At 67.4% G+C, this 55,605-nt stretch carries 50 protein-coding genes and 2 pseudogenes; 30 read left to right on the top strand and 22 right to left on the bottom strand.

Going from position 1 to position 55,605, the window contains the following annotated elements; genetic code table 11:
• From WA944_RS01695 to WA944_RS01685, 3 genes are all read right to left on the bottom strand, one after another.
• Positions 1–847 (bottom strand): ABC transporter ATP-binding protein (locus WA944_RS01695; protein WP_526646154.1); only part of this gene is annotated, 847 nt, incomplete at its 3' end.
• A complete protein-coding gene (locus WA944_RS01690; protein WP_163890620.1) occupies positions 837–1,829 on the bottom strand; it encodes a branched-chain amino acid ABC transporter permease in 993 nt (330 codons plus the stop codon). The genes WA944_RS01690 and WA944_RS01695, both read right to left, overlap by 11 nt.
• 3 nt (positions 1,830–1,832) lie before the next feature.
• Complete coding sequence (locus WA944_RS01685) at positions 1,833–3,062, bottom strand: branched-chain amino acid ABC transporter permease (protein WP_526611371.1); 1,230 nt, start codon at positions 3,060–3,062, stop codon at positions 1,833–1,835.
• 492 nt (positions 3,063–3,554) lie between these two features.
• On the opposite strand from WA944_RS01685, the gene WA944_RS01680 reads away from it, so the two are divergent.
• The gene (locus WA944_RS01680; protein WP_526646152.1) at positions 3,555–4,769 is read left to right on the top strand and encodes a branched-chain amino acid ABC transporter substrate-binding protein; all 1,215 of its coding nucleotides are present in this window, start codon (positions 3,555–3,557) and stop codon (positions 4,767–4,769) included.
• Positions 4,770–4,799: 30 nt separating this feature from the next.
• On the opposite strand, the gene WA944_RS01675 is transcribed toward WA944_RS01680, so the two are convergent.
• Both WA944_RS01675 and WA944_RS01670 read right to left on the bottom strand, forming a co-directional pair.
• Positions 4,800–6,005, bottom strand: a complete 1,206-nt coding sequence (locus WA944_RS01675) for a lipid-transfer protein (RefSeq protein ID WP_526369804.1) — start codon at positions 6,003–6,005, stop codon at positions 4,800–4,802.
• Positions 6,002–6,424, bottom strand: a complete 423-nt coding sequence (locus WA944_RS01670; RefSeq protein WP_526369814.1) for a Zn-ribbon domain-containing OB-fold protein — start codon at positions 6,422–6,424, stop codon at positions 6,002–6,004. Before WA944_RS01670 ends, WA944_RS01675 begins: the two co-directional genes overlap by 4 nt.
• Before the next feature lie 201 nt (positions 6,425–6,625).
• Here WA944_RS01670 and polA point away from each other — a divergent pair, with 201 nt between their 5' ends.
• From polA to WA944_RS01655, 3 genes are read left to right on the top strand one after another with little or no spacing between them, the layout of a single operon-like run.
• On the top strand, positions 6,626–9,286 hold the full coding sequence (gene polA, locus WA944_RS01665; protein WP_526611385.1) for a DNA polymerase I: 2,661 nt from the start codon (positions 6,626–6,628) through the stop codon (positions 9,284–9,286).
• 2 nt (positions 9,287–9,288) lie between these two features.
• Complete coding sequence (locus WA944_RS01660; RefSeq protein WP_526611375.1) at positions 9,289–10,140, top strand: threonine/serine exporter family protein; 852 nt, start codon at positions 9,289–9,291, stop codon at positions 10,138–10,140.
• Positions 10,106–10,531, top strand: a complete 426-nt coding sequence (locus tag WA944_RS01655; protein ID WP_526369808.1) for a hypothetical protein — start codon at positions 10,106–10,108, stop codon at positions 10,529–10,531. Before WA944_RS01660 ends, WA944_RS01655 begins: the two co-directional genes overlap by 35 nt.
• 122 nt (positions 10,532–10,653) lie before the next feature.
• On the opposite strand, the gene WA944_RS01650 is transcribed toward WA944_RS01655, so the two are convergent.
• A complete protein-coding gene (locus WA944_RS01650) occupies positions 10,654–11,832 on the bottom strand; it encodes a PrsW family intramembrane metalloprotease (protein WP_526369810.1) in 1,179 nt (392 codons plus the stop codon).
• A 152-nt stretch (positions 11,833–11,984) separates the two neighbouring features.
• On the opposite strand from WA944_RS01650, the gene rpsA reads away from it, so the two are divergent.
• The gene (gene rpsA / locus WA944_RS01645) at positions 11,985–13,436 is read left to right on the top strand and encodes a 30S ribosomal protein S1 (RefSeq protein ID WP_163890638.1); all 1,452 of its coding nucleotides are present in this window, start codon (positions 11,985–11,987) and stop codon (positions 13,434–13,436) included.
• A gap of 101 nt (positions 13,437–13,537) precedes the next feature.
• Complete coding sequence (coaE, locus tag WA944_RS01640) at positions 13,538–14,755, top strand: dephospho-CoA kinase (RefSeq protein ID WP_526370568.1); 1,218 nt, start codon at positions 13,538–13,540, stop codon at positions 14,753–14,755.
• Here the strand turns inward: coaE and WA944_RS01635 are convergent.
• The 3 genes from WA944_RS01635 to WA944_RS01625 form a co-directional block, all read right to left on the bottom strand.
• Positions 14,752–15,294 carry a hypothetical protein gene (locus WA944_RS01635; protein ID WP_526370566.1) on the bottom strand — a complete coding sequence of 181 codons (543 nt, stop codon included), beginning with the start codon at positions 15,292–15,294 and terminating at the stop codon, positions 14,752–14,754. The genes coaE and WA944_RS01635 overlap by 4 nt on opposite strands.
• Positions 15,295–15,400: 106 nt before the next feature.
• Positions 15,401–16,093 (bottom strand): DNA-formamidopyrimidine glycosylase family protein, encoded by a 693-nt coding sequence (locus WA944_RS01630; RefSeq protein ID WP_526370564.1) that lies wholly within the window; start codon positions 16,091–16,093, stop codon positions 15,401–15,403.
• A gap of 48 nt (positions 16,094–16,141) precedes the next feature.
• Positions 16,142–16,648 (bottom strand): ribonuclease FAU-1 family protein, encoded by a 507-nt coding sequence (locus WA944_RS01625; RefSeq protein WP_526370574.1) that lies wholly within the window; start codon positions 16,646–16,648, stop codon positions 16,142–16,144.
• A gap of 82 nt (positions 16,649–16,730) precedes the next feature.
• Here WA944_RS01625 and uvrB point away from each other — a divergent pair, with 82 nt between their 5' ends.
• From uvrB to WA944_RS01600, 5 genes are all read left to right on the top strand, one after another.
• Complete coding sequence (uvrB, locus tag WA944_RS01620; protein ID WP_526370562.1) at positions 16,731–18,890, top strand: excinuclease ABC subunit UvrB; 2,160 nt, start codon at positions 16,731–16,733, stop codon at positions 18,888–18,890.
• A 39-nt stretch (positions 18,891–18,929) separates the two neighbouring features.
• Positions 18,930–20,363, top strand: a complete 1,434-nt coding sequence (locus tag WA944_RS01615; protein ID WP_526370560.1) for an MFS transporter — start codon at positions 18,930–18,932, stop codon at positions 20,361–20,363.
• Between the two features lie 32 nt (positions 20,364–20,395).
• The gene (locus tag WA944_RS01610) at positions 20,396–21,772 is read left to right on the top strand and encodes an MFS transporter (RefSeq protein ID WP_526646149.1); all 1,377 of its coding nucleotides are present in this window, start codon (positions 20,396–20,398) and stop codon (positions 21,770–21,772) included.
• A 98-nt stretch (positions 21,773–21,870) separates the two neighbouring features.
• Positions 21,871–22,566, top strand: coding sequence for a cutinase family protein (locus WA944_RS01605; RefSeq protein WP_526370558.1), 696 nt, complete (start codon positions 21,871–21,873; stop codon positions 22,564–22,566).
• 201 nt (positions 22,567–22,767) lie between these two features.
• The gene (locus WA944_RS01600) at positions 22,768–23,211 is read left to right on the top strand and encodes a universal stress protein (RefSeq protein ID WP_526370556.1); all 444 of its coding nucleotides are present in this window, start codon (positions 22,768–22,770) and stop codon (positions 23,209–23,211) included.
• Positions 23,212–23,273: 62 nt separating this feature from the next.
• Here WA944_RS01600 and WA944_RS01595 read toward each other — a convergent pair whose 3' ends face one another.
• Entirely contained in the window at positions 23,274–24,158 is an 885-nt protein-coding gene (locus WA944_RS01595; RefSeq protein WP_526611387.1) for a fructose bisphosphate aldolase, read from the bottom strand.
• Positions 24,159–24,217: 59 nt separating this feature from the next.
• The gene (locus WA944_RS01590) at positions 24,218–24,895 is read right to left on the bottom strand and encodes an MBL fold metallo-hydrolase (protein ID WP_526646147.1); all 678 of its coding nucleotides are present in this window, start codon (positions 24,893–24,895) and stop codon (positions 24,218–24,220) included.
• A gap of 152 nt (positions 24,896–25,047) precedes the next feature.
• Between WA944_RS01590 and uvrA the strand changes: the two genes are divergently transcribed.
• Positions 25,048–27,948, top strand: a complete 2,901-nt coding sequence (gene uvrA, locus WA944_RS01585) for an excinuclease ABC subunit UvrA (RefSeq protein WP_526370552.1) — start codon at positions 25,048–25,050, stop codon at positions 27,946–27,948.
• 29 nt (positions 27,949–27,977) lie between these two features.
• The gene (locus WA944_RS01580) at positions 27,978–28,484 is read left to right on the top strand and encodes a GNAT family N-acetyltransferase (protein WP_526370570.1); all 507 of its coding nucleotides are present in this window, start codon (positions 27,978–27,980) and stop codon (positions 28,482–28,484) included.
• Here WA944_RS01580 and WA944_RS01575 read toward each other — a convergent pair.
• The 4 genes and pseudogenes from WA944_RS01575 to WA944_RS01560 all read right to left on the bottom strand — a co-directional run bounded on the left by WA944_RS01575 (position 28,461) and on the right by WA944_RS01560 (position 33,671).
• A pseudogene (locus tag WA944_RS01575) lies at positions 28,461–29,627 on the bottom strand (DNA glycosylase AlkZ-like family protein). The gene WA944_RS01580 and the pseudogene WA944_RS01575 overlap by 24 nt on opposite strands.
• 28 nt (positions 29,628–29,655) lie before the next feature.
• Positions 29,656–29,907 carry a hypothetical protein gene (locus WA944_RS01570; RefSeq protein WP_370331785.1) on the bottom strand — a complete coding sequence of 84 codons (252 nt, stop codon included), beginning with the start codon at positions 29,905–29,907 and terminating at the stop codon, positions 29,656–29,658.
• 9 nt (positions 29,908–29,916) lie between these two features.
• Complete coding sequence (gene lysX / locus WA944_RS01565; RefSeq protein ID WP_526646145.1) at positions 29,917–33,249, bottom strand: bifunctional lysylphosphatidylglycerol synthetase/lysine--tRNA ligase LysX; 3,333 nt, start codon at positions 33,247–33,249, stop codon at positions 29,917–29,919.
• A gap of 62 nt (positions 33,250–33,311) precedes the next feature.
• Positions 33,312–33,671, bottom strand: a complete 360-nt coding sequence (locus WA944_RS01560; RefSeq protein ID WP_526370548.1) for a DUF1844 domain-containing protein — start codon at positions 33,669–33,671, stop codon at positions 33,312–33,314.
• Positions 33,672–33,899: 228 nt separating this feature from the next.
• Here WA944_RS01560 and infC point away from each other — a divergent pair, with 228 nt between their 5' ends.
• The 4 genes from infC to WA944_RS01540 are packed head-to-tail and all read left to right on the top strand — an operon-like array spanning position 33,900 to position 35,927.
• On the top strand, positions 33,900–34,511 hold the full coding sequence (infC, locus tag WA944_RS01555) for a translation initiation factor IF-3 (protein ID WP_163896052.1): 612 nt from the start codon (positions 33,900–33,902) through the stop codon (positions 34,509–34,511).
• Positions 34,512–34,517: 6 nt separating this feature from the next.
• Positions 34,518–34,712, top strand: coding sequence for a 50S ribosomal protein L35 (gene rpmI / locus WA944_RS01550; RefSeq protein WP_159231399.1), 195 nt, complete (start codon positions 34,518–34,520; stop codon positions 34,710–34,712).
• A 46-nt stretch (positions 34,713–34,758) separates the two neighbouring features.
• Complete coding sequence (gene rplT, locus WA944_RS01545) at positions 34,759–35,157, top strand: 50S ribosomal protein L20 (RefSeq protein WP_370331782.1); 399 nt, start codon at positions 34,759–34,761, stop codon at positions 35,155–35,157.
• Between the two features lie 23 nt (positions 35,158–35,180).
• Positions 35,181–35,927, top strand: a complete 747-nt coding sequence (locus WA944_RS01540; RefSeq protein ID WP_526372040.1) for a TrmH family RNA methyltransferase — start codon at positions 35,181–35,183, stop codon at positions 35,925–35,927.
• Positions 35,928–35,960: 33 nt separating this feature from the next.
• On the opposite strand, the gene WA944_RS01535 is transcribed toward WA944_RS01540, so the two are convergent.
• From WA944_RS01535 to WA944_RS01525, 3 genes are read right to left on the bottom strand one after another with little or no spacing between them, the layout of a single operon-like run.
• Positions 35,961–36,743: an SDR family NAD(P)-dependent oxidoreductase gene (locus WA944_RS01535; protein ID WP_526372038.1), complete on the bottom strand. Its 783-nt coding sequence runs from the start codon at positions 36,741–36,743 to the stop codon at positions 35,961–35,963.
• Positions 36,744–36,777: 34 nt separating this feature from the next.
• Positions 36,778–38,028 (bottom strand): acyl-CoA dehydrogenase family protein, encoded by a 1,251-nt coding sequence (locus WA944_RS01530; protein WP_526372036.1) that lies wholly within the window; start codon positions 38,026–38,028, stop codon positions 36,778–36,780.
• A complete protein-coding gene (locus WA944_RS01525) occupies positions 38,012–39,052 on the bottom strand; it encodes an oxygenase MpaB family protein (RefSeq protein WP_526372045.1) in 1,041 nt (346 codons plus the stop codon). The genes WA944_RS01530 and WA944_RS01525 overlap by 17 nt, the downstream gene beginning before the upstream one ends.
• Before the next feature lie 204 nt (positions 39,053–39,256).
• Between WA944_RS01525 and WA944_RS01520 the strand changes: the two genes are divergently transcribed.
• The 3 genes from WA944_RS01520 to WA944_RS01510 all read left to right on the top strand — a co-directional run bounded on the left by WA944_RS01520 (position 39,257) and on the right by WA944_RS01510 (position 41,901).
• Positions 39,257–40,072, top strand: a complete 816-nt coding sequence (locus tag WA944_RS01520; protein WP_526372044.1) for an adenylate/guanylate cyclase domain-containing protein — start codon at positions 39,257–39,259, stop codon at positions 40,070–40,072.
• 226 nt (positions 40,073–40,298) lie between these two features.
• Positions 40,299–40,703, top strand: a complete 405-nt coding sequence (locus tag WA944_RS01515; RefSeq protein ID WP_526372034.1) for a hypothetical protein — start codon at positions 40,299–40,301, stop codon at positions 40,701–40,703.
• A 250-nt stretch (positions 40,704–40,953) separates the two neighbouring features.
• Positions 40,954–41,901: a GlxA family transcriptional regulator gene (locus WA944_RS01510; RefSeq protein ID WP_526372042.1), complete on the top strand. Its 948-nt coding sequence runs from the start codon at positions 40,954–40,956 to the stop codon at positions 41,899–41,901.
• Positions 41,902–41,905: 4 nt separating this feature from the next.
• Here the strand turns inward: WA944_RS01510 and WA944_RS01505 are convergent, their stop codons facing one another.
• The 3 genes and pseudogenes from WA944_RS01505 to WA944_RS01495 all read right to left on the bottom strand — a co-directional run.
• Complete coding sequence (locus tag WA944_RS01505; protein WP_526372032.1) at positions 41,906–42,913, bottom strand: zinc-dependent alcohol dehydrogenase family protein; 1,008 nt, start codon at positions 42,911–42,913, stop codon at positions 41,906–41,908.
• A 164-nt stretch (positions 42,914–43,077) separates the two neighbouring features.
• On the bottom strand, positions 43,078–43,395 hold the full coding sequence (locus WA944_RS01500) for a hypothetical protein (RefSeq protein WP_526372030.1): 318 nt from the start codon (positions 43,393–43,395) through the stop codon (positions 43,078–43,080).
• A gap of 227 nt (positions 43,396–43,622) precedes the next feature.
• Positions 43,623–45,152: pseudogene (locus WA944_RS01495) on the bottom strand (FMN-binding glutamate synthase family protein); the annotation flags it as partial.
• Between the two features lie 73 nt (positions 45,153–45,225).
• On the opposite strand from WA944_RS01495, the gene pheS reads away from it, so the two are divergent.
• The 3 genes from pheS (at position 45,226) to WA944_RS01480 (ending at position 49,101) form a co-directional block, all read left to right on the top strand.
• On the top strand, positions 45,226–46,269 hold the full coding sequence (pheS, locus tag WA944_RS01490; RefSeq protein ID WP_526646143.1) for a phenylalanine--tRNA ligase subunit alpha: 1,044 nt from the start codon (positions 45,226–45,228) through the stop codon (positions 46,267–46,269).
• On the top strand, positions 46,269–48,779 hold the full coding sequence (pheT, locus tag WA944_RS01485) for a phenylalanine--tRNA ligase subunit beta (protein WP_526374995.1): 2,511 nt from the start codon (positions 46,269–46,271) through the stop codon (positions 48,777–48,779). The genes pheS and pheT overlap by 1 nt, the downstream gene beginning before the upstream one ends.
• Positions 48,780–48,855: 76 nt before the next feature.
• The gene (locus WA944_RS01480) at positions 48,856–49,101 is read left to right on the top strand and encodes a GNAT family N-acetyltransferase (protein ID WP_526374993.1); all 246 of its coding nucleotides are present in this window, start codon (positions 48,856–48,858) and stop codon (positions 49,099–49,101) included.
• Positions 49,102–49,177: 76 nt separating this feature from the next.
• Here WA944_RS01480 and WA944_RS01475 read toward each other — a convergent pair whose 3' ends face one another.
• Positions 49,178–49,717 carry a DUF6512 family protein gene (locus WA944_RS01475; RefSeq protein ID WP_526374991.1) on the bottom strand — a complete coding sequence of 180 codons (540 nt, stop codon included), beginning with the start codon at positions 49,715–49,717 and terminating at the stop codon, positions 49,178–49,180.
• A gap of 62 nt (positions 49,718–49,779) precedes the next feature.
• Between WA944_RS01475 and argC the strand changes: the two genes are divergently transcribed.
• The 7 genes from argC to WA944_RS01440 form a co-directional block, all read left to right on the top strand.
• Positions 49,780–50,814 carry an N-acetyl-gamma-glutamyl-phosphate reductase gene (gene argC / locus WA944_RS01470; RefSeq protein WP_526646141.1) on the top strand — a complete coding sequence of 345 codons (1,035 nt, stop codon included), beginning with the start codon at positions 49,780–49,782 and terminating at the stop codon, positions 50,812–50,814.
• Positions 50,769–52,007: a bifunctional glutamate N-acetyltransferase/amino-acid acetyltransferase ArgJ gene (argJ, locus tag WA944_RS01465; RefSeq protein WP_526374987.1), complete on the top strand. Its 1,239-nt coding sequence runs from the start codon at positions 50,769–50,771 to the stop codon at positions 52,005–52,007. The genes argC and argJ overlap by 46 nt, the downstream gene beginning before the upstream one ends.
• Positions 52,004–52,876, top strand: a complete 873-nt coding sequence (argB, locus tag WA944_RS01460; RefSeq protein WP_526374985.1) for an acetylglutamate kinase — start codon at positions 52,004–52,006, stop codon at positions 52,874–52,876. Before argJ ends, argB begins: the two co-directional genes overlap by 4 nt.
• The gene (locus WA944_RS01455) at positions 52,873–54,066 is read left to right on the top strand and encodes an acetylornithine transaminase (protein ID WP_526374983.1); all 1,194 of its coding nucleotides are present in this window, start codon (positions 52,873–52,875) and stop codon (positions 54,064–54,066) included. The genes argB and WA944_RS01455 overlap by 4 nt, the downstream gene beginning before the upstream one ends.
• Entirely contained in the window at positions 54,063–54,989 is a 927-nt protein-coding gene (gene argF, locus WA944_RS01450) for an ornithine carbamoyltransferase (RefSeq protein ID WP_526374981.1), read from the top strand. Before WA944_RS01455 ends, argF begins: the two co-directional genes overlap by 4 nt.
• Complete coding sequence (locus WA944_RS01445; RefSeq protein WP_159231371.1) at positions 54,986–55,471, top strand: arginine repressor; 486 nt, start codon at positions 54,986–54,988, stop codon at positions 55,469–55,471. The genes argF and WA944_RS01445 overlap by 4 nt, the downstream gene beginning before the upstream one ends.
• A gap of 23 nt (positions 55,472–55,494) precedes the next feature.
• On the top strand, positions 55,495–55,605 hold a 111-nt coding region (locus WA944_RS01440; protein WP_526374999.1), incomplete at its 3' end, for an argininosuccinate synthase domain-containing protein.

Here is a 55,605-nt window from a genome sequence, read left to right as displayed (position 1 = left end):
CCTGATCGTGGTGGCTACCGAGATAGGCGTCGACCACCGCGGGGTTGTCGGCCAGTGCGTCCGGTGGTGACTCGGCGATGATCGAGCCCTGGGCCATCACCACCACCCAGTCACTGATGTCGCGGATGACATCCATGTCGTGTTCGACGAAGATCACCGTCATCCCCTCCTCGCGAAGGGATTTCACGTGTTCGAGCAGGGTCTGGGTCAGCACCGGGTTGACCCCGGCCATGGGTTCGTCGAGCATGACGACCTTGGGGTCGCTCATCAGAGCCCGCGCCATCTCCAGCAGCTTGCGCTGTCCGCCCGACAGCGAGCCGGCCATGTCCTCGGCCTTCGTGTCCAGCTTGAACCGGTGCAACATCTCGTACGCACGTTCGGTGATCTGTGCTTCCTGGCCACGCCAGGTCATCGGCAGCAGCGACGACAGGATCCGTTCGCCGATCTGGTGCTGCGCGCCGAGCCTGACGTTGTCGAGCACCGACATCCGCGCCAGCGCCTTGGTGAGCTGGAAGGTCCGCACCACCCCGCGGCGCGCCACCTGGTGGGGATGCATCCTCCCGAGGTTCTCGCCGTCGATCTTCCAGCTGCCGGTGTCGGGCCGGTCGAAACCGGTGAGCAGGTTGAACAGCGTCGTCTTGCCCGCCCCGTTCGGCCCGATCAGCCCGGTGATGGCGCCGCGCTGCACCTCCAGGTGGTCGACGTCGACGGCTTTGAGACCGCCGAAGGATCGGGAAACACCGTCCACCACCAGGATCGGGTCGGGTTTGGGTGATCCTGGTTCGGCCGCGGTCGCGGCGAACAGGACCGCACGATCGGCGGCGGGCACGGGCGACTCATCGGCCATCGAACTGCAACTCCCGTTTTCGTCCGAGCAGCCCCTGCGGCCGGAAAACCATCAGCACCGCGATCAGGATCCCCAGCAGGATGAACCGGGTGGCGCCGACCTGCGCATCGGTCAAGGGCAGCAGCGGATCCGGACCCGCGATCGCCTGGCGCAGCACTGCATCCGGCACCGCGAGCAGGAACCAGAACAGCATCGCGCCCACCACCGGTCCGAACACCGTGGCGGCACCGCCGAGCAGCAGCGCCCCGAACGCGTAGAAGGTCTGCGCGGTCGAGTAGAAGTCGGGGTGGATCGACTTGGTCTGCAGCGCGTTGAAGACGCCGCCCATGCCGCCGATCACGCCGCCGAGTACCAGGGCCTGCAGCTTGTAGACGAACACGTTCTTGCCCAGTGCCCGGGCGGCGTCCTCGTCCTCGCGGATGGCGCGCAGCACTCGGCCCCACGGGCTGTGGGAGAGCAGGTAGACGAAGAAACACAGAACCAGCACCAGCGTCCAGCCCACGAGCATCGCCCAGACGTCATCGCCGACGAAGTTCACACCGAGGATCGAGTACTGCTTGCTGGAGTCGAACGGGCTGAACCGGGTGAACGGGTCGGCGAAACCGTACAGCCCGTTCGTCGACCCGGTCACCGAGTCCGACGCCGTCGACCGGAATATCAGCCGCAGCACTTCCGCGGCGGCGATGGTCGCGATGGCCAGATAATCGGCGCGAAGACGCAGCGTCGGAATGCCCAGCACGATCGCCAGGGCACCGGCCGCCAGCAGCCCGACGAGTATGCCCACCCAGAGGGGCTGTTGGTAGGTGACGGTCATGATGCCGACGCCGTAGCCGCCGAGCAAGGCGAAGCCGATCTGACCGAAGTTCAACAAACCGGTATAGCCGAAGTGCAGGTTCAGGCCGATGGCGAGCAGCGCGTAGAAGATCGCCGACGGTCCGATCAGCTGCGCGAACGACGCCTGCAGGGCAGAGACGAGATCCATGGATCACCCGATCCTTTCCCGCGAGCCCAGGATTCCCTGCGGCCGTGCGACGAGGATGAGGATGAGGATGAGCAGACCGCCGATGTACTTGAGGTCGGGGTTGATCACCAGGGTCGACAGCTGCACCAGTAGACCAACGATGAGGCATCCCAGCAGCGCGCCGTAGGCGGTGCCAAGGCCGCCGAGGATGATTCCGGCGAACATCAGCAACAGCAGCTTGAATCCCATCTCCCATTGAGCCCGTCCACCGAGCTCCGAGAGTGCGAGCAGAATTCCGCCGAGCGCGGCCAGGCCGCCGCCCAGGCACCACACGAACACGATCACCCGCTCGACGTTGATCCCGGATGCCGCGGCGAGGTCCTTGTTGTCCGACACCGCCCGCATCGCCTTGCCGATAGGGGTCTTCTGCAGCATCACGGCGACGGCTACCAGGACCACCACGCTGATCACCATGGTCAGCAGGTTGGTGTCGGTGATCGCGATCGGACCCCACTGGCGCTGCGCGCTGACCGTGGAGTCGGCGAACGGCTGGGTTCGGTCGGAGAACAGCGCCAGCACCAGGTAGCGAAGGGTGATCGCCAGCCCGATGGACACGACCAGCTGCGGGATCAAGCCCACCCGCCGCCGTCTCAGCGGATGCCAGATGCCGGCGTTGTTCAGCCATCCCACACCGATACCGGCGATGATGCCCAGCACCGCGGCGCCGACCAGCGGAACACCGAAGGTGACATTGAACATCCAGGTGAACACCGCGCCGAGGGTGACGAGCTCACCGTGGGCGAAGTTGGTGAGCCCGGTGGTGCCGAAGATCAGGCTGAGCCCGATGGCGGCGACGGCGATGACCAGACCGAATCGCAGGCCGTCGATCGTGAGCCGGATGACGCGCTCGTAGAGCGGCGTCTCCATCGAGGTGCGGACCTCGCCGAAGATGAACACCACGGTGTTCGTGCGACCTGCCATGACGTCGCGGGTCACCGCGCTCTGCACGCTGACGCCGTCCGGCAGACTCTCGGGGTCGACCTCGAAGGTGTAGGTGCCGACCGGGAGTTCGACGTTCCAGCGTCCACTGTCGTCCGACGTCGCGGTGTCGGCTTCCTCGCCGGCCTCGTCGATGATCCGTACTACAGCCCCGGCCACCGGTTCGCCTGCGTCGACGAGTCGTCCTGCGACCGGCGCCGTCTCGGCGTCCTGGGCCGCGGCGACGCCGGCACCCAGGAAAGCGCCCAACACCATGAAGGCGACCAAGAGCAGGCCCCGTGAGGCGACACGAGCACACCGGCCCACTAAGGCAACTCCTCCGTCGCTGGAAAATCGCTCGATTCGTTTCGGGCGACTGTATAGCGTCCGTGAGCACGTGGCCGGGTTCTGGATGTCCGACGCGTATCGATTGTGTTTCCAGGCTCGATCAGGTTGGCGGGATATTGATGACAGATGTCACTGCTGCCACTGTTGAGCCCGTTCGTTCGCCGGAATGCTCCCTGTCATGACGCTGCTGCTCGTGTTCGGAGCGATGCTCGTGCTGCTGACGATCGCGGCACTCGCGGGCAAGGTCCCCGACACCCATCGCGAGGTCACCCAACACGGCGACTTCGAGTTCTGAACACCGGGATTCCGTCCGACGGGCCGACACCCGCAGGTTGGGTTATCCCCACCCACCTCCGTGTCGCGTTGCTATGTTCTACCCGGGGCCACGGCCCATGCCGCGGTGGTCGGGGAGGAGAGTACGTGCGCTGTCGAGGGGTACGTGGCGCCCTTGCGCTCGGTTCGGCAGCGTTGATGGCACTCGGGTCCACCGCGTGCGGCGGATCGCCTTCCGTGCCGGGGACGTCGCCGGAAGACCTGACCATCGAGGCGCAGGTTCAGATCGATCGCACCGGTGCAGCGGTGGAGGAGGTCGACCGCCCTGATCCGGCCAGTCCGGCCGGCGACGGCAACGCCGTCTGTCCGCCGCTGTCGATCGCGATGGCAGGAGAACTCAGCGGACCCGACCCGGCGATGGGCGCTGGTGTCATGAACGGCGTCCAGTTGGCCGTCGACAAGCACAACGAGGCCAACCCCGCGTGTCAGGTTCAGCTGAAACCCTTTGACACCGAAGGGGACCCGGCCAAGGGGGCCGACGTGGCCGCCCAGATCGTCGATGACGCCTACACCGTCGGGGTGGTGGGGCCGGTGACCTCCGGTGAGGCGCTGTCCGCCGGTGCGGAATTCGATCGCGCCGGCCTGGTCGCGGTGACCCCGTCGGCCACCAGTCCGGCGTTGAGCGAACAGGGCTGGCGGACGTTCTTTCGCGGGGTGGCCGGTGACGAGGTGCAGGGACCCGCGGTCGCCGACTACATGACCGGCACCCTCGGCCGCCGCAAGGTGTGCGTGATCGACGACGGTTCCGACTACGGCCTCGGGCTCGCTTCGCTGGTGCGCGAAACCCTTGGCGCCATGGCTGATTCGGCATGCAACATCGCGGTGCGGCCCGACGATGCCAACTTCTCCGACATTGTCACCCAGATCACCTCTGCGGCACCGGATTCGGTCTTCTTCGCCGGGTACTACTCGCAGGCTGCCGCGCTCGTCGCGCAGCTGCGGGACGGGGGGTTCGGGGGTGCCTTCGTGGGCGCCGACGGCGTGAAGAACGCGGCGTTCGTCGAAGAGGCGGGTTCAGCGGCGAGCGGCGCGGTCTTGTCCTGCCCGTGCAGCCCCGCTCCGCCCGACTTCGCCGACGAGTACAGCCGCGCATTCGACGAGCAGCCCGCCACCTACAGCGTGGAGGCCTACGACCTGGGCACGATTCTGCTCAAGGGGATCGATTCCGGGGCGATCACCCGTCCCGCACTGCTGCAGTTCGTCCGGGACTACAACGGGCAGGGAATCGCCCGCCGCTACCGGTGGACCGCCACCGGTGAGCTGGAGAACGCGCTGATCTGGATCTACCGGGTGGTCGAGTAGCCTTGCGCGCGAACGCTTCCGGGCGCTGGCCTAGCGCGCGACGATCACCGAGGAGCCATGGCCGAACAGTCCCTGGTTGGCGGTGATGCCGACGGTGGCGTTCTCCACCTGACGCCCGGTGGCCTGGCCCTTGAGTTGCCAGGACAGCTCGCAGACCTGCGCGATGGCCTGGGCGGGGATCGCCTCTCCGAAACTGGCCAGGCCGCCTGAGGCGTTGACCGGGATCCGGCCGCCGATGGTCGTCGCACCGCTGCGCAGCAGGCCCTCGGCCTCACCCCTGGCACACAGCCCCAGGTGCTCGTACCAGTCGAGTTCGAGCGCGGTGGACAGATCGTAGACCTCGGCCAGGCTCAGATCCTCGGGCCCGAGACCGGCTTCGGCGTAGGCCGCGTCGAGGATCTGGTCCTTGAACACCCGCTCCGGCGCCGAGACCACCGCGGTGGAGTCGGTGGCGATGTCGGGCAGTTCGGGCAGGTGCTGGGGGTATCGGGGGGATTGCAGGCTGACCGCGCGCACTGACGGCACGCCGGCCACGCTTCCGAGGTGCTTCTCCGCGAACGACTTGCTGGCCACGATCAGCGCGGCGGCGCCGTCGGAGGTCGCGCAGATGTCCAGGAGCCGCAGCGGGTCGGACACCACCGGGCTGGCCAGCACGTCCTCGACCGAGGCTTCCTTGCGGTAGCGGGCGTTCGGATTGTTGAGGCCGTGGCGCGCGTTCTTGACCTTCACCTGCGCGAAGTCCTCGAGGGTGGCGCCGTAGAGGTCCATCCGGCGGCGCGCGAGCATCGCGAAGTACACCGTGTTGGTCGCGCCGATGAGGTGGAAGCGCTGCCAGTCGGGGTCGTTGCGGCGCTCGCCGCCGACCGGCGCGAAGAAGCCCTTGGGGGTGGTGTCGGCGCCGATGACCAGCGCCACATCGCAGAAGCCGGCGAGGATCTGCGCGCGGGCGCTCTGCAGGGCCTGTGAGCCGCTGGCGCACGCTGCGTAGCTGGAGGTGACGGGGACTCCGTTCCAGCCCAGCTTCTGAGCGAACGTGGCGCCGGCAACAAATCCCGGGTAGCCGTTGCGGATGGTGTCCGCGCCGGAGACCAGCTGGATCTGCCGCCAGTCCAGCCCGGCTTCGGCCAGCGCAGCCCGCGCTGCGACCATGCCGTACTCGGTGAAGTCACGCCCCCACTTGCCCCAGGGGTGCATACCTGCACCCAGGATGTAGAGGGGTTCCGGCGGGGCGTTCATGCGATTCTCCAGGCGTAAACGATCCGCTCGACGCCGTCGTCGTCGACGTAGAGTGTCATGGTGGTCAGTTCCATCTCCATGCCGACCTTCAGGTCGGCGGCCAAGGTGCCTTCGACGACCTTGCCGAGCACGATCAGGCCTTCGTCGGCCAGCTCGACGGCCGCCACCGCGAACGGTTCGAACGGGTCCGGGGACGGATAGGGAGGGGGCGGGGCGTACCGATTCTCGGTGTAGCTCCACAGCCGGCCGTGACGCGACAGCGGCACCTGTGCGAGCTCGTCACCGTCGCACGCCGGGTTGGGGCAATTGTTGGCGCGTGGCGGGAACACATAGGTCCCACACTGATCGCACTTGCCGCCGATCAGGTGGGGAGCACCTGTCCCGTTGGTGGCGAACCACCCGTCGACCGCGGGCTGCACCGAGACTTCAGAAGCTGACACGCGGTCAGCGTACCGACTCCGACCGCATACCTGAAACGTGTTCCAGTTCTGTCGCGGGGTAGCCGCGGCCCGGGTGTCGTAGCCGGTGCCTAGAGTGAACTCGTGAGCCCAGCCAAGACCGCATCGGAGCCGAAGGTTGGTGCAGCAGCCGCCGATCAGGCCGGCGGGAAACCGACTCTGATGCTTCTGGACGGCAACTCGTTGGCTTTCCGCGCGTTCTACGCGCTGCCCGCCGAGAACTTCAAGACCCAGGGCGGGCTCACCACCAACGCCGTCTACGGCTTCACCGCGATGCTGATCAACCTGCTGCGCGACGAACAGCCCAGCCACATCGCGGCGGCGTTCGACGTCTCCCGGCAGACGTTCCGCCTGGAGAGGTACCCCGAATACAAGGCGGGCCGGTCCGCGACGCCCGACGAGTTCCGCGGCCAGATCGACATCACCAAGGAAGTGCTGGGCGCGCTGGGCATCACGGTGCTCGCGGAGGCCGGGTTCGAGGCCGACGATGTGATCGCCACGTTGGCCACCCAGGCCGAGGACGAGGGCTACCGGGTGCTGGTGGTCACCGGTGACCGCGACTCGTTGCAGTTGGTCAGCGACGACGTGACCGTGCTCTACCCGCGCAAGGGTGTCAGCGAGCTGACCCGGTTCACCCCCGAGGCCGTGGTGGAGAAGTACGGACTCACCCCCCAGCAGTATCCGGACTTCGCGGCGCTGCGCGGGGACCCGAGCGACAACCTGCCGGGCATCCCCGGGGTGGGGGAGAAGACCGCGACCAAGTGGATCGCCGAATACGGTTCGCTGCAGGCACTTGTCGACAACGTCGACAAGGTCAAGGGCAAGGTCGGCGATGCGCTGCGCGCCCATGTGCCCAGCGTCGTGCTGAACCGAGAGCTCACCGATCTGGTCAAGAACGTGCCGTTGGCGCAGACACCGGACACGCTGCGAATGCAGCCGTGGGACCGCGACCACATCCACCGGCTGTTCGACGACCTCGAGTTCCGGGTGCTGCGCGACCGACTCTTCGACACGCTGGCCTCGACGGACCCCGAGGTCGAGGACGGGTTCGAGGTGCGCGGTGGCGCGCTGGAGCCGGGAACGCTGGCGGGGTGGCTGGCCGAGCACAGTCACGGACAGCGATTCGGGCTCGCCGTGGTGGGCAACCACCTCGCGTTCGACAGCGACGCGACCGCCGTGGCGATCGTGGTCGCCGACGGTGACGGGCGTTATGTCGACACCTCGGCACTAGATCCCGGCGACGAGGCTGCGCTGGCGTCGTGGTTGACCGACCCGGGTGCGCCGAAGGCGCTGCACGAGGCCAAGCTCGCGATGCACGACGTGCAGGGCCGGGGCTGGACCCTTGCCGGTGTCACCTCGGACACGGCTCTGGCCGCCTACCTGGTTCGCCCCGGCCAGCGCAGCTTCGCCCTCGACGACCTGTCGCTGCGCTATCTCAAGCGTGAGCTCCGGGCCGACAACCCTGAGCAGCAACAGCTCTCGCTACTCGATGACAGTGACGGGGTCGACGACCAGGCAGTGCAGACGTTGTTGTTGCGCGCCGGAGCGGTCAAAGACCTCGCCGACGCCCTCGACGAGGAACTGGCCCGCATCGACTCCTCGGCGCTGCTGGAGAGCATGGAACTGCCGGTCCAGCGGGTGCTCGCCCAGTTGGAAGGCGTGGGCATCGCCGTGGACCTCGACCGGCTCTCGGAGCTGCAGAGCGAGTTCGCCGGCCAGATCCGCGATGCCGCGGAGGCGGCGTACGCGGTGATCGGCAAGCAGATCAACCTCGGATCCCCCAAGCAGCTCCAGGCGGTGCTGTTCGACGAGCTGGAGATGCCGAAGACCAAGCGCACCAAGACCGGCTACACCACGGATGCTGACGCTGTACAGGGCCTTTTCGAAAAGACCGGGCATCCATTCCTGCAGCATCTGCTGACCCACCGCGACGCCACCCGGCTGAAGGTGACCGTCGACGGACTGATCGGGTCGGCGGCCGCGGACGGCCGGATCCACACGACGTTCAACCAGACGATCGCCGCGACCGGCCGGCTGTCGTCCACCGAACCGAACCTGCAGAACATCCCGATCCGCACCGAGGCGGGCCGCCGGATCCGCGACGCGTTTGTGGTCGGCAACGGATACACCGAACTCATGACGGCCGACTACAGCCAGATCGAGATGCGGATCATGGCGCATCTGTCGCAGGACGAGGGCTTGCTGGATGCATTCAATACCGGCGAGGACCTGCACTCGTTCGTCGCGTCCCGGGCCTTCTCCGTGCCCATCGACGAAGTCACGGCCGAGCTCCGGCGGCGGGTCAAGGCGATGTCGTACGGGCTGGCCTACGGGCTGAGCGCGTATGGGCTGGCTGCTCAGCTGAAGATCTCCACCGAAGAAGCCAAAATTCACATGGAGCAGTACTTCGACCGGTTCGGCGGGGTCCGCGACTACCTTCGCGACGTCGTCGACCAGGCGCGCAAGGACGGCTACACGTCGACGGTGTTCGGCCGCCGGCGGTATCTGCCGGAACTGGACAGCAGTAACCGCAACGTGCGCGAGGCGGCCGAGCGCGCGGCCCTGAACGCGCCGATCCAGGGCAGCGCGGCCGACATCATCAAGGTCGCGATGATCAACGTCGACCGCGCGATCAGCGACGCCGGCCTGGCGTCGCGAATGCTGTTGCAGGTGCACGACGAGTTGTTGTTCGAGGTCGCCGACGGCGAGCGGGACACCCTCGACGCACTGGTGCGCGAGCACATGGGCGGGGCCTATCCGCTCAACGTGCCCCTAGAGGTGTCGGTGGGGTATGGCCGCAGCTGGGACGCCGCGGCGCACTGAGCGTGCCCGACACGCCACTGCCGGAGCAGCAGGTCCGGTTCGTCGCCCGGTTGGGAGCCGCGATGGGCGCTGCCAACTATCCGGTCACCCTGGTGCGGCAGATGCTGGAGCGGGCGTCGTCGAATTACGGGGCCCGAAACGACTTCATCGCGCTGCCCAACCACGTCCAGGTAGTGGGGCACGCCGGTGGCTCCGGGTCGATCGTGAAGGCGGCTCATCTCGACCGGGACCTCCGCTTCGATCAGATGTTCCCGCTGGCGCCGTTGATCGCCGATGCGATGGCGGGCCGGGTGAGCCCGGCCCAAGGCGAGGCCAGACTGGACGCCGTCCTCGACAAGAAGCCGCCACGCCGGGCATGGGTGTCAGTGCTCGGATATGCGATCCAGAGCGTGGGCTTTGCGCTGCTGCTGGAACCGACGCCGCTGAACGTGTTGGTCGCCGGTGGCCTCGGAGTGGTCGTGGAGTTGTTCTGGACGACTGGGCAGCGAGTGCCGGGCCTGGCCCCGTTGGTGCCAGTGCTCAGCGCCTTCGTCGTCACCGCGGTCTGCATCATCGGCGCGCGCGAGCACGGCATGGACCACGTCGGGTTGCGCGCCTTGATCCCGCCGCTGGCGATGTTCCTTCCTGGTGCGGCGATCACGCTGGCGGTCATCGAGCTCACCGCCCGCGACGTCATTTCCGGGTCCAGCCGGCTGATCGCGGGGTTCGTCCAGATCGCCCAGCTGGCCTTCGGTATCTTGATCGCCTCTCAGATGCTGCAGACCGCTGACACCCAGTTGACCTCGGATGCGATCAACAAGATCGGGCCGTGGGCGCGCCGTGGCTCGGCGTCGCCGTCTACTCCGCAGGGGTGATGTTGTTCCTCGCGCCGCCCCGCTCGTACTGCCATGGCTGCTACTGATCACCTATCTCGGCTACTCCGCCCAGTTTGTCGGTGATCTGCTCCTGGGCAGCTACGTCAGCGGATTCTGCGGCGGTGTGGTTCTCACCTTCGCTGCCCTGGCGATGACGCGACTGCGCGGTTCGCCGCCGGGCATCACGATGATCCTGCCGGGTTTCTGGTTGTTGGTGCCCGGATCGATGGGGCTGATCGGGATCACGGAGTTGTTCGGAGCGGACGGCGACTCGGCTCTGCCCGCCACACTGATCTCAATGGTCTCGGTGTCGTTGGGTATGCAGGCCGGGCTGGTGCTCTGGCAGCTGGTCCGGCAGCGCACCCGACCCGCTTCCGCCTTCAGGAGCTGAGCGATCCCTTGCGGACCCCGACCACGGCACCCGATGCCGCCAGCACCGCGATACCCACATAGTCGACGAGGTGTTGAATCACGCCTGCACGGTAGGAGCCGAATCTGGACGATGGCTGGGATCTACGGACCCGGTGCCCGGTAACCCGCCATCCGGGCCAGCGCGGGTGAGGTACCTCGCACGACGTACACCGCGTGGGTCTCCTCGGCCAGCATCGCCGCCACGCGCTGGTCACCGAAGCCGCGGTCGATGCGGTCCCGCACGAACGCCAGCTCGACGACCCGGTGGGCGAACGTCGTGACCGACTCGCCCGCTTGTTTCCCACCGAACCGGGTGGCCTCGGCGACGGCCAGCTTGCGGGTGCGGATGGATCCCAGCCAGCTCGCCTCGTTGGGGGTGACCACCCCCGCGGCCACCATGCCGGGCAGTTTGGCGGCGACGATGCGCTGTTCCCGGCGCCTGCTGTGGACCGCCAGCGCGATGGCCAGGCCGAACACCGGCATCATCCAGAACACATAAACACCGAAGTACGCGCCTGCACCCAGCAACGACGAGCCGTTCCACATCACGTGCAGGATCACCGCCCCGGCGTAGCCGCCCAGGATGCAACCTGTTCTGGCGATGCCGCTGCGCTGGTGCATGGCGTACCACACGCCGATCGCGAACAGCGTGGTGAACAGCGAGTGCGCGAACGGCGACATGACCAGCCGCAGTGCGGCGGTGACCAGCGAATCGGCCAGTGACTCGGCGTTGGCGATGTAGAGGATGTCCTCCAACCAGGCGAAACCAGCGCCGACCAGCCCTGCGTACACCAGGCAGTCGGTCAGCGAGTTCATCTCGCGGCGACGGGCACCGGTCATCATGAGCAGCAGAAACAAGCCCTTTGCCGCCTCTTCGGTCAGCGGGGCGCCGACAACGAGGGTGAGCGGGCTGACCCCCTCCGACTGCGTGCTGTCCGCGCCGGCGCTGAGCCAGGCCTCGAGGAATATCTGCAGCACAGCGGCGATGACCACCGCCGCCGACGTGCCCCAGACGAACGCGAACACCAGCAGTCTCGGCGGTTCGGGCTCCCACCTGTCCAGCCACAGGTAGGCCAGGACGACCACCGTCATCGCGATGCTGGACAGCACGAATCCGACGGCGGTACCGAGCGGATTGAGCGCGGTCAGCGCAATGACGATGAGACCGGCGACGGTGCCGAGGGCGATGATCACCCCGAGCGGCGCGCCGACCTGGCGGATACGACCTCCGTACGGCGCGGGAATCCGATGGGGCTGTCCCGGTGCGCCGGCGTATGACACCTCAGCAGGGTAGCCGCTTGCGGAACCGGGTTTGTCCTGCATGTGCCCCGTCGAGTAACCTCAACATGTACCTGTGTGCGCATTCGTCGCGGGTGCAAGCCAAGAAACAAAAAACTGTCCCTGCGATCACCCTGTCCGGAGCAACCCACCACATGCCAAGTCCCTCCGTCACCTCGCCGCAAGTAGCCGTCAACGACATCGGCTCGGCTGAGGATTTTCTCGCCGCCATCGACAAGACCATCAAATACTTCAACGATGGCGACATCGTCGAAGGGACCATCGTCAAGGTCGACCGCGATGAAGTCTTGCTCGACATCGGCTACAAGACCGAAGGCGTCATCCCTTCCCGCGAGCTGTCCATCAAGCACGACGTCGACCCCAATGAGGTTGTGTCCGTCGGCGACGAGGTCGAAGCTCTGGTCCTCACCAAGGAGGACAAAGAAGGCCGCCTGATCCTGTCCAAGAAGCGCGCTCAGTACGAGCGCGCCTGGGGCACCATCGAGGAGCTCAAGGAGAAGGACGAGGCCGTCAAGGGCACCGTCATCGAGGTCGTCAAGGGCGGCCTGATCCTCGACATCGGCCTGCGCGGCTTCCTGCCCGCGTCGTTGGTCGAGATGCGTCGTGTCCGCGATCTGCAGCCGTACATCGGCAAGGAGATCGAGGCCAAGATCATCGAACTCGACAAGAACCGCAACAACGTGGTCCTCTCGCGTCGCGCCTGGCTCGAGCAGACGCAAAGCGAAGTTCGTAGTGAATTCTTGAACCAGCTGACCAAGGGCGCCATCCGCAAGGGTGTGGTGTCCTCGATCGTCAACTTCGGCGCGTTCGTCGATCTCGGCGGTGTCGACGGTCTGGTGCACGTCTCCGAGCTGTCCTGGAAGCACATCGACCACCCGTCCGAGGTGGTTCAGGTCGGCGACGAGGTCACCGTCGAGGTCCTCGACGTCGACATGGACCGCGAGCGGGTTTCGTTGTCGCTCAAGGCGACTCAGGAAGACCCGTGGCGCCACTTCGCCCGCACCCACGCGATCGGTCAGATCGTGCCGGGCAAGGTCACCAAGCTGGTCCCGTTCGGCGCTTTCGTCCGTGTCGAGGAGGGCATCGAGGGTCTGGTGCACATCTCGGAGCTCTCCGAGCGTCACGTCGAGGTTCCGGACCAGGTGGTCCAGGTCGGCGACGACGCGATGGTCAAGGTCATCGACATCGATCTGGAGCGTCGCCGGATCTCGCTGAGCCTCAAGCAGGCCAACGAGGATTACACCGACGAGTTCGAGGCGTGGAAGTACGGCATGGCCGACAGCTACGACGACGCGGGCAACTACATCTTCCCCGAGGGGTTCGACGCCGACACCAACGAGTGGCTCGAAGGCTTCGAGAAGCAGCGTGACGAGTGGGAGGCGCGATACGCCGAGGCCGAGCGCCGCCACAAGATGCACACCGCGCAGATGGAGAAGTTCGCCGCAGCAGAAGCAGAAGAGGCGGCACGCCCGGCCTCTGCTGCCAACGGTTCGTCGCGTTCAGAGGAGCCGTCGGGCGGTGGCGGGTCGCTCGCCAGCGATGCCCAACTGGCTGCTCTTCGCGAGAAGCTCGCAGGCAACGCCTAGTTCACAACGCTGGTTCACAACGCTGGTTCACAACGACCGACGGCCCCGGCTCATCACGAGCCGGGGCCGTCGTCGTCGGGTCGGCCTGACAGACTGGTGCCGTGCTGCGCATTGGATTGACCGGTGGAATCGGGGCAGGAAAGTCCACAGTGTCCGCGACGTTCAGCGAACTCGGGGCGATCGTCGTCGACGGTGACGTCATCGCCCGCGAGGTCGTCGAACCGGGCACCGAGGGGTTGGCGAGTCTGGTCGAGGCATTCGGCGACGACATCTTGTCGCCGGACGGTGCGCTGAACCGCCCGGCACTGGCCGCGATCGCATTCAGCGACGACGAGAAGCGCGCCACGCTGAACGGCATCGTGCATCCTCTTGTGGCCCATCGACGTTCGGAGTTGATCACGGCGGCAGACGATGAAGCTGTGATCGTCGAGGACATCCCCCTGCTCGTCGAGTCGCAGATGGCGCCGATGTTCCCGCTGGTCATCATCGTCCACGCGGACATCGACCTGCGCGTGCAACGTCTGATCGAGCACCGCGGTTTCACTGAGGAGGATGCCCGCGCGCGCATCGCCGCTCAGGCCGACGAGGAACAGCGCCGCGCAGTCGCCGATGTGTGGCTGGACAATTCCGGGACCGCCGCGGAACTCGTCGAGCAGGCGCGGGCGTTGTGGCATGCGCGGATCCGGCCGTTCGCTGAAAACCTGCATGCGGGTCGGCCGGCGCGCGCCGAGCCGCGTCTGGTGCCCGCAGACCCGCAGTGGCCGGCCCAGGCCCAGCGGGCGGTGGCGCGGCTGAAGACCGCGTGCGGCCACCGGGCGTCGCGGATAGACCACATCGGCTCCACTGCGATTCCGGGCCTGGACGCCAAGGACGTCATCGACATCCAGGTCACCGTCTCCTCGCTCGAGGTCGCCGACGAACTCGCCGAGGCGCTGCTCGGAGCCGGCTACCCGGGAACGTCCGTCACCCACGACGTCGGCAAGCCCGACGCCCGCAGCACCGTGGCGGAGTTCGATCACCGCGATGCCGAATCACTGTGGCGGAAACGGCTGTTCGGTTCGGCCGATCCGGGGCGGCCGACCAATGTCCACGTGCGGGTTGACGGCTGGCCCGGTCAGCAGTTCGCATTGTTGTTCGTCGACTGGTTGACGGCCGACCCGCAGGCGCGGTCGGACTACCTGGCGGTCAAGCGCAGGCTTGCAGAACAAGGGCACGCCGACACCGGCGCGTACGCCGACGCGAAGGAACCGTGGTTCCTCGAGGCCTACCGCAGGGCATGGCAGTGGGCTGACGACACCGGCTGGCGGCCCGGAAACTAGGCAGGCGGGAGCTCAGCCTCGACCGGCGGAGCGGGCGCTGTCGGGTCGACGGGGGCGATGTCGTCGACCCCGCTCACCGGCGCCTGACACGTCAGCGAGCCGTAGTCCGGGTCGTCGCGCTGCGGCGTGACTCTCGGCGCGATGAAGTCGTCAGCCTGGGCGACCACAGCGTTGTCGATGAGGATCTCGCAGTGCAGATTCGCCGAATACGGCCAGTCGATCGACAGCCGCAGGTTCGCGGTCTGCGACGCAGGAAGCACGGTGTTCACCTCGAACACCCGGCCTGGAACCATCGTCGGGGTGGCGAGTTGTAGCTGGTCGCCCTCGGCCCGGTAGGTCACCGTCGCTCCTCGCGACACCCCGTCCACCCGCGCGCGGTAGGTGATGTTGTGCAACACGTCCGGGATCGGTGCGGACTCGACCTCGGTCGGGGTCTGCGGAGTCGGCTGGGCCCCAGCCGTCGCCGGAGACCACTGCGCGCAGGCTCCGGCCACTGCGACGGCTGCCACTGTCAGCAGGCTGCGCTTGGCGACGCTCATGTCCCCCGACATTACCGCCGTCGACTCCGGTGGAGCACGTGCACTGTCACTGTCATCATCAAGATCATCGTATTGATGCGCCGGCCCGTTACCGCCAGGGCCGGGCTCAGCGCTGTTGACAGTGCGGACACCACAGGCTGGCACGACCACCGATCCGGGCACGCCGCAACCTGGTGCCACACCGCGGGCAGCTCGGATCCGGGTCGTCTCTGACACCGGTCAGCCAGCGAGGCAGGCCAGGCACACAACCATGGCGCACAGCGGTGGCCAGTACCCGCTTCATCGCCTGGTGCAGACGACGCAGGGCGGCGTCGTCGAGTTCGCGCACCGGCAGTGCCGGCGCCACCCGGGCCCGCCAGCAGATCTCGTCGACGAGCAGGTTGCCGTCCACGTCGAGGGCGTCGGGTCCCTGTTCGCCCAACACCGACGCCACCTCGTCGGGCCCGCACGCCAACCAGACGCCGCGCAGCTTGCGCTGGTCGGCGTAGTGCAACTCGCCCCGGTCCAGCCGGACCACCAACCGGTCGTAGCGGTCCCATCCACCGTCGTGGACGAAGTGTGGACGTCCCGTCATGCCGCTGTGCACGAGCAACGTCGGCCCATCGGTCGGCAGGAGGAGCCACTTGCCGTGCCGGTCCGGCGCGCCGAAGCGGTGGCCGGACAGCGCCTTGGCCAGTGATCTCGCCGTGGTGTTCCGCAGCACTCCGGCGTCGGCGACGTCGACATCGCGCACCCGGCGACCGGGTAGCGACAGGGTCAGGTCGCGGCGAAATCCCTCGACGTCAGGCAGCTCAGGCATGCCACTCCGCAAGCATCATGCACCTCGCTTACCCGGGCGGCAGGACGCCTATTCTGCTCGCCATGTCAGGTCGATGCCGGTGTCGGTCAGCCAGCGGTGCAGGTCGTAGTCGTGGCCGGCGAGCGCGTCGACCGTGGCGACGGCGGTGCGGATCGCCTGCTCGCCGGTCTCGGGGGTGAGTAGGCCGTGCCGGACGGCGGTGATCAGTTCGTCGACGTCGTCGAGCGTGACCGCGACGCCGGTGCGGACCACCAGGTCGAGGTAGTGGTCCTCACTGCGCCACTGGTCGGGCCCCGGGGTGTACCGGCCCACGTCGAGGTAGAAGTCCTGGTCCCGTTCGTGGCCCGGGTTGAAGTGGAAAACGGTCGCGCGCAGGTCGAGTGCGGGCAGCAGCCAGGACTCGAGGTAGTGGAACTGGACACGCCCCGGGGTGGGGCGGGCCATGTAGAGACCCCACGGACGGACCGTGTAGACGTCCACTGCGCGCACGACACCCTTGGGATCGGTGTTGGTGTGCGCCGCGAGGTCGAAAGTCTCGTGTTTGGGAGGGTGGATGCGACCAGCATAAGCCCTGGTGGAGTGCCGTCGAGCGATCGTCGGAACAGAACATGTCGGTGCCAGGTTCTACCCTGGTGAAATGGCTTTCGCGACTGAACACCCCGTGCTGGCGCACTCGGAGCATCGCCCTGTCGATGCCATCGTGCGCGCGGGTGGCGAGTTCCAGGTCGTCAGTGAGTTCGAACCCGCCGGGGACCAGCCCACCGCGATCGACGATCTCGAGAGGCGGCTCAGGTCCGGCGAACGCGACGTGGTGCTTCTCGGCGCCACCGGCACCGGCAAATCGGCCACCACGGCCTGGCTCATCGAGCGGCTGCAGCGTCCCACGCTGGTGATGGCCCCCAACAAGACGCTGGCCGCACAGCTGGCGAACGAACTACGGGACATGTTGCCGCACAACGCCGTCGAGTACTTCGTGTCCTACTACGACTACTACCAGCCCGAAGCGTACATCGCCCAAACCGACACCTACATCGAGAAGGACAGCTCGATCAACGACGACGTCGAGCGGCTGCGCCACTCGGCCACTTCGAGCCTGCTTTCCCGGCGTGACGTGGTGGTGGTGGCGTCGGTGTCGTGCATCTACGGCCTCGGCACCCCGCAGTCCTACCTGGATCGGTCGGTGGAGCTCAACGTCGGGGACGAGGTGCCGCGCGACTCGCTGCTGCGGCTGTTGGTCGACGTCCAGTACAACCGCAACGACATGGCGTTCACCCGGGGGTCGTTCCGGGTGCGCGGTGACACCGTCGAGATCATCCCGTCCTACGAGGAACTCGCGGTGCGCATCGAGTACTTCGGCGACGCGATCGAGGCGCTGTACTACATGCATCCGTTGACCGGTGACGTCGTCCGCAAGGTCGACTCGTTGCGGGTCTTTCCGGCCACCCACTACGTCGCCGGTCCCGAGCGGATGGCCCAGGCGATCTCGTCGATCGAGAAAGAACTGGAGGAACGCCTGGCAGAACTCGAGGGGCAGGGCAAGCTGCTCGAGGCGCAACGGCTGCGGATGCGGACCAACTACGACGTCGAGATGATGCGCCAGGTCGGGTTCTGTTCGGGCATCGAGAACTACTCGCGGCACATCGACGGGCGCGGTCCGGGCACCGCTCCCGCGACCTTGATCGACTACTTCCCCGAAGACTTCCTGATGGTCATCGACGAGTCCCACGTCACGGTGCCGCAGATCGGCGGTATGTACGAGGGCGACATGTCGCGCAAACGGAACCTGGTGGACTTCGGCTTCCGGCTTCCCTCGGCGGTCGACAACCGACCGCTGACCTGGGAAGAGTTCGCCGACCGGATCGGGCAGACCGTTTATCTCTCGGCCACCCCGGGACCCTACGAGATGAGCCAGTCGGGCGGCGAGTTCGTCGAACAGGTCATCCGCCCCACCGGACTGGTCGATCCGCAGATCGTGGTCAAACCGACCAAGGGTCAGATCGACGACCTGATCGGCGAGATCCGCAAGCGCACCGCGGCCGACGAACGCGTGCTGGTGACCACGTTGACCAAGAAGATGGCCGAGGACCTGACCGATTACCTGCTGGAGATGGGCATTCGGGTGCGGTACCTGCACTCCGAGGTGGACACGCTGCGCCGCGTCGAACTGTTGCGGCAACTGCGGTTGGGGGAGTACGACGTGCTTGTCGGCATCAACCTGCTCCGCGAGGGTCTCGACCTGCCCGAGGTGTCGCTCGTCTCGATCCTGGACGCCGACAAGGAAGGCTTCCTTCGTTCGGCACGCAGTCTGATCCAGACGATCGGCCGGGCGGCCCGCAACGTGTCCGGCGAGGTCCACATGTACGCCGACAAGATCACCGACTCGATGCGAGAAGCCATCGACGAGACCGACCGCCGCCGTGCCAAGCAGATCGCGTACAACGTCGAGCACGGTCTCGACCCGACACCGTTGCGCAAGAAGATCGCCGACATCCTCGACCAGGTGTATCGCGAAGCCGACGACACTGAAACCATCGACGTCGGCGGGTCGGGCCGCAACGCGTCCCGGGGCAGGCGTGCTCAAGGTGCGCCCGGCCGTGCGGTCAGCGCGGGGGTCTTCGAGGGCCGCGACACATCGAGCATGCCGCGCGCCGAGTTGGCGGATCTGATCAAGGATCTCACCGAGCAGATGATCACCGCGGCCCGCGATCTGCAGTTCGAACTCGCTGCGCGCTTCCGCGACGAGATCGCCGACCTGAAGAAGGAACTCCGAGGGATGGACGCCGCCGGCCTGAAGTGACTTGATCTCAACCGCTGTTGAGGTCCTACGGTTTGGTTCGTGACCGACACCGCGGCCGAAGCCGCCGGCAGCTGGCGTGAGCTCCTGGGGCCGAGGTATCTCGGCGCCTCCGCGGTGCTGGCCGGCGGGGTCGCGCTGTACGCGACCAACGAGTTCCTCACCATCAGCCTGATGCCCAGCGCTGTCGCCGACATCGGCGGTGCACGGTTCTACGCCTGGGTGACGACGGTGTATCTGGTGGGTTCGGTGATGGCCGCGACGACGGTGCATCCGGTGCTGATGCGGTTGGGCCCGCGGTGGGCGTATCTGTTGAGCCTCAGCGTGTTCGGGGCAGGCAGCCTCGTCTGCGCCAGCGCTCCGGGCATGGAGGTGCTGCTCGTCGGCAGGACCGTCCAGGGCGCGGCCGGGGGGTTGCTCGCCGGATTGGGATACGCGGTGATCAACACCGCACTGCCGAGTGCGCTGTGGACCAAGGCGTCTGCGCTGGTATCCGCGATGTGGGGTGTGGGGACGCTGGTGGGCCCCGCGGCAGGGGGCCTGTTCGCCCAATATGGTTCGTGGCGTTGGGCTTTCGTCGCTCTGCTGGTGGTGACCACGACGATGTCGGTCTTGGTGCCGGTCGCGCTGCCGAGCGGCCGTGACCCGGCGGGGGCGGCTGCTGCGGGGCGGATCAGGATCCCGGTGTGGTCACTGCTGCTGCTCGGCGCCGCCGCACTGCTGGTCAGTGTGGCGGGCATACTGCACGACCCGCGAGCCACGGCGTTGCTGGTGGTGGCGGGGTTCGCACTGGTCGGATTGTTCGTGGTCGTCGACCGCAGGCTGACCGTGTCGGTCCTGCCTCCCAGCACGTTCGGCAGGGGACCGTTGAAGTGGATCTACCTCACGCTGGGCGTGCTGATGGCCGCCACGATGGTGGACATGTATGTGCCGTTGTTCGGTCAGAGGCTCGCGCACCTGACACCGGTCGCAGCGGGGTTTCTCAGCGCCGGGCTGGCCCTCGGTTGGACGTTCGCAGAGATCGCCAGCGCCTCCCTCGGCCGGCAACGTGTCATCGTCCGCACCGTCGCGATCGCCCCGGTGGTGATGGCCACCGGCCTGATGCTCAGCGCACTGACTCAGCGTGAGAACGCCTCGCCGATCCTGGTTGCGGTGTGGGCCGCCGGTCTGGTGGTCAGCGGCGTCGGCATCGGGATCGCGTGGCCGCATCTGTCCGCGTGGGCGATGAGCAAGGTCGACGACCCCGCCGAGGGCCCGGCGGCCGGCGCGGCCATCAACATCGTGCAGGTGATCTCCGCAGCGTTCGGCGCGGCGTTGGCCGGGGTCGTCGTCAATCTCACCGACTCCGGTGACGCCGGCGCCGCCCGCTGGCTGTTCGCCTCCTTCGCCGTGTTGGCGGCGCTGGCCGTGGTGGCGTCGACCCGCAGCGGGCGATCTTCGGCGCCCACCGCCGGGCCGGTGAGGTCGCTGGCATGATGTGGCTTCCAGATCGGCAGGGAGGCGCAGTGATGAGTAGCGACGTCGTGGACAGCGATCTGGTCGGAGGGGTACCCCGGCGACGAATCGTGATCGCCTCGATGGTGGGCACCACCATCGAGTTCTACGACTTCTACATCTACGCCACCGCGGCCGTGTCGGTGTTCCCGCACCTGTTCTTCCCGAAGAGTGATTCGACGACTGCGTTGCTGGCCTCGCTGGCCACCTTCGGGCTTGCGTTCGTCGCACGCCCGGTGGGCTCGGTCGTGTTCGGGCATTTCGGAGATCGTGTGGGACGTAAGGCGACCCTGGTCGGCTCGCTGTTGCTGATGGGCATCGCGACGTTCGCGATCGGACTGTTGCCCACCTACGCCCAGGTGGGGATCGTCGCGCCTGCGCTACTGGCTGTCCTACGTTTCTCCCAGGGACTTGCGCTCGGCGGTGAGTGGAGCGGCGCAGCGCTGCTGGCCACCGAGACGGCCAGGCCCGGCAAGCGAGGCTGGGCGGCGATGTGGCCGCAACTGGGAGCACCGTTCGGCTTCCTGCTGGCGAACGGTCTGTTCCTGGCGCTCATCTTCTGGCTCGGCCACCGCACCGCGGAGCCTGACCTGGACGGGGCGTTCATGACCTGGGGCTGGCGCATCCCGTTCCTGTTGAGCGCGGTGATGGTGGCCATCGGCCTGTACGTGCGTCTGCGCCTGATGGAGACGCCGGTGTTCACCCGCGCGGTGGAACGGGGCGAGAAGGTCAAAAGTCCACTGGCCGAGGTGTTCCGCTCGAGCTGGCGTCAGCTGATCATCGGCACCTTCGTGATGCTGGCGACGTACACCATGTTCTACATCGTGACGACGTGGGCGCTGAGCTTCGGCACCGGGAAACGACCGCCGGAGGGCGCCGGCCTCGGGTTCGGCTACGTCGACTTCCTGCACCTTCAGCTGATCGCCGTGCTGTTCTTCGCGGGCACGCTGCCGCTGTCGGGTTGGCTCGCCGACCGCGTGGGGCGTCGCCGTCTGCTGTTGGTCGTCACGGCCGGAATCATGGCCTACGGCGCGCTGTTCACCCCGCTGCTGGGCTCCGGCGACACCTCGTACGGCACCATGCTGGTCTTCTTGATCATCGGGATGACGTTGATGGGCTTCACCTTCGGGCCGATGAGTGCGGTGCTGCCCGAGTTGTTCCCGACCAACGTGCGGTACACGGGATCGGGGATCTCCTACAACGTCGCCAGCATCCTCGGCGCGGCGGTGGCGCCGTTCATCGCCACCTGGCTCGCGACGCAGTACGGCGTGGGCTGGGTCGGCCTCTACCTTTTTGTCGCGGCGACGCTGAGCCTCATCGCGATCCTGATCATGCGGGAGGGCAAGGACGCCTCGCTGGATACCGGACCTCGAGAGGGTGCGGTCCGCTAGGGATTATCCGCGCAGCGCGTCAATTATCTCCACATTGCGACACAAATCGGCAACTGTTGGATCACCGTTGCATTGCCGTCGGGTGCACATTTGCTGGAATGTGTCAACGTTGTCGCGTGCGAACGCCACGGGTAGTCCGTTTCCTCAGTATCGCGGTGGTAACAGCCGCCATTCTGAGTCTTTCCACCGTCAACGCTCCCGTTGCTGCATCGGATTCATGCCCTGACGTCGAGGTGGTGTTCGCGCGCGGAACGAGCGACCGGGCCGGCGTCGGTTTTGTCGGCAAGGCGTTCATCGACTCGCTGAAATGGAAGCTGCTGGGCAAGCGCGTCTCCACCTACGCGGTCGACTACCCCGCCAACTGGAACTTCTCGAAGTCCACCTCTGCCGGTGCACTGGACGCCAACAAGCACGTGCAGTACGTGGCCGGGATGTGCCCGAACACCAAGATCGTGCTCGGCGGGATGTCCCAGGGTGCGGGCGTGATCGATCTGATCACGATAGGCAACCGGACGATCTGGTTCTTCACCCCCGCGCCGCTTCCCGACAGCATGGTCGACCACGTCGCCGCCATCGCGGTGTTCGGCAATCCGTCCCGTGACGTGCCCACGCTCGGCCCGCTCACCGAGATCAGCCCGCTGTACGGGCACAAGACCATCGACCAGTGCGCCACCGGCGATCCTTATTGCTCCCGGGGCATCAACTTCTTCGCGCACTTCGCGTATCCGTGGAATGGAATGGTCAGCGAGGCAGCAGAATTCGTCGCCGGCAGGATTCTCAACAACGAGACCTGAGCCTCGCGGGTGTCAGTGAAGCGGCTCTGAGCGCTCGCGGTGCGGTGCCCGCGGTCACGTCCCACCTCCCAAGGTGATGTTGGCGGCGCTGACGTGCCCGGATCCTGGGCGAATACCGTCCCGGTGTGGTGATTCGCACCCATGTTCGCGCGATGCCGGGTTAGGGTCTGTGGCGTTGCAGCTGACACTGGGAGGATATCGATGAGCGCCTATCAAACCGTTGTGGTCGGCACGGACGGGTCGGATTCGTCGTTGCGTGCCGTGGACCGCGCCGGTCAGATCGCCGCCGGTGCCAACGCGAAGGTCATCGTCGCGACGGCTTACTTCCCGCACAGCGAGGATCAGCGAGCCGCTGACGTGCTCAAGGATGAGGGCTACAAGATGTCGGGCAATGCCCCGATCTACGCCATCCTGCGTGAGGCGCGGGACCGTGCGAAGGCCGCGGGCGCGGTCAATATCGAAGAGAAGGCCGTCGTCGGTGCGCCGGTCGACGCACTGGTGGACCTCGCCGAAGAGGTCGGCGCGGACCTACTGGTGGTGGGCAACGTCGGGCTGAGCACCATCGCCGGTCGTCTCCTGGGCTCGGTTCCCGCCAACGTCGCACGGCGGTCCAAGACCGACGTGCTGATCGTCCACACCTCCTGATCAGAGTCTCGTGAACGGACACCCCGGGCCGGTGTCGAGCCGACCCGGGGCTTCGCCGTGCGTCAGGTGTTGGATGCCTTCGCGATGCTCGCGATCGCCGCGTCGAGCGTGGCGTTGAACTCCTCGTCGCTCTGCTGTGCGGTCAGGCCCTCGGTCAGGGCGCGGGAGAAGCTCGCGATCACGCCGTGGTTCCTGGACAGCTTGTCGCAGGCGTCGTTGCGGCTGTAGCCCCCCGACAGTGCGACGACGCGCAGCACCTTCGGGTGGTCGACCAGCTCGCGGTACAGGTTGTCGACGTCGGGGAGCGTCAGCTTGAGCATGACCACCTGATCGTCGGCGAGACCATCGACGCCATTGAGCAGTGCCGCCTTGAGCTGCTCCTCGGCCTTGCCCTTCTCCGGGCTGTGGATGTCCACCTCGGGCTCGATGATCGGTACCAGCCCGGCTGCCAGGATCTGGCGGCCGATCTCGAACTGCTGGTCGACGACGGCGGCCAGACCTGCCCCTGGGAGCTTGATCACAGACCGCATCTTGGTGCCGAACACACCCTTGTCGCGGGCGCGGGCCAGCAATTCGTCGAGGCCGGGCATCGGTTTCATCACCTGGGCGCCGTCCTCGTCGGCGGCGAGGCCCTTGTCGACCTTCAGGAACGGCACGACCTGCTTGACGTTCCACAGGTAGTCCGAGGTCGAGCGCCCGTCGATCTCGCGGTCCATCGTGTCCTCGAACAGAATGGCGCCGAGGACCCGGTCACCGGTGAAGCTCGGGCTGGTGATGATGCGGGTGCGCATCTCGTGCACCAGGTCGAACATCTGCTCGTCGTTCGAGTACGCGTCCTCGGCGATGCCGTAGAGCTTCAACGCCTTGGGTGTGCTGCCGCCGCTCTGATCCAACGCCGCCATGAACCCGCCACCACTCTGGACCTTGCTGAACTGATCGTTGTCCATGTTCTCTTCTGTGTCTCCCATGTCTTCTGTGTCTTCCCTTTTCCGCAGATCCCGCCTACCTACCAACCACGCTCGCGCCATTCGCCCAGATGCGGGCGTTCGGTCCCGAGCGTCGTGTCATCGCCGTGCCCTGGGTACACGACGGTCTGATCATCGAAGACGTCGAACACCTTGCTGGACACATCGCCCAGCAGCTGCTCGAAGTCACCTTCTTTCCAGGTCTTGCCGACGCCACCGGGAAACAGGCAGTCACCGGTGAACAGGTGCACCCGGTGATCGGTGGCGGGCCCGCTCAGCGCCAGCGCCACCGAACCGGGGGTGTGCCCGCGCAGGTGGATGACGTCGAATGTGAGTTTGCCGACACTGACGGTGTCGCCGTCCGAGAGCAGCACGTCGGGGGTGACCGGAAGCGGTTCGGCGTCCAACGGGTGCGCGGCCGTCGGGGCGCGGGTGGCGCCGGCGACCGCCGAGAGCCCCATCCAATGGTCCTGGTGCAGATGGCTGGTGACGATCATCGACAGCCTGGGCGCGTACCGCTCGATCAGTTCCAGCAGGATCGCGGCGTCGTTGGCGGCATCGATGAGTAGTGTCTCGCCGGTCTGGGAACAGGTGATGAGGTAGGCGTTGTTGTCCATGGTTCCGACGGACACCTTGATGATGTAGGCGCCGGGAAGGGTGCGGCGGGCTGCCGTCTGAGGTTCGACGTGGCCCGTGTAGTTGTCGTCGACGACGGTCATGGTGACTCACGTTACTTCCCGGCTCCTGCCGCCTGACGGGGGCTTGGCCAGCTTTGTCAGAGGGGCCGCATAGCATGAATCCGTGCGACGTCTGCCGGGCTGTGTCAGGCCGGGAACCGGGTATGCGCGAGTAGAAGTTGGGAAGGACGGAGTTGGCTGACCGCCTGATCGTCAAGGGTGCCCGAGAGCACAATCTGCGTGGCGTCGACCTCGACTTGCCGCGCGACGCGATGATCGTGTTCACCGGACTTTCGGGTTCCGGCAAGTCGTCGCTGGCGTTCGACACGATCTTCGCCGAGGGGCAGCGCCGGTACGTCGAGTCGCTGTCGGCCTACGCCCGGCAATTCCTCGGGCAGATGGACAAGCCGGACGTCGACTTCATCGAGGGCCTTTCCCCCGCGGTGTCGATCGATCAGAAATCCACCAACCGCAACCCGCGCTCGACGGTGGGCACCATCACCGAGGTGTACGACTACCTGCGTCTGCTCTACGCCCGCGCGGGCACGCCACACTGCCCGGTGTGCGGCGAGCGCATCGCCCGCCAGACGCCGCAGCAGATCGTCGACCAGGTGCTCGCCATGGACGAAGGGCTGCGGTTCCAGGTGCTGGCCCCGGTGGTCCGCACCCGCAAGGGAGAGTTCGTCGACCTCTTCGACAAGCTCAACACGCAGGGCTACAGCAGGGTGCGGGTCGACGGCGTGGTGTATCCGCTGACCGACCCGCCGAAGCTGAAGAAGCAGGAGAAGCACGACATCGAGGTGGTCGTCGACCGCCTGACCGTCAAGGCGAGCGCCAAGCAGCGTCTCACCGACTCGGTGGAGACAGCGCTGAACCTCGCCGACGGCATCCTCGTGCTGGAGTTCGTGGACAGAGATGACGACCACCCGCATCGCGAACAGCGGTTCTCCGAGAAGCTGGCCTGCCCGAACGGTCATCCGCTGGCCGTGGACGATCTGGAGCCCCGGTCGTTCTCGTTCAACTCGCCCTACGGTGCGTGCCCGGAGTGCGTCGGGCTGGGCAACAAGAAAGAGGTCGATCCGGACCTCGTGGTGCCCGACCCCGACCTCACCCTGGCCGAGGGCGCCATCGCCCCCTGGTCGATGGGGCAGACCGCCGAGTACTTCACCCGGATGCTGTCCGGCCTGGGCGACCAACTGGGATTTGATGTCGACACCCCGTGGAAGAAGCTGCCCGCCAAGGCGCGCCGGGCCATCCTCGAAGGCTGTGACGAGCAGGTCCACGTGCGGTACAAGAACCGCTACGGCCGGACCCGCTCCTACTACGCGGACTTCGAAGGCGTCATGGCGTTCCTGCACCGCCGCATGGAGCAGACCGACTCCGAGCAGATGAAGGAGCGCCTCGAGGGCTTCATGCGCGACGTGCCCTGCCCGGAATGCGAAGGCACCAGGCTCAAGCCGGAGATCCTGGCGGTGACCATGACCGCCGGAGACTTCGGTGCGAAGTCGATCGCCGAGGTCGCCGGACTGTCGATCGCGGAGTGCGCGCAGTTCCTCAACGCACTGACCCTGGGAACCAGAGAGCAGGCCATCGCCGGGCAGGTGCTCAAGGAGATCCAGTCGCGGCTGGGATTCCTGCTCGACGTCGGGTTGGACTACCTGTCGCTGTCGCGCGCGGCGGGGACGCTGTCCGGCGGTGAGGCGCAACGCATCCGGCTGGCCACCCAGATCGGTTCCGGCCTGGTCGGGGTGCTCTACGTGCTCGACGAACCCTCGATCGGCCTGCACCAGCGAGACAATCGACGGCTGATCGACACCCTGGTGCGGTTGCGGGATCTCGGCAACACCCTCATCGTCGTCGAACACGATCTGGACACCATCGCCCACGCCGACTGGGTTGTCGACATCGGCCCGGCAGCCGGGGAACACGGCGGCCAGATCGTGCACAGCGGCCCCTATGAGGACCTGCTGAAGAACCCGAATTCGATTACCGGCGCCTATCTTTCGGGCAAGGAGCAGATCGAGGTCCCGGTCCTGCGCCGGCTCGCCGATACCAAGCGCCAGCTCACGGTCGTCGGTGCGCGCGAGCACAACCTGCGCCAGATCGACGTGTCCTTCCCCCTCGGCGTGCTGACCTCGGTGACCGGTGTGTCCGGATCGGGTAAGTCGACGCTGGTCAACGACATCCTGGCGTCGGTGCTGGCGAACAAGCTCAACGGCGCCCGGCAGGTGCCGGGCCGGCACACCCGGGTGACAGGGCTGGACAAGGTCGACAAACTGGTCCGTGTCGACCAGTCACCGATCGGCCGGACTCCGCGGTCCAACCCGGCCACCTACACCGGGGTGTTCGACAAGATCCGCACCCTGTTCGCCGCGACCACCGAAGCCAAGGTTCGCGGCTATCAGCCCGGGCGGTTCTCCTTCAACGTCAAGGGCGGGCGGTGCGAAGCCTGCTCGGGTGACGGCACCATCAAGATCGAGATGAACTTCCTGCCCGACGTGTATGTGCCGTGCGAGGTGTGCCACGGCGCCCGCTACAACCGCGAAACCCTCGAGGTGCACTACAAGGGCAAGACGATCGCCGAGGTGCTCGATATGTCCATCGAGGAGGCGGCCGAGTTCTTCGCCCCGATCACCTCCATCCACCGGTACCTCAAGACGCTGGTCGATGTGGGACTGGGATACGTGCGGCTGGGTCAGCCGGCACCGACACTGTCCGGCGGTGAAGCGCAACGCGTCAAGCTGGCCTCGGAGTTGCAGAAACGTTCGACCGGCCGCACGGTCTACATCCTCGACGAGCCCACCACCGGTCTGCACTTCGAGGACATCCGCAAGCTGCTGATGGTCATCAACGGTCTTGTCGACAAAGGCAACACGGTCATCGTCATCGAGCACAACCTCGACGTCATCAAGACCTCGGACTGGATCATCGACATGGGGCCCGACGGGGGATCGGGTGGCGGCACCGTCGTGGCGACGGGCACACCCGAAGACGTCGCCACCAACGTCGACAGCTACACCGGTCACTTCCTGGCCGAATCGTTGGGCGTGGCGCGGCCCAAGCCGCGTAAGGCCCGACGAAAGGTCAGCGCGTAGCATCGCGAGCGACAGTGCCTGTGCGGGTGATGATTCGGCCGACCACGGCCGATGACATCGACGCCATCGGTGCGATCTACGCGGAGTACGTGAACTCCGGTGTCGCGACGTTCGAACTCGTTGCTCCCGACCGCGAAGAACTGCTGCGCAGGTTGGGCGCGGTCACCTCGGTCGGATTGCCTTATCTGACAGCGGTTCTCGACGGTGAGGTCGCTGGCTACGCGCACTGCGCACCATGGAAGACGCGCCCGGCATACCGGCACACGGTCGAGGACTCGGTTTATGTGGCGCCCCATGCCGTCGGCAGGGGAGTCGGCGGCGCACTGCTGGACGCCGTGCTCGACGCGTGCCGCCAGCACGGAATCAGACAGGTCATCGCCGTCATCGTCGATCACGATGCGGATGCATCCCTGGCACTTCACCGTCAGCGTGGGTTCACCGACGCCGGGCGCCTGACGGCGGTCGGGTTCAAACACGGCAAGTGGCTCGACACCCTTCTGCTGCAGTGCAGCCTAGACAGCCCGGCAGGCCGGTGACGGGAACCGGGGCTTGACCCGCACCCCGTCCAGCCAGTCGGTGAGCGTGTCGGCGCGCGCAGACAGCTCCCGGCCGGCCCGGCGCCCGACATCCTCGAGCAGCACCAGCTCCACGCGACCGTCGCCGTCCTGTCGCCACGCACCCACCACGCGGCCGTCGACCCACACGGTGGGCCCGGCGTTGCCATTGCGGTCGAACACCCGGCCACGGTGCGGTCCCAGGTACCAGTCCCGGTCGAACCAGCCCATGGGCGTGACGTCGAGGCCGGGCAGTAGCGCACACCACGGCGCCACCTCGGGTTCGGGCTCGTCGTCTCCGGGCAGTACAAAAACCCGCTGTGCCGTCCATGTCGACCTCGACGGCATCAACGTCGCGCAGCGCCTGACGTGCCCAGCCGAGGGTGTTGCCGAACCACCACTTGATGTCGGTGACGGTCGCCGGTCCGAACGCGTACAACCACCGTCGGACCAGTTCGGCCCGTGCGGTCTCCGGTGCGACATCGGGCGTGGGCGCCAACCAGTCACCGGCCGCCACCCAGCGCGGTCGCGACGTGGTCCACCCACCGTCGTTGGGGCCGCGGACGATGTCGCCGCGAGCCGAGAGCAGCGTCAGCACCCGCGGCGCCAAGTGTCCCTCGCCGCCCCACGTCTTGCCGGGGGCCGGGTCGTACCTGCCGGTCAGCTCGGGCAGCGCCTCACGCAGCTGTTTCGCGGTACAGGGACCGTTGCGCCGCAGGTGCCCGAGCACGGCTACGGCGGCGGCATCCAGCCAGACCTCACCGTCGGCGGCCACTCCCGCCCCCTCGACGTCGGCGACGAGGCGGCGACGCTCGTTGGCCGCCACCCGGTCACTGGCTGCCGACTGCACGGACGGCAGATCCTGGGGCGCACCACCCACAGGGTGCGTCGCATCGCCAGGTGCTTGACCAATGTGCGGTCGTCGTACAGCGCCGCGCGGACGGCGTCCACCGAACAGCCCGGAACCCTGGCCCACAGTGACAGATACGGTGTCGCCGGATCGGTGGCGTGCAGCCCCACCAGCGTGCCGGTCAGGGTCTCCGCGGAGACCGGGGCCAGACCTCCGGCCAGTTGGTGACGCTTGGCGAGCCGGGCGCGCCGTTCGGCGACGGTGAAAGTCCTCATCGCTGACGAAACCTACGCCGGGGTCTGACTATTGGGCGTCGTCGTCCCGGTCGGTGGCCATGGACTGGCGGATCTGGGCGAGTCGCTCTGCGGCGGCCTTCTGGCGCGCGTCGTACTGGTCCTCGAGACTGCGGCCCTCCGGGGTCTCCGCTGCGAGCTCCGCCGATCCGATGGACGTCGAGAACCGGGTCTCGATCTTCTCGCGGACCGACTCGAACGTCGGCACACCGTCGGCGGTGTAGCCGGTGTCGACCGGTTCGGTGCTGGGTTCGTCCGGCATGCGCCCAACCTACTCTGAGGCGGCGTGACGCGGTTTGGCCAGCGGGAAAGGCAGAGTCTCGCGGATGCTTCGGCCGGTGATCAGCATGACGACGCGGTCCACTCCCATGCCCAGGCCGCCGGTTGGCGGCATGGCGTACTCCATGGCCTGCAGGAAGTCCTCGTCGAGTTCCATCGCCTCGGGGTCGCCGCCGGAGGCCAGCAGCGACTGCTCCTGCAGTCGGCGGCGTTGCTCGAACGGGTCGGTCAGCTCGCTGTAGGCGGTGCCGAGTTCGACCCCCCAGGCGACCAGATCCCAGCGCTCGGCCACCCCGGCGATGCTGCGGTGCGGCCGTGTCAACGGGGACACCGACGTCGGGAAGTCCTTGTAGAACGTGGGTTCGGTGGTGCGGTCCTCGACCAGGCGCTCGTAGAGCTCGAGCACCACCGCGCCGGTATCCCAGTGCGTGAGGTAGGGAATTCCGGCGGCGTCACACAGCCGCTGAAGCGTGCCGAGATCGGTGTCCGGCCCTACCTCCTCACCCAGTGCCTCCGACACCGCGCCGTGCACGGTCTTGACCGCCCACTGGCCGGAGATGTCGACCTGTTCGAAGGATGTCCCGCCTGCGTTGTCGAGGCGGGGCCGCAGGAACACCTGCGCCCCGTTGGCGGCCTGGGCGGCGTTCTGGATCAGCTCCCGGCAACCGTCGATCCACACGGTGTAGTCGGCGTGTGCCTGATAGGCCTCCAGCAGCGTGAACTCGGGGTTGTGGCTGAAGTCGACACCCTCGTTGCGGAAGGCGCGCCCCAGCTCGAACACCCGCTCCACGCCACCCACACACAGCCGCTTCAGGTACAGCTCGGGGGCGATGCGCAGATACAGGTCGAGGTCGTAGGCGTTGATGTGGGTGAGGAACGGCCGAGCGTTGGCGCCGCCGTGGATCTGCTGCAGAATCGGGGTCTCGACTTCCAAGAAGTCCTTGGCGACAAGGGTTTCGCGGATCGCGTGCAGGACCGCGCTGCGCGCCTTGACGAGCTCGCGGGCCTCGGTGTTGACGGCGAGATCGACGTAGCGGGCCCGCACCCGTGCTTCCTGGTCGGTCAGCCCCTTCCATTTGTCGGGCAGTGGCCGAAGGCACTTGCCGTTGAGGCGCCACCGGGTCACCAGCACCGACCAGGCGCCGGAACGGCTGCGTCCCATGGTTCCCGACACTTCGATGAGGTCGCCCAGATCGATCGTGCGGGTGACGTCGGCGGTGCTGCCCTCGGCGAGCGTCGAGTTGTCGAAAAGCAGCTGGGTCTCCCCGGACCAGTCCCGTAACTGCGCGAACAGCACGCCACCGTAGTCGCGCAACCGCAGTACCCGGCCCGCCACCGTCACCGCGGCGCCGTCCTGGGAGGCCAGCGCCTGCCCGACGGTGTGGCTGGGCGGGCGGCCCACCGGGTAGGCGTCGACGCCGGCGTCCTCCAGGGACCGCAGCTTGGCCATCCGCACCCGGACCTGCTCGGGCAACCGGGGCCGGTCGTCGCCGGCAGGCAGATCGGCCTGCAGGCTGGCGTCGGGCGCGGTGCCGTCGCTGTGCAGCAGGCCGGTGTCCACCAGCACCCCCGGTGCGGTGATGTGGTGACCGGTGTGGGGCTGCTCGTGGCGTCGCGAAAAGGGCAGTGTCAGAAAGCCTTCTGCGATCACCGAGGCCACACCGACGCGGGGCAGCAGCCGGGCGTCTTCGTAGCAGGCGAACCGCGGTACCCACTCGGGCCGGTACTTCATGTTCGACCGGTACAGCGTCTCCAGTTGCCACCACCGGGAGAAGAACACCAGCAGCCAACGCCACAACCGCGCCACGGGTCCCGCGCCCAGCTGGGCTCCCTGCTCGAAGGCCGAGCGGAACATCGCGAAGTTCAGCGAGACCCGGGTGACGCCGATGTCCTCGGACTGCATGCACAGCTCGCTGACCATCAATTCGATTGTGCCGTTGGGGGATCGGGGTGAACGGCGCATCAGGTCCAGGGATGCTCCGTTGCTGCCCCACGGCACGAGCGACAGCATCGCGACCACCTGATCGTTCTGGACGGCCTCGACCAGCAGGCAGTCCCCGTCGGCGGGGTCACCGAGGCGGCCCAGAGCCATCGAGAAGCCGCGTTCGTCGTCGGTGTCCCGCCATTCATCCGCGCGCGTGATCACCTCAACCATCTCGTCGGCGGCGATGTCGCGGTGTCTGCGGATCCGCACGCCGGCCCCGGTGCGCCGGGCGCGAGTCACCGCCTGGCGCACCGCTCGCATGTCGGGTCCGGACAGCCGGAAGTCGTCGGGGTGCAGGATCGCCTCGTCGCCGAGTTGCAGGGCGTTGAGCCCTGCAGCTCGGAAAGCCTGCGCCGCCGTCGAGCTGGCCCCCATCACGCCGGGCGCCCATCCGTAGGCCTGACACAGCGCCAACCAGGCGTCGATGGCCTGCGGCCAGGCTTTCGGATCGCCGATGGGATCGCCGCTGGCCAGGCACACGCCGACCTCCACGCGGTAGGTGATGGCGGCCCGGCCGTTCGGCGCGTACACCACCGCCTTGTCGCGGCGGGTGGCGAAGTACCCGAGCGAGTCGTTCTTGCCGTACAGCTCGAGCAGTCCGCGGATGGCCGACTCGTCCTCGCCGGTGAGCGCGTTGTCGGCACGTTGCGACTGGAACAGTACGATCGCCGCCGCCATCAACGCGAGCGCACCGAACAGGCCGAGCGCTGCGTTGACCAACCCGTGCGGCTGCTGCCCGTCGAACGCGGCGGCGTCGAGGCCGGCGAAGGCGACGACACGGTTGGCGGCGTAGAGCAGCCGGTAGCCGCGTTCGAGTGTGCCGGGGAACAGTTCCAGCAGAAGCCAGCCGACCAGGATGCCCAGCCCCATGCCGGCGAGCAGCGTTGCGGTCGCCTTGATCAACGCCCCGCGCCTGACCCTGGCCCAGAAATGGCCCCGGGCCAGCACGAGGAAGGCGATGGCGGCGACGTGGAAGACGAGGCCGATGATCTCGCCGAGCTCTTCGAGGACCGACTCGTCACCGGTGACCAGGTCACCGATGTTCACCACGATGGCGGCGACCATGTACAGCACCAGGATCCACCAGGCGATGCGTTTGCGGGCTGCCAGCGCGGCGGCCAGCAGGGCCAGCACGAACGCCCACGCGAAGCTGGTGTCCGGGAAGTTGAAGATGTAGTCGTTGACGAACTCCCGCGGCACCCTGATCACCGACCGGACCAGCGGCGAGATGCTGGCCAGCAGGGACAGCGTGGCGATGACGCCGACTATCCAGCCGGCCGCGGCCGGTACCCAGCCGAACCCGGACGTGGCGCGGACCCGCGTGGGGGTCGTTGAGGTCATAGGGCGCGAGGATATTCGCTCGTCAGGCGACCCGTGCGGATGTTCGGCCACCCCGAGTGGCGTTACCAGACCGGGCCGGTGTACTTCTCTCCCGGACCGTGTCCGGGCTCCTCGGGTGCGGCACTGGCCTCACGGAAGGCCAACTGCAGTGTCTTGAGTCCGTCGCGCACCGGCCCGGCGTGCGGCCCCAGGTACTCGGCCGACGCCGTGACCAGCCCGGCCAGGGCGGTGATCAGCCGGCGGGCTTCGTCGAGGTCGCGGTACGGGCTCTCGTCCGGATCCGCCTCCGACAGACCCAGCTTCTCGGCGGCCGCGCTCATCAGCATCACCGCGGCGCGGGTGATGACCTCGACCGCGGGGATTTCGGCGAGATCGCGTGCCGGCGGGGCGGCCTCTGCAGCGCGTGTTGGATCATCGGTCATGCCTGCTAGACTTGCACGCGCGACCGTCCCGGCTGACGCCAGGGACAGTAAGTGGAGTCCCACTCCCACCGCTGGCCACCGATCCATTCGAAGGTACAGCGGTCCGGTCACAGACGTCATCGATGTCTGTGCTGGTCGGCACTGGGCCCTGCGATGAGCAGGGCTTATCTGTTCTTCGGGGCAGGGTGTCGCGGCGTGGGGGGCTCCTGAGGACAACTAGGAGGCCCCATCAGCACTGAGACCCGCGTCAACGAGCGCATCCGCGTACCTGAAGTTCGCCTGATCGGACCGGGCGGTGAACAGGTAGGCATCGTGCGCATCGAAGATGCACTCCGCGTCGCCGCGGATGCCGATCTCGATCTCGTCGAAGTAGCACCGGACGCCAAGCCGCCAGTCTGCAAGATCATGGACTACGGCAAGTTCAAGTACGAGACGGCCCAGAAGGCACGCGAGTCTCGCAAGAACCAGCAGCAGACCGTCGTCAAGGAACAGAAGCTGCGTCCCAAGATCGACCCGCACGACTACGAGACCAAAAAAGGTCACGTGATCCGCTTCCTGGAGGCGGGCTCGAAGGTCAAGGTGACGATCATGTTCCGCGGACGTGAGCAGTCACGGCCCGAACTGGGCTACCGGCTCCTGCAACGCCTGGGCGCCGACGTCGCCGATTACGGCTTCGTCGAGACGTCCGCCAAGCAGGACGGTCGCAACATGACGATGGTGCTGGCACCGCACCGCGGCGCGAAGACTCGCGCCAAGGCGGCGCAGGATGCGGACGGCCCGGCCCGACGGCCCGGCGAAGCGCAATCCACCGCCAACCCAGACACCACCCAGCAGAACTGAGGAATCATGCCCAAGGCCAAGACCCACAGCGGCGCTTCCAAGCGTTTCCGCCGTACCGGAACAGGCAAGATCGTGCGCCAGAAGGCCAACCGTAGGCACCTGCTCGAGCACAAGTCGAGCAAGCGCACCCGGCGGCTCGAGGGCCGCACCGAGGTGGCCGCCAATGACAAGAAGCGCATCGCGAAGCTGCTGAACGGCTGACATTTTCGGCCAAGCCTGTACGACCCGAATGAGATAGGAAGACCCCATGGCACGCGTGAAGCGCGCAGTCAACGCGCAAAAGAAGCGGCGCACGATCCTCAAGGCCTCCAAGGGATACCGCGGCCAGCGGTCCCGGCTGTACCGGAAGGCCAAAGAGCAGCAGCTGCACTCGCTGACCTATGCCTACCGTGACCGCAAGGCGCGCAAGGGTGATTTCCGCAAGCTGTGGATCACCCGCATCAATGCGGCTGCTCGCGCCAACGGCATCACCTACAACCGACTGATCCAGGGGCTCAAGGCCGCCGGAGTCGAGGTCGACCGCAAGAACCTCGCCGAGCTCGCAGTCAGCGACGCGGCTGCTTTCACCGCCCTGGTGGAGGTCGCCAAGGCTGCGTTGCCCGCCGATGTGAATGCGCCGTCATCTGACGCAGGCGAGGCTGCCTGACCCTCACCGAGCGTTCCGCCCGAGTGACGGCCGCAGCCAAGCTGCACCGTCACGTCGGACGCCGCCGCGCCGCACGCTTTCTCGCCGAGGGGTCCAACCTCGTCGAGGCCGCGTTGCGGCGCGGAGTCGTTTCCGAGGTGTTCGCCACTGAGAGCGCCGCTGCGCGATTCAATGCGCTCCTTGCCGGCGCGCCGGTCCATGTGGTCACCGACAGAGCCGCAAAACTGTTGTCGGACACGGTGACTCCGGTCGGCCTGGTTGCGGTGTGCTCGATGCCCGACACCGGACTCGACGACGTGCTCGGGTTGGACCCGACACTGATCGCGGTGCCGGTCGGAATCTCCGAACCCGGCAACGCCGGGACGCTGATCCGCGTCGCCGACGCGATGGGAGCCGATGCCGTCGTGCTTGCCGGTGACAGCGTCGATCCCTACAACGGCAAGTGCCTGCGGGCATCGGCCGGCAGCATCTTCTCGATTCCGGTGGTGAGCGCCCCCGATGCCGTAGGCGTGGTCACGCGGTTGAAGGACGCCGGGATGCAGGTGCTGGCGACTGCGCTCGACGGTCAGCTCAGCCTCGACGATGCCGACCTGTCCGGACCGACGGCGTGGCTGTTCGGACCGGAGGCCCACGGGCTGTCACCTGAGATCGTCGACCTGGCGACGGCCGGAGTGCGGATTCCGATGTCCGGCAACGCCGAAAGCCTCAACGTCGCCGCGGCCGCGGCGATCTGCCTGTACGAGAGCGCACGCGCGGCCCGGCGGCGATAGATCGGACCGAGAGCCGTTGCTCGGAGCCGGCTGTTACGGGTTGGACTTGAGGAGCCGTTCGGACACGGTGAGCATCAGCTTCCTGGGCGTCACCCGGTATCCGGAGGCCAACAGCCTGTTGCGCCAACCGGAAACCACGGTCGGGGAGGAGCCGTCGAGGGCGGCGAAGGCGGTGTCGACGACCTGCTCGGAGGTCTGCCGTCCGTCGGTGAGGAAATCCTCGCCGGTGCGTGTGAAAAACTCGGTCTCCGTCGCTCCCGGGCAGAGCGCGAGCACCCTCACCCCGGTACCCTTGGACTCCTGCCAGAGCGCTTCGGTATAGGAGAGCACGAACGCCTTTGTCGCTCCGTAGACGGCCATGCCGGGGGTGGGCTGGAAACCTGCGGTCGAGGCCACGTTGAGCACCACTCCGTGCCGCCGTTGTGTCATCGGCGGCAGGAAGCGCGCGGTCAGGTCGACCAGTGTGCCGCAGTTCAATTGGATCTGTCCGGCATTGGATTCGGGATCCTGGTCGACGAAATCGCCGTGCAGGCCGACGCCTGCGTTGTTGACGAGGACATCGACGGTCCGGCCGAGCTCGCGCACGCTGTTCTGAAGTTCGGCGCCTGATCCCGGGACCGCCAGGTCGGCGGATATGACGTCGATGACGATGCCGGGATGCGCGGCGACGAGCACGTCGCGCAGTCCTGCGAGTCTGTCTGCCCGCCGCGCGACCAGTATCAGGTTCGCGCCGCGGCGTGCGAACTGAACGGCGAACTCCTCACCGATGCCGCCGCTGGAGCCGGTGATCAGTGCGGTGTTGTTGCTGAAGTCCACCGGTCGCTCCTGGGCTGGTAGGCGTGAGTCGAGGCTAGTCGCTCAGCAGACCCCTGGCTACGTGCGTGATCTGCACCTCGTTGCTGCCCGCGTAGATCATCAGCGACTTGGCGTCACGGGCGAGTTGTTCGACCCGGTATTCGGTCATGTAGCCGTTGCCGCCGAACACCTGCACCGCCTCCATCGCGACGTCGGTTGCCGCCTGCGAGCAGTACCACTTGATCGCCGAGGCCTCGGCGAGCGAGATGGCGGTTCCCGTCTGCGCGGCCTCGATGACCCGGAACAGCATGTTGCGCACGTTCATTCGTGCGACTTCCATGCTGGCGAGCTTGAGCTGGATCAGCTGGAACTGGCCGATCTCCTGGCCCCACAGGGTTCGGGTCTTCGCGTAGTCGACGCACAGCCGCAGGCACTCCTCGATCACGCCGAGCGCCATCGCCGCCACGCCGATGCGCTCGGCGGAGAAGTTGGAGCGGGCGCTGTCGCGACCTGAATCGCCGGTGTCGCCGCCCTCGGTCTCGCCGAGCAGGCGGTCACGGCCGAGTCGGACGTCGTTGAAGAACAGTTCCCCGGTACGCGACGAGTGGATGCCCATCTTGCGGAACGGTTTCGACTGCACGAAGCCGTCCATGCCGCGATCGAGGACGAACGTCAGCACCTTGCGGTCGCGCTTGCCCACGCCTGCGTCGCCGTCGTCCAGCTTGGCGTACACCACCACGACATCGGCATCCGGACCGTTGGTGATGAACGTCTTCTGACCGTTGAGGATGTAGTCGTCTCCGTCGCGGACCACATAGGACTTCATGCCGCCGAACGCGTCGGAACCCGAGTCCGGTTCGGTGATCGCCCAGGCGCCGACCTTGTCGTAGGTGACCAGGTCGGGCAGCCACCGTTCCTGCTGGGCCAGCGTGCCCCGCCCCATGATGGTCGGTACGGTGAGTCCCAGGCTGACGCCCATCCCGGTGACGACTCCCATCGACACCCGGCACAGCTCGCTGACCACCACGAACCCCATGCCCGCCGAGCCGCCGTCGCCGCCGAACATGCCTCCGGAGGAAGGCTTCTCCGTCGCGGCGCCGTCTCCGTCCCGCAGCCGGGCGAGACGCTTGTTCAGCGAATCACGCGCCATGTCGGCGATGCCGAAGGTCGCGAAGAGCTTGCGGATGATGGGGTAGGGCTCCATCTCGCCGCTCTCGAGCGCGTCGACGTGGGGGCGGATTTCCTTGTCGACGAACTCGCGCACAGCGTCGCGCACGGCGATGTCGACGTCAGACCATTCGAGCATGTGTCCAGGCTGCCTTACCGCGGCCACGGGCGGGGCGGATACCCGCCAGGGAAAACGTCGTGTGCACCAGTGAGCCGACGCGGTCGAGCAGCGACTTCTGCGGGGGCACATAGTGCACGGGATTGTCCCGGTGGTCCCGCGGGGGCGCCATGAACGCCGGCGCCTCGACCAGCGGAGCATCCGCCGGGGCCCGGCCCTGGGCGCGCCGGTACGCGGCGACCGCCCGTGGATGCAGCCGCACTTCGTCAGGCACCGCGACGAACGCGAGCTCGACCATCTTGCCGAACAATCGCAGCAGGACTTCGTCACCGGCGGTCCAGCGCATCCCCGCCCGTTCGCGCACTGCCGGATCAAAAAGTCCCGCAGCGATCCAGCGTTGGGCACCGACCATCGGTTTGAACATCTGATCCCACAGCGGCGTCGGCATCAGCACGAACCTCGGCTTGGGGATGCGGATGGCGAAGATGTCCAACGTGGCCTGGTTCATCTCGAGCTCGTCGCGGCAGGTGCGGTCCCAGTAGTCCTGGAACGCTTCCCAGGACTCAGGGACCGGACGCATGCTCATCCCGTACATGCGATACCACTGGACGTGCTCGTCGAACAGCTGACGCTTCTCGGCCTCCTCAAGGCCGCCGCAGAAATACTCCGCGGTCTTGATGATCAACATGAAGAACGTCGCGTGGGCCCAGTAGAACGTCTCGGGGTCGAGTGCGTGATAACGCCTTCCGGCGGCGTCAACGCCCTTGATCGTCGTGTGGTAGCTCTTGATCTGCGCTCCGGTCTGCGCCGCACGGTCGCCGTCGTAGACCACACCCATGATCGGGTAGACCGAACGGGCAACACGCTGCAGCGGTTCGCGCAGCAGGATCGAATGGTCCTCCACGCCGGCGCCGAGGTCGGGGTACATGTTCTGGATCGCGCCGATCCAGACGCCCAGCATGCCCGTCCGGACGTCACCGAAGTACTTCCACGTCAGCGAATCAGGACCTAGGGGAGTGCCGTTTGCCGTCGTCGCCACCGCCATTGATCGCACCTCACCACGATAGGCGTGACAACAATCGTTGTCTATGATTCGCACGGGCTGGCCGCGACAGCGTTACTGACGTGGCACCGCGCCGCCACACTGTCGTGACCTCCCGATTTATGAGCGTGTCCGGGCTCGATTAGGGTAGGCGGGGTGGACGACGACCCGCCGGGTGAACGCGAAGGCGGACGCTCGTCAGGGCCGATGGGCTGGCTCAGAGACGCCAACCACAGTGCCAACATCATCTCGTTGCTCAGGCGGGCGCGCCGGGCACTGCCCGGGGACCCCGAGTTCGGTGATCCGTTGTCAGTCGACGGGGTCGGCGGGCCGCGGGCTGCGGCCCGTGCCGCCGGTCGCATCCTGGAGCGCGAGGCAGTGTCCCGCGAGGTCAGTCTCGGCGCCCTTCAGGTCTGGCAGGCGCTGACCGAACGGGTCTCGGGCCGGCCGGCCAACGCCGAGGTGACTCTCGTGTTCACCGATCTGGTCGGCTTCTCGGCGTTCTCGCTCAGCGCCGGTGACGGTGCCACGCTCAAACTGCTGCGTCGCGTCGCCCAGGTGGTCGAACCGCCGCTGCTCCAGTCGGGCGGTCACATCGTCAAACGCATGGGCGACGGGATCATGGCGGTGTTCGCCGATCCCACCACTGCGGTGCGCGCGACGCTCGCCGCGCGCGACGCACTCAAATCCGTTGAGGTGGAGGGCTACACACCACGAATGCGGGTGGGAATCCACACCGGACGTCCGCAGCGCCTCGGCTCGGACTGGCTCGGCATCGACGTGAACCTGGCCGCGCGGGTGATGGAGCGTGCCACCCGGGGTGAGCTCATCGTCTCGGAGGCGACGCTGCAGCGGATCCCGCCCGAGGAAATCGACACCCTCGGGGTGACGGCGAAAAAGCTCCGCAAACAGGTCTTTGCGCCCAAACAAGAGGGGGTGCCCGCCGACTTCACCATGTACCGGTTGCGCACCCGAAGGGCGTCGCCAGGTGAAGGCAACGACGAGGCGTCGGCCGGCGGATAGTGGTCGCGGTTCTCCCGACTCTTCGCAGGCCGTGATCCTGGTGAGATCACGTAGCTGGTCACAGTGTTCAGTTAATTGAACTGAGCAGCTTTTGTGAGACGACATGGCTGTTGTTGCTGCTGATCGGGTCTTACTGACCGATTGGCAGCAAACGCAAAATGGTGGCTCGAGCTTAGCGTACTGTTGAAATCCGGATCAACCGATCTGGTTTGAGGAGGGGGTTTTCATGGTTCGTACTCTTGTGACCACAGCGGCTGCCGCGGCGGCATTGGGGGCCATCTTCGCGGCGCCGATGGCCACAGCTGCGCCGAACGAGAACGGCAGCAGCCACGCCAATGAGCGCGCCGCTGGAGGCCAGGGTGTCGCGTCAGCGGCCGGCAGCGGGCGCGGAGGAGTGCTCGGCGCGGTACAGGCGTCGGCGCCGTCGCAGGCCCAGGCCGGGCTGGCGCGGGCAGCCGCGGCTGGTGAGAATGCCGGGCAGCGCGGCAATGACGTCGCATCTGCGGCAGGAAGTGGCGCTGGACCGGTACTGGTTGCCGTTCGAGGCCGCGCCACGGTCGCGGCGCAGGACGGACTCACCGAAGCACTGTGCGAGGCGGCTGACATCTGCGAAGACGAGCTCACTCCCTGACACAACTCGATGAGCACGCGAATGGGGCGCCTCCACCAGGAGGCGCCCCTCTTCTGCTCTTACGGGGTCACTTGACGTCGACGAAGTCGACGTTGCCGGTGTCTGGGGGATGCGGCGGTCGCGTTGGGCGACGCTTTCGGAGTCCGGGGTCCGGCTGCACACCCGCAGCGGATGCGCATGGCGGTAATGCGCACACGTGCGAGGATGGTGACGCGGTCGGTACCGCGTCGACCGGATCGGAGTTCGGGTGATGCAGCGACCGCATCAGGTGGTGGTCCTCGTACTCGACGGTGCACTCCCACTGGACGTCGGGATCCCGGCGGAGGTGTTCCATCCGGAGACGGGATTCCCCTACAAGGTGAAAGCCTGCAGTGTCACTGCCGGAACGGTGCCGTCCCACGGGGGCTTCGGCTATACGGTCCCGCGGGGTCTGGACGCACTGGCCGACGCGGACACGGTCGTCGTCCCGGGGTACGCCCCGTCGGGTCGGCCGATACCGGTGGAGGTACACGAAGCGCTCCGTACCGCCGCATCCTGCGGGACACGCATCGCGTCGATCTGCTACGGCGCGTTCGCCCTTGCGGATGCCGCTCTGCTCGACGGCCTGCGGGCGACGACGCACTGGGATTCGGCGGAGAAGCTCGCTGCGCGGCATCCGGAGATCACGGTCGAGCCGAACGTGCTCTTCGTCGACGAGGGATCCATCCTCACCTCGGCGGGGGCCGCCGCCGGTCTCGACCTGTGCCTGCACATCGTTCGGCGCGACCTCGGCGTGAGCGCGGCGAACGAGATCGCACGAGGACTCGTTACCGCGCCCTACCGGACCGGGGGACAGGCTCAGTACCTGCCGAAGACCACCTCGGCAGCACAGGGCGATTCCCTTGCCACGACACGCGAATGGGCTCTGACGCAGCTCGACCAGCCGCTCACGATCGCCGGACTCGCCGCACACGCGCGGATGTCGCCCCGCACGTTCATGCGCCGGTTCGCCGAAGAGACCGGCTGCACCCCACTGCAGTGGATCCTCCGGGCGCGGATCGACACCGCCCGCGAACTCCTGGAGAGCACGGGGCTGTCAATCGACCGCATCGCCGAACAGGTCGGCCTGGGAACCGGATCGAACCTCCGAGTGCATTTCCGCCGGCTCCTGGATGTGTCCCCCTCGCAGTACCGCGCCACCTTCTCCGGGCGGAGCTGATCAACTACGAGATACGAGGAGGAAGCTCGACGGTTTCTCCCGCTACATCGATCGCGACCTTGCCGCGCAGTGCATACGACCGCCTGTTCTCCAGGAGCTCGTGAGCCTCGCCCGTTCGAGCGAGCGGAAGAGTCGCGCCGATGACCGGCTTCACCAGTCCGCGCTCGACCAGCGTGGTGAGCGCGTCCAGCTTTCCTCGGTTCTGTCGCGTGAAGACGAAGTGATAAGCGGCATTGCGGCCCCACGCCTCGACGAGGTTCTGAGGCTGCGCGATGTCGACGATGCTGACGACGCGTCCGGAGTCGGCGAGCGCCAACGGGCTCCGGGTGAGCGCGTCGCCACCGATCGTGTCGAAGACGACATCAACCTCCGCGCCTCCCGTCATCTCGGCCACGGCATCAACGTATTCCGTCGAAGAGTAGTCAATTGCGGCGTCCGCTCCGAGAGAGCGCACGAACTCGTGGTCGCCGGTCTTCGCGGTGGTGATCACTCGTGCGCCCATCGACGCCGCGAGCTGGATCGCGATCGTGCCGACACCGCCCGCGCCGCCATGGATGAGGATCGTCTCGCCCACGGTGAGCTGAGCTCGTGTCACCAGGGACTCCCAGACCGTTCCGCCGACGAGAGTCAGGCTCGCCGCCTCCAGGTGAGTGAGGTTCTCCGGCTTGCGGCCGACGAGTTCGACGTCGGCGACGTGCTGCTCGGCGTAGGAGCCGGGGCCGCCGAAGATTCGGGGCGTGTAGTACACCGCGTCGCCGACGCGGAACTCGGTCACGTGGGATCCGACTTCCTCGATGACGCCGGAGATGTAGTGCCCGATGATCGGCGGCAGCGGCACAAGATCGGCGTAGTCTCCGCGACGGATCTGAAAGTCGAGCGGGTTGACGGCGGTCGCATGAACGCGTACCCGTACCTCGCGGGGTCCGACCTGCGGCACGGAGACGTCGCGCAGTTCGAAAGCGTCGACTCCGCCGAAACGGGTGAGCACAACGGCTTTCATCAGATCAGTCATATCGGTGTTCCTTCTGGTGGTTCTCGGTGCGCTACGCACCGGGACGGGCGGTTCTTCAGAGTCGCGTTCACGATCCGCATACTCCAGGCGACAGTGCCGACTGCGGCGTCTCGAATGACAACAGGGGCGTCCCGGAGGGAGGGGCGCCCCTGTTGTGTTGGGGGTTACTTGACGTCGACGAAGTAGACGTGGCCGGTGGTCTCGAGGACCCGGTCGTCGCCCTGGTTGTCCCAGACGTACTCGCGGATCGGCTGACCCTGGCGCACCGAGGTCACCCCGGCGTTGTCCAGTCCGGCTGAGCCTTGGCGGTTGACGATGACGCGGTTGCCGTCGGCCTCGAGTGAGGCAATGGTGTCGGCGGCGCTCGTTCCCGACGGGGCCGCTTTGGGGGGCCACGGCCCGGCGGCGGCGGGGCCGGCCAGCCCGATGAAGGCGGTGGCGAATCCGGCGGTGATGGCGGTGGCGGCGGTGAGGTTCTTCATGATCTTTGCCCTTCCCTGTGTGTTGGGTCGGAGCCGTGGAGCGAATCACGCGGTTTCGACGTTTTGTGCTGCTTTCTTGGTGTTCTGACGGCTTAAACCAGCAGGTCAGGGGTTTAATTCCGGTGGCAGGAATTGAACGGTGACTGGCAAGAACACTGCGCCTTTTCCCCGCCGGAACGGCATTCCAGCAGCGAAATGTGGAGAGAGGCCCTGCTGGAATACCGTTCCGGCGGATCCTCGAGCAGCTCGCCGGGCATCAGCCAGTCGTAGATCTCGGCGTAGGTGCGAGACCGCTGGCCCTCCACGCGGCGGTTGAGCATGGCGGGGGAGAACTCGTGGAATCCGGCCACCCCCATCGACGCCACGATCTGGGCGGCACTGGCCACGGTCGCGCGTTGGAAGTTGAACACCCGCGTGGTCTTGTCGGTGACATCGAGCGCTCTGGTGCGCGCCGGGTCTTGAGTGGCCACCCCGGTCGGGCAGTGGTTGGTGTTGCACTTCAGCGCCTGGATGCAGCCGACCGCGAACATCATCGCCCGCGTTGACAACGTGAAATCGGCACCCTGGCAGACGCTGCTGACGATGTCGACGCCGCTGGCCACCTCCTTGCCCGACGCCCCGACCTTGATCTGGTCCCGCAGTCCGGTGCCCACCAGGCTGTTGTGCACCAGCATCAGTCCGTCGGTCAACGGCATTCCCACGTGGTCCTCGAATTCCTGTGGCGCCGCGCCTGTTCCGCCTTCAGAGCCGTCGACGATCACAAAATCCGGCGCGATCCCGGTGGCCAGGATGCCCTTGCAGATCGACAGGAACTCAGAGCGTGCACCGACACAGAGTTTGAATCCCATGGGCTTGCCGTCCGAAAGCCTGCGCAGCGTCGCGACGAACTCCGCGAACTCGATCGGGGTGCGAAACGCGCTGTGCGCAGGTGGCGAGATCACGGTTCGTCCCACCGGAACGCCGCGGGTGGCGGCGATCTCTGCACTGACCTTTGCACCGGGCAGCACCCCGCCCAGCCCTGGTTTGGCTCCCTGCGACAGCTTCACCGACACAGCTTTGACCGAGGGAAGCCGGGTCTTCTCGGCGAAGGCCGCCGGGTCGAAGTGGCCGTCGTCGTCGCGCCATCCGAAGTACCCGGAACCGATTTCCCAGATCAGATCGCCGCCGCCGCGCAGGTGATACGGGCTGATACCGCCCTCACCGGTGTCGTGGGCGAACCCTCCGCGTGCGGCTCCCGTGTTGAGTGCCTCGATGGCGTTGGCGGACAACGCCCCGAAGCTCATGGCCGAGACGTTCAGCAGCGGGATGTCATAGGGCTGGGTGCAGTGCGCCCCGCCCAACCGGACGCGTGGATCCAGGTCATCGGCGAACCGCGCCCGCATTGAGTGGCGCAGGAACCCGTAACCGACGGCGTTCACGTCGCGCTCGGTGCCGAAAGGCTCATCACCCTTTGTGCCTGCGGCCCGTTCGTAGACCATGTCGCGGGTCTCCCGGTCGAACGGCGAGGCCTCGGTGTTCGACTCGATGAAGTACTGGCGGATCTGTGGCCGGACCGCCTCCATCAGCGGGCGGGCGCCGAGGATCGGATAGAGGCGGAAGACGGTGTGCCTCGTCTGCAGCAGGTCCTACGTTCCCAGCGCGGCCACCGCCAGCAGAATCACCCCGGGCAGCGCCCACCATCCGTCACGGGTGGCTGCCAACGAGATGGCCGTGATCACGAGCATCCACACCCCGCCGACGATGAGGGGCCGGATCAGCACGGCGTGAGGGTATCGCGCCGGCCGACAAACGCACGCGAAGTACGCCGAAGCCATCGCCTATGATCGCCGGGTGGCTGAGCAGCCAGTAGACCTATCAGACGATGCGCTGGCCGACGCGGTCAGCGCGGCCAGGCATGCCTTCGACCAGGCAGCCGACCTGGATGCGCTTGCCCGCGCCAAAACCGAGCACCTCGGCGACCGGTCACCGATCGCCCTGGCGCGCCAGGCCCTGGGGTCCCTGCCCAAAGCCGACCGCGCCGGCGCCGGCAAACGGGTCAACGTGGTCAGGGCCGATGTCCAGCGCGTTTACGACGAGCGTCTGGCGGTACTGCGCGCCGAGCGCGACGCCTCCGTTCTGGTCGCCGAGAGAATCGACGTCACGTTGCCGTCGACCCGGCAGCCGATCGGCGCGCGGCACCCCATCACGATCCTCGCCGAGCGGATCGCCGACACGTTCGTCGCGATGGGCTGGGAGTTGGCCGAAGGTCCCGAGGTCGAGACCGAGCAGTTCAACTTCGATGCGCTGAACTTCCCGCCGGACCATCCGGCCCGCAGCGAGCAGGACACGTTCCACGTGGCGCCGGACGGCTCGCGCCAGGTGTTGCGTACCCACACCTCACCGGTGCAGATCCGGGCACTGCTGGAGCGGGAGCTGCCGGTCTACATCATCTCGATCGGGCGCACCTTCCGCACCGATGAACTCGATGCCACCCACACCCCGGTCTTCCACCAGATCGAGGGCCTGGCCGTGGACAAGAACCTCACGATGGCCAACCTGCGCGGCACGCTCGACGCCTTCGCGCGCTCGGAGTTCGGGCCCCAGGGCCGTACCCGGTTCCGGCCCCACTTCTTCCCGTTCACCGAGCCGTCGGCCGAGGTCGACATCTGGTTCCCGAACAAGAAGGGCGGACCCGGCTGGGTGGAATGGGGCGGCTGCGGCATGGTGAACCCGAATGTGTTGCGCGCCTGCGGCATCGACCCCGAGGTGTACTCGGGATTCGCCTTCGGCATGGGTTTGGAGCGGACCTTGCAGTTCCGCAACGGCATCCCCGACATGCGGGACATGGTCGAAGGTGACGTGCGCTTCTCGCTGCCGTTCGGGGTGGGAGCCTGATGCGCCTTCCCTACAGCTGGCTGCGCGAAATCGTCCAGGCCGGCACGCCGGGTTGGGACGTGTCCGCGGAGGAACTCGAACACGCGCTGATCCGCATCGGCCACGAGGTCGAGGAGATCATCCCGGTCGGCCCCGTCAGCGGACCGCTGACGGTGGGCCGGGTGGCCGTGATCGAGGAACTCACCGAGTTCAAGAAGCCGATCCGCGCGGTCAAGGTGGATGTCGGCGCCCAGAACGTCGGTGGCGAACCACGCGACATCGTCTGTGGTGCCACCAACTTCGCCGTCGGCGACCTGGTCGTGGTGGCCCTGCCGGGAACCGTGCTTCCCGGCGACTTCACCATCACCGCGCGCACGACCTACGGCCGCACCTCCGACGGGATGATCTGCTCGTCATCGGAGCTCAACCTGGGCGCTGATCATTCCGGGATCCTGGTTCTGCCGCCGGGCACCGCCGAGCCGGGCGCCCCCGCCGCCGAGGTGCTCGGGCTGGACGACGTGGTGTTCAACCTGGCGATCACCCCGGACCGCGGCTACTGCCTGTCGGTGCGCGGATTGGCCCGAGAGATCGCCAACGCCTACGACCTCGACTACGCCGACCCGGCCGACGTCCCGCCGCTGCCCGTCGACGGCGAGGCGCTGCCGGTGACGATCGAGCCCGGCACCGGCGTGCTGCGTTTCGGGTTGCGGCCGGTGACCGGAATCGACCCGCAGGCGGTGTCGCCGTGGTGGATTCAGCGTCGCCTGCTGCTCAGTGGCATCCGGGCGATCTCGCCCGCGGTGGATGTCACGAACTACGTGATGCTGGAGCTGGGTCACCCCATGCATGCGCACGACCGCGGCCTGATCACCGGCGGGTTCCGGGTGCGTTTCGCCACCCCGGGGGAGACTGTCGTCACCCTCGACGACGTCGAACGTCGCCTGGACCCCGCCGACGTGCTGATCGTCGACGACGCTGCCACAGCCGCCATCGGCGGCGTCATGGGTGCCGGCACCACCGAGGTCCGCGAAACCACCACCGCCGTCCTGCTGGAAGCCGCCGTGTGGGATCCCGCCGCGGTGTCGCGCACCCAGCGGCGGCTGCACCTGCACAGTGAAGCCGGCCGCCGCTACGAACGCACCGTCGACCCCGCCGTGTCCGTCGCGGCACTGGACCGCTGCGCCGCACTGCTCGCCGAGATCGCGGGCGGGACGGTGGAACCCACACTCACCGACTGGCGAGGCGACCCGCCCGCCGACGACTGGTCGCACCCGCCGGTGAGCATGGCCGTCGACCTGCCCGACCGCACCGCGGGGGTGGCGTACCCCGCCGGTGCCGCGCAGAAGAGGTTGACCCAGATCGGTGCCGACGTCGTCCTCGACGGTGACCGGCTGACGGCAACGCCGCCGAGCTGGCGCCCCGACATCAGTCAGCCCGCAGACCTGGTCGAGGAAGTGATGCGGCTGGAAGGACTCGACGTCATCCCGTCGGTGCTGCCGCCGGCGCCGGCCGGGCGCGGTCTCACCCCGGACCAGAAGCGTCGTCGGGCGATCGGGAAGTCGTTGGCGCTCAACGGCTACGTCGAGATCCTGCCCACGCCGTTCCTCGGCGGTGACGTCTTCGATCAGTGGGGGCTGTCCGCCGACGACGAGCGCCGCCGCACCACCCGGGTGCTCAACCCGCTGGAGTCCGATCGCCCCGAGCTGGCCACCACGTTGTTGCCCGGGCTGCTCGAGGCGTTGGCGCGCAACGTGTCCAGGGGGGCGACCGACGTGGCGCTGTTCGGTGTCGCCCAGGTGGTCATCCCCACCTCGGACACCCGTGCCGTCGAGCGCATTCCGAACGATCGCCGTCCCACCGACGACGAGATCGCGGATCTCGACGCATCGCTGCCCCGGCAACCGCGGCACGTCGCCGCGGTGCTCGCCGGCCTGCGCGAGCCCGCGGGTCCGTGGGGTCCGGGCCGCCCGGTGCACCCCTCCGATGCGTTCGAGGCGGTGCGCATCATCGGCCGGGCCTGCGGTGTGGAGTTGACGTTGCGACCGGCGCAGCAGCTGCCGTGGCACCCCGGTCGCTGTGCGGAGGTGGTCCTCGGTAGCCAAGAGGATGCCGTGGTCGTCGGTCACGCCGGCCAACTGCATCCCGCGGTGATAGAACGCTGCAGTCTGCCGAAGGGCACCTGCGCGCTCGAGCTGAACCTGGACATGGTGCCGATCACCGAGACGCTGCCGGCGCCGTTGGTGTCACCGTTCCCCGCGGTGTTCCAGGACGTCGCGCTCGTCGTCGACGAAGACGTCGCGGCCCAGAGCGTCGTCGACGCAGTGCGCGCGGGCGGGGGCCGACTGCTCGAGGACGTCCGGCTGTTCGACGTCTACACCGGCCCGCAGGTCGGCGACGGACGGAAGTCACTGGCACTGGCACTGCGGTTCCGCGCGCCCGATCGCACCCTCACCGAGGAGGAGGCCAGCGCCGCACGCGACGCCGCCGTGGCGCAGGCGGCGGCCCGGGTCAACGCCGTTCTACGGTCCTGACGCCGGATGATCATCCGTGACGAACGTGACACCGACATCGGGGCCATTCGCGCGCTGACCACATCGGCGTTCGCCGATGTGCCGCAGAGTCGCCAGACCGAAGCTGCCATCATCGACGCGCTGCGGGCCGCAGGAGCTCTCACCCTCTCGCTGGTGGCGGCCGATCGGCACCGCGCTGGTGCGGGCCGCGTTGGAACGACTGCGCGAGATCGGGGCGCGGGGTTGCGTGGTGGTGGGCGATCCCGATTACTACCGCAGGTTCGGGTTCACCGACGACGTGTCGTCGCTGGTGGTGCCGGAGGTGCCGCCCGAGAGGTCCTGACGCTGTCCTTGCACGACAACATCCCCACCGGAACCGTGGTATTTCACCCGGCCTTCGGCGTCCAGAGCTGATTGACTCATGGTCTCAGCCCATACCCGCCGGTCACCTGATCCCTGAACAGCTCCACTCGGGGCGGCGCGAAGGTGGTCACGGCGACCACCACCGCCGGCACCGTCAACGCGATCAACCCCGCCCACGACACCGCGGGGCGGTCGTTTGCCGAGCTCACCACGAAGGACACCAACTGGCCGGCAGCCACAGCCAGCACGAAGGTTGCACCGTCCAGCACCAAACGTGTCCGCAGGGACGCCCGTGGCAGAAGCGCGGCCGTCGCGAAGTAACACCCGAGGATCACCACGCACATCGTGTAGTAACCGATAGCCCGCGCCACCGTCAGCGCCGGTGCGTGCTGCGCGGCAGCGATCTGTACACCGGTGAAAGCCAGCAGCGGCCAGTAGGCCATCTTCAGGTGCTCCCACACGCTCTCGTTGACCGGGCAGAACACTGCCAGCACCCGTCGGCGCCCGCCCCACTCGAAGCAGAAGTGCAGCAACATACCGCCGATGACCACTACCGGGATGGCGGCCAAATCCCAGGCCAGAACGTCGTGCACCACCAACTCGACGCTACCCGGGTAATGAGTTTGCAACTTTCTGCATAATCATGCACCATCGCTGCATGACATCCGTCGCCGTCGCCGGTGCCAGTGGCTATGCCGGGGGAGAGATCCTCCGACTACTCCTCGGTCACCCCGCCTATGCCTCCGGCCGATTGACGATCGGAGCACTCACAGCGGCCGCGAGCGCAGGCACGACGCTGGCCGAGCACCACCCGCACCTGCTGCCGCTGGCATCGCGGACGCTGGAGCCCACCGAACTCGACGTGCTCGCCGGACACGACGTGGTGTTCCTGGGGTTACCGCACGGACATTCGGCGGTGTTGGCGGAGCAACTGGGACCGGACACCCTGATCATCGACTGCGGTGCCGACTTCCGGCTCACCGACTCTGCCGACTGGGAGCGGTTCTACGGGTCCGAGCATGCCGGCAGCTGGCCTTACGGCCTACCTGAACTTCCCGGCGGTCGGGACCGGTTGCGGGACGCCAAGCGCATCGCCGTGCCCGGCTGCTACCCGACCGCCGCACTGCTCGCGTTGTGGCCCGCCCTCGCCGCGAACCTGATCGAACCCGCGGTCACCGTCGTCGCCGTCAGCGGCACCTCCGGTGCAGGCAGGGCCGCCAAGGTGGATCTGCTCGGCGCCGAGGTCATCGGATCGGCACGCGCGTACAACATCGGCGGCAAGCACCGGCACACCCCGGAGATCGCCCAGGGGCTGCGCGCGCTGACCGGGGGCGAGGTCACCGTGTCGTTCACCCCGGTACTGATCCCCACGTCACGAGGCATCCTGGCCACCTGCACCGCGCGTACCTCCGCGCCGGTCTCGGACCTGCGGGCCGTGTACGAAAAGGCTTACGACGACGAGCCGTTCGTCTACCTGCTGCCACACGGCCAGTTGCCGAAGACCGGCTCGGTGATCGGCAGCAATGCCGCACAACTCGCGGTCGCGGTCGACGAGGACGCGTCGACCTTCGTCGCGATCGCCGCCATCGACAATCTCGTGAAAGGCACCGGTGGAGCAGCCGTGCAGTCGATGAACCTCGCTCTGGGATGGGCCGAGACCGACGGACTGTCGACCGTGGGGGTGGCGCCGTGACGCGGCTGTTGCGCACCCAGGGCGTGACGGCGCCGGCCGGATTCCGCGCGACCGGAATCGCCGCCGGCCTGAAGGCCTCCGGTGCGCTGGATCTTGCGCTGGTGTTCAACGAGGGCCCCGACCACTCCGCGGCGGGGGTGTTCACCCGTAACAAGGTGAAAGCCGCGCCGGTGCTGTGGTCTCAGCAGGTGCTGACCACGGGCCGGCTGCGGGCGGTCGTCCTGAACTCCGGTGGTGCCAACGCCTGCACCGGCCCCGCGGGTTTCCAGGACACCCACGCCACCGCCGAGGCGGTGGCCGCCGCGCTGTCGGACTGGGGCACCGAAACCGGTGCGATCGAGGTCGCAGTCTGCTCGACCGGGCTCATCGGTGACAGGCTGCCGATGGAGAAGGTGCTTGCCGGGGTCGAAGAGATCGTGCACGAGATGGCAGGCGGCCTCAGCGGCGGTGAGGAAGCCGCACGCGCCATCATGACGACCGACACGGTACCCAAACAGGTTGCGCTGCATCATCAGGACAAATGGACCGTGGGCGGGATGGCCAAGGGCGCCGGCATGCTGGCCCCGTCACTGGCCACCATGCTCAGCGTCATCACCACCGACGCCGTCGCCGACACCGCCGCGCTGCAGCACGCGTTGAAGCGCGCCGCCTCCCGCACGTTCGACCGGCTCGACATCGACGGGAGCTGCTCCACGAACGACACCGTGCTGCTGCTGTCTTCGGGTGCCAGCGAGATCACGCCCAGCCAGGACGAACTCGACGACGCCGTGCTGCAGGTCTGTGACGACCTGTGCGCCCAGCTGCAGGCCGATGCTGAGGGCGTCACCAAGCGCATCGTCATCGGCGTCACCGGCGCGGCTACCGAGGGCGACGCGCTCACCGCGGCGCGGGTGGTGGCCCGCGACAGCCTGGTCAAGACCGCGCTTTTCGGGTCCGACGCCAACTGGGGACGGGTGCTGGCCGCGGTCGGGATGGCCCCGGTGAAGCTCGACCCCGAGCGGATCACCGTGTCCTTCAACGGCTTCCCGGTCTGCGTCGACAGTGTCGGCGCACCGGGGGCGCGTGAGGTCGACCTGTCGGGCGACGACATCACGGTCACCGTCGCCCTGGGCGTCGGATCGGCGTCCGCCGAGGTCCGTACCACCGACCTCTCGCACGCCTACGTCGTAGAGAACTCGGCCTACAGCTCATGAGCCCGACGACCTCTGAGCAGGCTGCGGTGCTCGCCGGAGCACTGCCGTGGCTCAAGGCGCTGCACGGCAAGATCGTCGTGGTGAAGTACGGCGGCAACGCGATGACCGATGACACGCTCAAGGTGGCGTTCGCGGCCGACATGGTCTTCCTGCGCAACTGCGGTATCCACCCGGTGGTGGTCCACGGCGGCGGGCCGCAGATCAGCGCCATGCTCAAAAAGCTGGGCATCGCCGGCGATTTCAGAGGTGGGTTCCGCGTCACCACCCCCGAGGTGCTCGACGTGGCCCGGATGGTGCTCTTCGGTCAGGTGGGCCGGGAGCTGGTCAACCTGATCAACGCACACGGCCCCTACGCCGTCGGCGTCACCGGCGAGGACGCGCAACTGTTCACCGCGGTGCGCCGCACCGTGCTGGTGGACGGCGTCGCCACCGACATCGGTCTGGTCGGCGACGTCGCGCGGGTCAACACCGACGCCGTGCTGGACCTCATCGACACCGGCCGTATCCCCGTGGTGTCGACGATCGCCCCCGACACCGACGGCGTGGTCTACAACGTCAACGCCGACACCGCGGCGGCAGCACTGGCCGAGGCGCTCGGCGCCGAGAAACTGTTGATGCTCACCGACGTCGAGGGCCTGTACACCAACTGGCCCGATCGTGGCTCACTGGTCAGCGAGATCGACGTCGCGGCACTGACACAACTACTTCCCACCCTGGAGGAGGGCATGGTGCCCAAGATCGAAGCCTGCCTGCGCGCAGTCGGTGGCGGTGTCCCGAGCGCACACGTCATCGACGGCCGTGTCGAGCACTGCGTGCTGGTCGAGTTGTTCACCGACGGAGGAGCCGGCACGAAGGTGGTCGGCACGTGACCGCGGGAACCCCGCTGCTGGACCGGTGGTCGGCGGTGATGATGAACAACTACGGCACCCCGCCGCTGGCGCTGGCCAGTGGCGACGGCGCCGTGGTCACCGATGTGGACGGCAGGTCCTACGTCGACCTGTTGGGTGGCATCGCCGTCAACGTCCTCGGTCACGGCCATCCCGCGGTCATCGAGGCGGTCACCCGCCAGATGAGCACGCTGGGGCACACGTCCAACTTGTACGCCACCGAACCGGGGGTGGCGCTGGCCGAAGCGCTCGTCGGGCTCCTCGGAGCTCCGGCCCGGGCGTTCTTCTGCAATTCCGGCACCGAGGCCAACGAGGTCGCATTCAAGATCACCCGGCTGACCGGCCGCACCAAACTCGTTGCCGCGCAAGGCGCATTTCACGGCCGCACGATGGGGTCGCTGGCTCTGACCGGTCAGCCGTCCAAACAGGCGCCGTTCGCTCCGTTGCCAGGAGATGTCACCCACGTGCCCTACGGAGACGTCGAGGCGCTTGCCGGTGCGGTCGACGGCGACACCGCCGCGGTGTTCCTCGAGCCGATCATGGGGGAGGGCGGCGTCGTGGTGCCCCCCGCCGGGTACCTGGCGGCGGCCCGCGACATCACGGCCGCGCGCGGTGCGCTGCTGGTTCTCGACGAGGTGCAGACCGGGATCGGCCGCACCGGGGCATTCTTCGCCCATCAGCACGACGGGATCACCCCCGACGTCGTGACCCTCGCCAAGGGGCTCGGCGGAGGGCTGCCGATCGGCGCCTGCCTGGCGGTCGGCGCGACGGCCGACCTGCTCACCCCCGGCCTGCACGGCAGCACGTTCGGGGGCAATCCGGTCTGCACCGCCGCCGCGTTGGCGGTCCTGAGGGTGCTCGCCGACGAGCGACTGGTCGAACGCGCCGACGTCCTGGGCAAGACCATCAGTCACGGCGCAGAAGCGTTGGGCCATCCTCTGATCGACCATGTCCGCGGTCGCGGCCTGCTGCTCGGTATCGTGCTCACCGCCGAGGCGGCCAAGTTCGTCGAGAGCGCTGCGCGCGAGGCAGGCTTCCTGGTCAACGCGGCGGCACCAGACGTGGTCAGGCTGGCGCCGCCGCTGGTCATCACCGACGCCCAGGTCGACGGATTCCTTTCCGCGCTTCCCGCTGTCCTGGATCGGGCAGGCACTGAGTTGGAGGGCAAATGACCCGGCACTTCCTGCGCGACGACGACCTGACCCCCGAGGAGCAGGCGGAGGTCCTGGCGCTGGCCGCGGAGCTGAAGGAATCTCCGTTCTCCCGTCGCCCGCTGGAAGGGCCCCGCGGGGTGGCGGTGATCTTCGAGAAGAACTCGACGCGCACCCGGTTCTCGTTCGAGGTGGGCATCGCGCAGCTCGGCGGGCACGCCGTGGTGGTCGACGGTCGCAGCACCCAGCTGGGCCGGGAGGAGACGTTGGAGGACACCGGGCAGGTGCTGTCCCGCTACGTCGACGCCATCGTATGGCGGACCTTCGCCCAGGAGCGGCTCACCGCGATGGGTACCGGATCGACCGTACCCATCGTCAACGCGCTGTCCGACGAGTTCCACCCGTGCCAGGTGCTGGCCGATCTGCAGACGCTGGCCGAACGCAAGGGTGCACTGAAAGGGTTGCAGCTGGCCTACTTCGGTGACGGTGCCAACAACATGGCGCACTCGCTGATGCTGGGCGGCGTCACGGCCGGCGTTGACGTCACGATCGCCGCCCCTCGCGGCTTCGAGCCGCACCCGATGTTCGTCGCCGCGGCCGAGGCGCGCGCCGTGCGGACCGGCGCCACCGTCACGCTCACCGACGACCCGGTGCGGGCGGCGGCGGGTGCCGACGTGCTGGTGACCGACACGTGGACCTCGATGGGCCAGGAGAACGACGGCCTCGACCGGGTCCGTCCGTTCCGGCCCTTCCAGCTCAACGCCGGGCTTCTCGGTCACGCGGACTCCGAAGCCGTTGTGCTGCACTGCCTCCCGGCGCATCGCGGACACGAGGTCACCGACGAGGTGATCGACGGCCCGCAGAGCGCGGTGTGGGACGAGGCGGAGAACCGGTTGCACGCCCAGAAGGCGCTGCTGGTGTGGTTGCTCGAGGCGTCGCCGTGACCAGCGCTGCGACCCGTGCCGGGCGGCAGGCCAGGATCGTCGCGCTGTTGTCGGCGTGCTCGGTACACAGTCAGACCGAGCTGGCGGCGCTGCTGGCCGACGAGGGGATCGACGTCACACAGGCGACGTTGTCACGTGACCTCGAGGAACTCGGCGCGGTCAAGCTGCGGGGCGCCGACGGCGGCGTGGGCGTCTACGTCGTCCCCGAAGACGGCAGCCCGGTGCGCGGCGTCACCGGCGGCACCGAACGGGTGTCGCGGCTGCTCGTCGACCTGTTGGTGTCCACCGACGCCAGCGCCAACCTCGCTGTGCTGCGCACGCCCCCGGGCGCCGCGCATTACCTGGCCAGCGCCATCGACCGGGCGGCACTACCGTACGTGGTCGGCACGATCGCGGGCGACGACACCATCCTGGTGGTCGCCCGGGAACCGATGACCGGCGCCGAACTCGCCGCCACGTTCGAGAACATTTCCCGAGCCTGAAGTAACTGAAGAAGGAGTTTGTTATGTCCGAGCGCGTCATCCTGGCGTATTCCGGCGGTCTGGACACCTCGGTGGCGATCAGCTGGATCGGCAAGGAGACCGGTCGCGAGGTGGTTGCGGTCGCCATCGACCTC

This window comes from Mycobacterium sp., assembly GCF_049683355.1.
GTDB lineage: Bacteria > Actinomycetota > Actinomycetes > Mycobacteriales > Mycobacteriaceae > Mycobacterium.
Note: the sequence above shows the minus strand (reverse complement) of the source record. Positions and strands in the feature narration are given on the sequence as shown.

Bases quoted from the DNA above. Each gene is read 5' to 3' on its own strand.
- WA944_RS01690 (WP_163890620.1), bottom strand. From the start codon at position 1,829: ATGGATCTCGTCTCTGCCCTGCAGGCGTCGTTCGCGCAGCTGATCGGA.
- WA944_RS01685 (WP_526611371.1), bottom strand. From the start codon at position 3,062: ATGGTGTTGGGCGCTTTCCTGGGTGCCGGCGTCGCCGCGGCCCAGGAC.
- WA944_RS01675 (WP_526369804.1), bottom strand. From the start codon at position 6,005: ATGAACGCCCCGCCGGAACCCCTCTACATCCTGGGTGCAGGTATGCAC.
- polA (WP_526611385.1), top strand. From the start codon at position 6,626: ATGCTTCTGGACGGCAACTCGTTGGCTTTCCGCGCGTTCTACGCGCTG.
- rpsA (WP_163890638.1), top strand. From the start codon at position 11,985: ATGCCAAGTCCCTCCGTCACCTCGCCGCAAGTAGCCGTCAACGACATC.
- WA944_RS01635 (WP_526370566.1), bottom strand. From the start codon at position 15,294: ATGAGCGTCGCCAAGCGCAGCCTGCTGACAGTGGCAGCCGTCGCAGTG.
- WA944_RS01630 (WP_526370564.1), bottom strand. From the start codon at position 16,093: ATGCCTGAGCTGCCTGACGTCGAGGGATTTCGCCGCGACCTGACCCTG.
- uvrB (WP_526370562.1), top strand. From the start codon at position 16,731: ATGGCTTTCGCGACTGAACACCCCGTGCTGGCGCACTCGGAGCATCGC.
- WA944_RS01610 (WP_526646149.1), top strand. From the start codon at position 20,396: ATGAGTAGCGACGTCGTGGACAGCGATCTGGTCGGAGGGGTACCCCGG.
- WA944_RS01605 (WP_526370558.1), top strand. From the start codon at position 21,871: ATGTGTCAACGTTGTCGCGTGCGAACGCCACGGGTAGTCCGTTTCCTC.
- WA944_RS01600 (WP_526370556.1), top strand. From the start codon at position 22,768: ATGAGCGCCTATCAAACCGTTGTGGTCGGCACGGACGGGTCGGATTCG.
- WA944_RS01595 (WP_526611387.1), bottom strand. From the start codon at position 24,158: ATGGACAACGATCAGTTCAGCAAGGTCCAGAGTGGTGGCGGGTTCATG.
- WA944_RS01590 (WP_526646147.1), bottom strand. From the start codon at position 24,895: ATGACCGTCGTCGACGACAACTACACGGGCCACGTCGAACCTCAGACG.
- WA944_RS01580 (WP_526370570.1), top strand. From the start codon at position 27,978: ATGATTCGGCCGACCACGGCCGATGACATCGACGCCATCGGTGCGATC.
- WA944_RS01570 (WP_370331785.1), bottom strand. From the start codon at position 29,907: ATGCCGGACGAACCCAGCACCGAACCGGTCGACACCGGCTACACCGCC.
- lysX (WP_526646145.1), bottom strand. From the start codon at position 33,249: ATGACCTCAACGACCCCCACGCGGGTCCGCGCCACGTCCGGGTTCGGC.
- WA944_RS01560 (WP_526370548.1), bottom strand. From the start codon at position 33,671: ATGACCGATGATCCAACACGCGCTGCAGAGGCCGCCCCGCCGGCACGC.
- rpmI (WP_159231399.1), top strand. From the start codon at position 34,518: ATGCCCAAGGCCAAGACCCACAGCGGCGCTTCCAAGCGTTTCCGCCGT.
- rplT (WP_370331782.1), top strand. From the start codon at position 34,759: ATGGCACGCGTGAAGCGCGCAGTCAACGCGCAAAAGAAGCGGCGCACG.
- WA944_RS01530 (WP_526372036.1), bottom strand. From the start codon at position 38,028: ATGCTCGAATGGTCTGACGTCGACATCGCCGTGCGCGACGCTGTGCGC.
- WA944_RS01525 (WP_526372045.1), bottom strand. From the start codon at position 39,052: ATGGCGGTGGCGACGACGGCAAACGGCACTCCCCTAGGTCCTGATTCG.
- WA944_RS01520 (WP_526372044.1), top strand. From the start codon at position 39,257: ATGGGCTGGCTCAGAGACGCCAACCACAGTGCCAACATCATCTCGTTG.
- WA944_RS01515 (WP_526372034.1), top strand. From the start codon at position 40,299: ATGGTTCGTACTCTTGTGACCACAGCGGCTGCCGCGGCGGCATTGGGG.
- WA944_RS01510 (WP_526372042.1), top strand. From the start codon at position 40,954: ATGCAGCGACCGCATCAGGTGGTGGTCCTCGTACTCGACGGTGCACTC.
- WA944_RS01505 (WP_526372032.1), bottom strand. From the start codon at position 42,913: ATGACTGATCTGATGAAAGCCGTTGTGCTCACCCGTTTCGGCGGAGTC.
- WA944_RS01500 (WP_526372030.1), bottom strand. From the start codon at position 43,395: ATGAAGAACCTCACCGCCGCCACCGCCATCACCGCCGGATTCGCCACC.
- pheT (WP_526374995.1), top strand. From the start codon at position 46,269: ATGCGCCTTCCCTACAGCTGGCTGCGCGAAATCGTCCAGGCCGGCACG.
- WA944_RS01480 (WP_526374993.1), top strand. From the start codon at position 48,856: ATGTGCCGCAGAGTCGCCAGACCGAAGCTGCCATCATCGACGCGCTGC.
- argC (WP_526646141.1), top strand. From the start codon at position 49,780: ATGACATCCGTCGCCGTCGCCGGTGCCAGTGGCTATGCCGGGGGAGAG.
- argJ (WP_526374987.1), top strand. From the start codon at position 50,769: ATGGGCCGAGACCGACGGACTGTCGACCGTGGGGGTGGCGCCGTGACG.
- argB (WP_526374985.1), top strand. From the start codon at position 52,004: ATGAGCCCGACGACCTCTGAGCAGGCTGCGGTGCTCGCCGGAGCACTG.
- argF (WP_526374981.1), top strand. From the start codon at position 54,063: ATGACCCGGCACTTCCTGCGCGACGACGACCTGACCCCCGAGGAGCAG.